The organism is Arthrobacter sp. Y3224198 (genome assembly GCF_059090025.1).
Genome location: NZ_JBNHFG010000016.1, coordinates 1 through 57201, shown reverse-complemented (window position 1 = coordinate 57201; position 57201 = coordinate 1). Strand labels below are relative to the sequence as shown.

Annotated in this window: 54 protein-coding genes and 1 pseudogene (1 of these 55 only partly in view); 44 read left to right on the top strand and 11 right to left on the bottom strand. The window is 67.5% G+C overall.

Annotation, left to right across the window (positions count from 1 at the left end):
* The 5 genes from AC5RUF_RS10565 to AC5RUF_RS10545 form a co-directional block, all read left to right on the top strand.
* Nucleotides 1-643, top strand: the final stretch of a protein-coding gene (locus AC5RUF_RS10565) for a ribonuclease J (protein ID WP_493998185.1). The gene continues 1043 nt to the left of window position 1, outside the view; only the last 643 of its 1686 coding nucleotides appear in the window; its start codon lies off the left edge, out of view; it ends in the stop codon at nt 641-643.
* Between the two features lie 96 nt (nt 644-739).
* On the top strand, nt 740-3637 hold the full coding sequence (locus AC5RUF_RS10560; protein WP_494130530.1) for an FtsK/SpoIIIE family DNA translocase: 2898 nt from the start codon (nt 740-742) through the stop codon (nt 3635-3637).
* A gap of 20 nt (nt 3638-3657) precedes the next feature.
* Nucleotides 3658-4248, top strand: coding sequence for a CDP-diacylglycerol--glycerol-3-phosphate 3-phosphatidyltransferase (gene pgsA, locus AC5RUF_RS10555; RefSeq protein ID WP_493998988.1), 591 nt, complete (start codon nt 3658-3660; stop codon nt 4246-4248).
* The gene (locus AC5RUF_RS10550) at nt 4245-4817 is read left to right on the top strand and encodes a CinA family protein (protein ID WP_494130529.1); all 573 of its coding nucleotides are present in this window, start codon (nt 4245-4247) and stop codon (nt 4815-4817) included. The genes pgsA and AC5RUF_RS10550 overlap by 4 nt, the downstream gene beginning before the upstream one ends.
* A 139-nt stretch (nt 4818-4956) precedes the next feature.
* Nucleotides 4957-5382 (top strand): helix-turn-helix domain-containing protein, encoded by a 426-nt coding sequence (locus tag AC5RUF_RS10545; protein WP_269436632.1) that lies wholly within the window; start codon nt 4957-4959, stop codon nt 5380-5382.
* Nucleotides 5383-5549: 167 nt separating this feature from the next.
* On the opposite strand, the gene AC5RUF_RS10540 is transcribed toward AC5RUF_RS10545, so the two are convergent.
* Entirely contained in the window at nt 5550-6143 is a 594-nt protein-coding gene (locus tag AC5RUF_RS10540; protein WP_493998051.1) for a MarR family winged helix-turn-helix transcriptional regulator, read from the bottom strand.
* Nucleotides 6144-6265: 122 nt separating this feature from the next.
* Here AC5RUF_RS10540 and AC5RUF_RS10535 point away from each other — a divergent pair, with 122 nt between their 5' ends.
* From AC5RUF_RS10535 to dapF, 8 genes are all read left to right on the top strand, one after another.
* Nucleotides 6266-6490, top strand: coding sequence for a DUF3046 domain-containing protein (locus AC5RUF_RS10535; protein ID WP_493998052.1), 225 nt, complete (start codon nt 6266-6268; stop codon nt 6488-6490).
* Nucleotides 6491-6739: 249 nt separating this feature from the next.
* Nucleotides 6740-7789 (top strand): recombinase RecA, encoded by a 1050-nt coding sequence (gene recA / locus AC5RUF_RS10530; RefSeq protein WP_493998053.1) that lies wholly within the window; start codon nt 6740-6742, stop codon nt 7787-7789.
* Nucleotides 7790-7898: 109 nt separating this feature from the next.
* The gene (locus AC5RUF_RS10525; protein ID WP_494130528.1) at nt 7899-8786 is read left to right on the top strand and encodes a regulatory protein RecX; all 888 of its coding nucleotides are present in this window, start codon (nt 7899-7901) and stop codon (nt 8784-8786) included.
* A gap of 107 nt (nt 8787-8893) precedes the next feature.
* Nucleotides 8894-10159 carry a coiled-coil domain-containing protein gene (locus AC5RUF_RS10520; RefSeq protein WP_494130527.1) on the top strand — a complete coding sequence of 422 codons (1266 nt, stop codon included), beginning with the start codon at nt 8894-8896 and terminating at the stop codon, nt 10157-10159.
* A gap of 87 nt (nt 10160-10246) precedes the next feature.
* Complete coding sequence (locus tag AC5RUF_RS10515) at nt 10247-11026, top strand: aggregation-promoting factor C-terminal-like domain-containing protein (RefSeq protein WP_494130526.1); 780 nt, start codon at nt 10247-10249, stop codon at nt 11024-11026.
* Between the two features lie 82 nt (nt 11027-11108).
* A complete protein-coding gene (gene miaB, locus AC5RUF_RS10510; protein ID WP_494130525.1) occupies nt 11109-12629 on the top strand; it encodes a tRNA (N6-isopentenyl adenosine(37)-C2)-methylthiotransferase MiaB in 1521 nt (506 codons plus the stop codon).
* Nucleotides 12630-12639: 10 nt separating this feature from the next.
* Nucleotides 12640-13581: a tRNA (adenosine(37)-N6)-dimethylallyltransferase MiaA gene (gene miaA, locus AC5RUF_RS10505; protein WP_494130524.1), complete on the top strand. Its 942-nt coding sequence runs from the start codon at nt 12640-12642 to the stop codon at nt 13579-13581.
* 35 nt (nt 13582-13616) lie between these two features.
* Nucleotides 13617-14543, top strand: a complete 927-nt coding sequence (gene dapF, locus AC5RUF_RS10500; RefSeq protein WP_494130540.1) for a diaminopimelate epimerase — start codon at nt 13617-13619, stop codon at nt 14541-14543.
* A 25-nt stretch (nt 14544-14568) separates the two neighbouring features.
* On the opposite strand, the gene AC5RUF_RS10495 is transcribed toward dapF, so the two are convergent.
* Nucleotides 14569-15183, bottom strand: coding sequence for a class I SAM-dependent methyltransferase (locus tag AC5RUF_RS10495; protein WP_493997732.1), 615 nt, complete (start codon nt 15181-15183; stop codon nt 14569-14571).
* 165 nt (nt 15184-15348) lie between these two features.
* Here AC5RUF_RS10495 and hflX point away from each other — a divergent pair, with 165 nt between their 5' ends.
* Nucleotides 15349-16935 (top strand): GTPase HflX, encoded by a 1587-nt coding sequence (hflX, locus tag AC5RUF_RS10490; protein WP_493997731.1) that lies wholly within the window; start codon nt 15349-15351, stop codon nt 16933-16935.
* Nucleotides 16928-18967 carry an ATP-dependent DNA helicase gene (locus AC5RUF_RS10485; RefSeq protein WP_494130523.1) on the top strand — a complete coding sequence of 680 codons (2040 nt, stop codon included), beginning with the start codon at nt 16928-16930 and terminating at the stop codon, nt 18965-18967. The genes hflX and AC5RUF_RS10485 overlap by 8 nt, the downstream gene beginning before the upstream one ends.
* A gap of 132 nt (nt 18968-19099) precedes the next feature.
* On the opposite strand, the gene lexA is transcribed toward AC5RUF_RS10485, so the two are convergent.
* Nucleotides 19100-19849 (bottom strand): transcriptional repressor LexA, encoded by a 750-nt coding sequence (lexA, locus tag AC5RUF_RS10480; protein ID WP_493998221.1) that lies wholly within the window; start codon nt 19847-19849, stop codon nt 19100-19102.
* Nucleotides 19850-20279: 430 nt separating this feature from the next.
* Between lexA and AC5RUF_RS10475 the strand changes: the two genes are divergently transcribed.
* The 8 genes from AC5RUF_RS10475 to AC5RUF_RS10440 all read left to right on the top strand — a co-directional run bounded on the left by AC5RUF_RS10475 (nt 20280) and on the right by AC5RUF_RS10440 (nt 26520).
* Nucleotides 20280-20663 (top strand): LysM peptidoglycan-binding domain-containing protein, encoded by a 384-nt coding sequence (locus AC5RUF_RS10475; protein WP_493998219.1) that lies wholly within the window; start codon nt 20280-20282, stop codon nt 20661-20663.
* 126 nt (nt 20664-20789) lie between these two features.
* Nucleotides 20790-21890 carry a histidinol-phosphate transaminase gene (locus tag AC5RUF_RS10470; RefSeq protein ID WP_494130522.1) on the top strand — a complete coding sequence of 367 codons (1101 nt, stop codon included), beginning with the start codon at nt 20790-20792 and terminating at the stop codon, nt 21888-21890.
* 241 nt (nt 21891-22131) lie between these two features.
* On the top strand, nt 22132-22749 hold the full coding sequence (hisB, locus tag AC5RUF_RS10465; RefSeq protein ID WP_493998423.1) for an imidazoleglycerol-phosphate dehydratase HisB: 618 nt from the start codon (nt 22132-22134) through the stop codon (nt 22747-22749).
* Nucleotides 22746-23384, top strand: a complete 639-nt coding sequence (hisH, locus tag AC5RUF_RS10460; RefSeq protein ID WP_493998422.1) for an imidazole glycerol phosphate synthase subunit HisH — start codon at nt 22746-22748, stop codon at nt 23382-23384. The genes hisB and hisH overlap by 4 nt, the downstream gene beginning before the upstream one ends.
* A gap of 5 nt (nt 23385-23389) precedes the next feature.
* Nucleotides 23390-23548: a hypothetical protein gene (locus AC5RUF_RS10455; RefSeq protein WP_493998421.1), complete on the top strand. Its 159-nt coding sequence runs from the start codon at nt 23390-23392 to the stop codon at nt 23546-23548.
* 23 nt (nt 23549-23571) lie between these two features.
* Nucleotides 23572-24321: a bifunctional 1-(5-phosphoribosyl)-5-((5-phosphoribosylamino)methylideneamino)imidazole-4-carboxamide isomerase/phosphoribosylanthranilate isomerase PriA gene (gene priA, locus AC5RUF_RS10450; RefSeq protein WP_493998420.1), complete on the top strand. Its 750-nt coding sequence runs from the start codon at nt 23572-23574 to the stop codon at nt 24319-24321.
* Nucleotides 24322-24323: 2 nt separating this feature from the next.
* Complete coding sequence (locus tag AC5RUF_RS10445; RefSeq protein WP_494130521.1) at nt 24324-25172, top strand: SseB family protein; 849 nt, start codon at nt 24324-24326, stop codon at nt 25170-25172.
* Nucleotides 25173-25206: 34 nt separating this feature from the next.
* Nucleotides 25207-26520, top strand: a complete 1314-nt coding sequence (locus tag AC5RUF_RS10440; RefSeq protein ID WP_494130520.1) for an MFS transporter — start codon at nt 25207-25209, stop codon at nt 26518-26520.
* Between the two features lie 138 nt (nt 26521-26658).
* Here the strand turns inward: AC5RUF_RS10440 and AC5RUF_RS10435 are convergent, their stop codons facing one another.
* Entirely contained in the window at nt 26659-27087 is a 429-nt protein-coding gene (locus AC5RUF_RS10435) for a DUF1844 domain-containing protein (protein WP_493998708.1), read from the bottom strand.
* Between the two features lie 406 nt (nt 27088-27493).
* On the opposite strand from AC5RUF_RS10435, the gene infC reads away from it, so the two are divergent.
* The 4 genes from infC (at nt 27494) to AC5RUF_RS10415 (ending at nt 30499) form a co-directional block, all read left to right on the top strand.
* Nucleotides 27494-28498 carry a translation initiation factor IF-3 gene (gene infC / locus AC5RUF_RS10430; protein ID WP_494130519.1) on the top strand — a complete coding sequence of 335 codons (1005 nt, stop codon included), beginning with the start codon at nt 27494-27496 and terminating at the stop codon, nt 28496-28498.
* Nucleotides 28499-28607: 109 nt separating this feature from the next.
* Nucleotides 28608-28802, top strand: a complete 195-nt coding sequence (rpmI, locus tag AC5RUF_RS10425; RefSeq protein ID WP_146363238.1) for a 50S ribosomal protein L35 — start codon at nt 28608-28610, stop codon at nt 28800-28802.
* A gap of 121 nt (nt 28803-28923) precedes the next feature.
* Complete coding sequence (gene rplT / locus AC5RUF_RS10420; RefSeq protein ID WP_493998642.1) at nt 28924-29568, top strand: 50S ribosomal protein L20, sunset domain variant; 645 nt, start codon at nt 28924-28926, stop codon at nt 29566-29568.
* Nucleotides 29569-29590: 22 nt separating this feature from the next.
* Nucleotides 29591-30499, top strand: coding sequence for a TrmH family RNA methyltransferase (locus AC5RUF_RS10415; protein WP_494130518.1), 909 nt, complete (start codon nt 29591-29593; stop codon nt 30497-30499).
* Nucleotides 30500-30505: 6 nt separating this feature from the next.
* Here the strand turns inward: AC5RUF_RS10415 and AC5RUF_RS10410 are convergent, their stop codons facing one another.
* Nucleotides 30506-31747: an MFS transporter gene (locus AC5RUF_RS10410; protein ID WP_494130517.1), complete on the bottom strand. Its 1242-nt coding sequence runs from the start codon at nt 31745-31747 to the stop codon at nt 30506-30508.
* 178 nt (nt 31748-31925) lie between these two features.
* Between AC5RUF_RS10410 and AC5RUF_RS10405 the strand changes: the two genes are divergently transcribed.
* Nucleotides 31926-32369 (top strand): (deoxy)nucleoside triphosphate pyrophosphohydrolase, encoded by a 444-nt coding sequence (locus AC5RUF_RS10405; RefSeq protein WP_494130539.1) that lies wholly within the window; start codon nt 31926-31928, stop codon nt 32367-32369.
* Between the two features lie 250 nt (nt 32370-32619).
* Here the strand turns inward: AC5RUF_RS10405 and AC5RUF_RS10400 are convergent.
* From AC5RUF_RS10400 to AC5RUF_RS10390, 3 genes and pseudogenes are all read right to left on the bottom strand, one after another.
* Nucleotides 32620-32704, bottom strand: a pseudogene (locus AC5RUF_RS10400) (ArsR family transcriptional regulator); the annotation flags it as partial.
* A gap of 48 nt (nt 32705-32752) precedes the next feature.
* On the bottom strand, nt 32753-33841 hold the full coding sequence (locus AC5RUF_RS10395; protein WP_494130516.1) for an Rv2578c family radical SAM protein: 1089 nt from the start codon (nt 33839-33841) through the stop codon (nt 32753-32755).
* Between the two features lie 466 nt (nt 33842-34307).
* Nucleotides 34308-34748, bottom strand: coding sequence for an eCIS core domain-containing protein (locus AC5RUF_RS10390; RefSeq protein ID WP_494130515.1), 441 nt, complete (start codon nt 34746-34748; stop codon nt 34308-34310).
* A gap of 117 nt (nt 34749-34865) precedes the next feature.
* Here AC5RUF_RS10390 and pheS point away from each other — a divergent pair, with 117 nt between their 5' ends.
* The gene (gene pheS / locus AC5RUF_RS10385) at nt 34866-35963 is read left to right on the top strand and encodes a phenylalanine--tRNA ligase subunit alpha (RefSeq protein ID WP_494130514.1); all 1098 of its coding nucleotides are present in this window, start codon (nt 34866-34868) and stop codon (nt 35961-35963) included.
* Nucleotides 35964-38501: a phenylalanine--tRNA ligase subunit beta gene (gene pheT / locus AC5RUF_RS10380; RefSeq protein ID WP_494130513.1), complete on the top strand. Its 2538-nt coding sequence runs from the start codon at nt 35964-35966 to the stop codon at nt 38499-38501.
* A gap of 88 nt (nt 38502-38589) precedes the next feature.
* Here pheT and AC5RUF_RS10375 read toward each other — a convergent pair whose 3' ends face one another.
* On the bottom strand, nt 38590-38928 hold the full coding sequence (locus AC5RUF_RS10375) for a TfoX/Sxy family protein (RefSeq protein WP_494130512.1): 339 nt from the start codon (nt 38926-38928) through the stop codon (nt 38590-38592).
* A 58-nt stretch (nt 38929-38986) separates the two neighbouring features.
* On the bottom strand, nt 38987-39949 hold the full coding sequence (locus tag AC5RUF_RS10370; protein WP_493998674.1) for a quinone oxidoreductase family protein: 963 nt from the start codon (nt 39947-39949) through the stop codon (nt 38987-38989).
* A gap of 109 nt (nt 39950-40058) precedes the next feature.
* On the opposite strand from AC5RUF_RS10370, the gene argC reads away from it, so the two are divergent.
* The 11 genes from argC (at nt 40059) to AC5RUF_RS10315 (ending at nt 51144) form a co-directional block, all read left to right on the top strand.
* Complete coding sequence (argC, locus tag AC5RUF_RS10365) at nt 40059-41090, top strand: N-acetyl-gamma-glutamyl-phosphate reductase (RefSeq protein ID WP_494130511.1); 1032 nt, start codon at nt 40059-40061, stop codon at nt 41088-41090.
* Entirely contained in the window at nt 41090-42289 is a 1200-nt protein-coding gene (gene argJ, locus AC5RUF_RS10360) for a bifunctional glutamate N-acetyltransferase/amino-acid acetyltransferase ArgJ (protein ID WP_494130510.1), read from the top strand. Before argC ends, argJ begins: the two co-directional genes overlap by 1 nt.
* A gap of 12 nt (nt 42290-42301) precedes the next feature.
* Entirely contained in the window at nt 42302-43237 is a 936-nt protein-coding gene (gene argB / locus AC5RUF_RS10355; RefSeq protein WP_493998455.1) for an acetylglutamate kinase, read from the top strand.
* Nucleotides 43230-44510, top strand: a complete 1281-nt coding sequence (locus AC5RUF_RS10350; RefSeq protein WP_494130509.1) for an acetylornithine transaminase — start codon at nt 43230-43232, stop codon at nt 44508-44510. The genes argB and AC5RUF_RS10350 overlap by 8 nt, the downstream gene beginning before the upstream one ends.
* The gene (argF, locus tag AC5RUF_RS10345; protein ID WP_494130508.1) at nt 44507-45472 is read left to right on the top strand and encodes an ornithine carbamoyltransferase; all 966 of its coding nucleotides are present in this window, start codon (nt 44507-44509) and stop codon (nt 45470-45472) included. The genes AC5RUF_RS10350 and argF overlap by 4 nt, the downstream gene beginning before the upstream one ends.
* A complete protein-coding gene (locus AC5RUF_RS10340) occupies nt 45469-46005 on the top strand; it encodes an arginine repressor (RefSeq protein ID WP_494130507.1) in 537 nt (178 codons plus the stop codon). The genes argF and AC5RUF_RS10340 overlap by 4 nt, the downstream gene beginning before the upstream one ends.
* Nucleotides 46006-46079: 74 nt before the next feature.
* Nucleotides 46080-47288, top strand: a complete 1209-nt coding sequence (locus tag AC5RUF_RS10335) for an argininosuccinate synthase (RefSeq protein ID WP_493997634.1) — start codon at nt 46080-46082, stop codon at nt 47286-47288.
* Nucleotides 47289-47292: 4 nt separating this feature from the next.
* Nucleotides 47293-48750, top strand: coding sequence for an argininosuccinate lyase (gene argH / locus AC5RUF_RS10330; protein WP_493997635.1), 1458 nt, complete (start codon nt 47293-47295; stop codon nt 48748-48750).
* A 116-nt stretch (nt 48751-48866) separates the two neighbouring features.
* A complete protein-coding gene (locus AC5RUF_RS10325; RefSeq protein WP_493997636.1) occupies nt 48867-49385 on the top strand; it encodes a pyridoxine/pyridoxamine 5'-phosphate oxidase in 519 nt (172 codons plus the stop codon).
* 145 nt (nt 49386-49530) lie between these two features.
* Entirely contained in the window at nt 49531-50391 is an 861-nt protein-coding gene (locus tag AC5RUF_RS10320) for an SRPBCC domain-containing protein (RefSeq protein ID WP_494130506.1), read from the top strand.
* Nucleotides 50392-50493: 102 nt separating this feature from the next.
* Nucleotides 50494-51144 (top strand): DNA-3-methyladenine glycosylase, encoded by a 651-nt coding sequence (locus tag AC5RUF_RS10315; RefSeq protein WP_494130505.1) that lies wholly within the window; start codon nt 50494-50496, stop codon nt 51142-51144.
* A 72-nt stretch (nt 51145-51216) separates the two neighbouring features.
* On the opposite strand, the gene AC5RUF_RS10310 is transcribed toward AC5RUF_RS10315, so the two are convergent.
* Nucleotides 51217-52209: an aldo/keto reductase gene (locus AC5RUF_RS10310; protein ID WP_493998306.1), complete on the bottom strand. Its 993-nt coding sequence runs from the start codon at nt 52207-52209 to the stop codon at nt 51217-51219.
* 178 nt (nt 52210-52387) lie between these two features.
* Here AC5RUF_RS10310 and AC5RUF_RS10305 point away from each other — a divergent pair, with 178 nt between their 5' ends.
* From AC5RUF_RS10305 to tyrS, 3 genes are all read left to right on the top strand, one after another.
* Nucleotides 52388-52942, top strand: coding sequence for an adenine phosphoribosyltransferase (locus tag AC5RUF_RS10305; RefSeq protein ID WP_493998305.1), 555 nt, complete (start codon nt 52388-52390; stop codon nt 52940-52942).
* A 132-nt stretch (nt 52943-53074) separates the two neighbouring features.
* A complete protein-coding gene (locus AC5RUF_RS10300; protein WP_494130504.1) occupies nt 53075-55342 on the top strand; it encodes a HelD family protein in 2268 nt (755 codons plus the stop codon).
* Between the two features lie 13 nt (nt 55343-55355).
* Nucleotides 55356-56678, top strand: a complete 1323-nt coding sequence (tyrS, locus tag AC5RUF_RS10295) for a tyrosine--tRNA ligase (RefSeq protein WP_493998243.1) — start codon at nt 55356-55358, stop codon at nt 56676-56678.
* The last annotated feature ends 523 nt before the right edge of the window (nt 56679-57201 follow it).

The window sequence follows — 57201 nt, the reverse complement described above, 5'->3', positions numbered from 1 at the left end:
GGTCTTCCGCGTCATCAACGGACTCATGCGGCTCGGTGCCGACGTGGTGCACAAGGGCAACGCCAAGATCCACGTCTCCGGACACGCCGCCGCCGGCGAGCTGCTCTACTGCTACAACATCCTGCGTCCGAAGAATGCCATGCCCGTACACGGCGAAACCCGGCACCTGATCGCCAACGGCCGGCTCGCCGCTGCCACCGGCGTCCCGGAACAGAACATCATCCTGGCCGATGACGGCACTGTGGTGGACCTGCGCGACGGCAAGGCGCGGGTGGTCGGTGAGGTCGAATGCGGATTTGTCTACGTGGACGGGTCCAGCGTGGGCGCGATCACCGACACCGACCTCAAGGACCGCCGCATCCTGAGCGAGGAAGGCTTCATCTCCATCATCTCCGTGGTCAACCGCAGCACCGGAACCATTGTCTCCGGCCCGGAAATCCATGCCCGCGGTTTTGCCGAGGGGGACGCCGTCTTCGATGAGATCGTTCCGAAGATCAGCGCGGCGCTGGAGGAAGCGGTGCGGTCCAATACCGACCACACCACCTACCAGCTGCAGCAAGTGGTCCGGCGGGTAGTCGGCACCTGGGTCAACCGCCGCCTGCGCCGCCGGCCCATGATCGTCCCGGTGGTTGTCGAAGCCTGACCGGCCACTCACCGCACGGCCGGGAAACGGGGCACAACCCGTTCCCGGCCGCGTAAATCAGGGGGAAAGACGGCCCCATCGGGTAGCGTGGGGCGTATGGCGACTCGTACTTCCCCTGCCGCACGCAGCGGTTCTTCCGGCCGTACCACGGCCCGGAGTGCCGGCGGCAGCTCAAGCAAGGCATCAGGCAAAGGCAGCCCCCGCGGCGGATCTTCAGGCCGGGGGAGCTCCGCGTCGCGCCAGGCACAGCCTGATCAGCTGCCCCTGCCGCTGCGGGCCGTGCAGACCGCCTGGATGGGCGTGGCCCGGATAGCCGGTGCCGGCGTCCGGAAGCTGGGCGCCGATGTGTCCCCGGACCGCGACATCCGCCGGGACGGAACAGGTTTCTTCCTGCTCCTGCTCGGACTGGCCGTGGCCACCGTGGAGTGGTGGGCCCTTCGCGGCCCGGTGGCGGACGTCATCCACGCCGGTGCCGCCGGCACCTTCGGCTGGATGGCCCTGGTGCTGCCGTTTATGCTCCTCACCGGTTCCGTACGGCTGTTCCGTTATCCCGAGCGCCACCGCGCCAACAGCCGGATCAGCATCGGCCTGACGGTGATGCTGCTGGCCGGCTCCGGCATCACGCATATCGTGGGCGGGTCGCCGTCGCTCTCCGATGGGTTTGACCGGCTGTGGGCCTCCGGCGGCATTGTCGGCTTTCTGGTCGCCGGTCCGCTCTCCGCGGCGCTGACCAAGTGGCCTGTGCTGGCCCTGCTGTCCTTCCTGGCCTTCGTAAGCGTCCTGATCATCACCGCCACGCCGTTCCGGCACATTCCCCTGCGCCTTCGTGCCCTCTATGAGCACCTGATGGGCCAGGACCTGGCCGCCGACGATCCCGAGGCCCACGACCAGAGCTACCTTTACGGGAACCCGAAGCCGGAGAAGGTGAAGAAGCCGCGTAAATCCCGCCGCGAAAAGGAAGCCGAGGCGGCGGCAGCCGCCGCGCAGGAGGGGTTTGCCGGCGACGAAGCCTTCGAACGTGCCCTGCTGCGCGACGAGGAGGAAGAAGCCGCAGCAGCTGCTGCCGCGGCGCCGGCCGTCCCGCCGGGCGTGCGCCGTCCCACGCAGGCCGAACTGGCCACGCAGAAGATCCGCCGCAACCAGGGACTGCCCGTCGACGGCGATGCCGGCCCAGACTCCGCCGAGCCGCCCACCGAGGCGATCAGCATGGTTCCCGGTGCCACCGAGGTCCTCAACCTTGCAGCTCCCGGCGCGGTCCCAAGTGTCCCGTCACGTCCGGTGGCGCACACACCGCCGGCCGCGCCCATCCCGCAGCGCACCGAGCAGCTGCAGCTTTCCGGCGACATCACCTACACGCTGCCGCCGTCGGACTTCCTGCCGCCGGGCCCGCCCGCCAAGGAGCGCTCCGAGGCGAACGACGCCGTCGTCGCCGCCCTGACGCATACCCTGGAGCAATTCAACGTGGACGCCAAGGTGACCGGCTTCTCCCGCGGCCCCACGGTCACCCGGTACGAGATCGAGCTCGGCGAAGGCACCAAGGTGGAACGCGTCACCGCGCTGTCCAAGAACATCGCCTACGCCGTGGCCAGCTCCGACGTGCGCATCCTCTCGCCGATCCCCGGCAAGTCCGCCATCGGCATTGAAATCCCGAACGCGGACAAGGAAGTGGTGGCGCTGGGCGATGTCCTGCGCTCCAACTCCGCCCGCAAGACCGAACACCCCATGGTGATGGGCGTCGGCAAGGACGTCGAAGGCGGCTTCGTGGTGGCCAACCTGGCCAAGATGCCGCACCTGCTGGTCGCCGGTGCCACCGGTGCCGGTAAGTCGTCCTTCGTGAACTCCATGATCACCTCCATCCTGATGCGCTCCACCCCCGATGAAGTGCGCATGGTCATGGTGGACCCCAAGCGGGTGGAACTGACCGCCTATGAAGGCGTCCCGCACCTGATCACGCCCATCATCACCAACCCCAAGAAGGCTGCCGAGGCCCTGCAGTGGGTGGTCCGTGAAATGGACACCCGCTATGACGACCTGGCCAACTTCGGGTTCAAGCACATCGACGACTTCAACAAGGCCGTCCGCAACGGGAAAGTGGTGCCGCCGGCCGGTTCCAAGCGGGTCATCCGCGCCTACCCGTATCTCCTGGTGATCGTGGACGAACTCGCCGACCTGATGATGGTTGCCCCGCGGGACGTGGAAGACTCGATTGTCCGCATCACCCAGCTGGCCCGCGCCGCCGGCATCCACCTGGTGCTGGCCACCCAGCGCCCCTCCGTGGACGTGGTCACCGGCCTGATCAAGGCCAACGTCCCGTCCCGCATGGCCTTTGCTACCTCCTCCGTCACCGACTCCCGCGTGGTCCTTGACCAGCCCGGCGCGGAAAAGCTGCTGGGCCAGGGTGACGCACTGTTCCTGCCGATGGGTTCCAACAAGCCCATCCGCGTCCAGGGCGCCTGGGTGACCGAATCCGAAATCCACCGCGTGGTGGAGCATGTGAAGAACCAGCTGCAGGCGGTCTACCGCGAAGACGTCACCGTCACCGCGCCCAAGAAGCAGATTGACGACGACATCGGAGACGACCTCGACGTCCTGCTGCAGGCCACCGAACTGGTGGTCACCACCCAGTTCGGCTCCACGTCCATGCTCCAGCGCAAGCTGCGCGTGGGCTTTGCCAAGGCCGGACGCCTGATGGACCTGCTCGAGTCCCGCGGCGTCGTCGGCCCCTCCGAGGGCTCCAAGGCGCGCGATGTGCTGGTCAAGCCCGACGACCTGGCTGCCACCCTGGCCGCCATCAGCGGCGGGGAACCGCCGGCACCGGCGTCGGGCGCCGGCACTGCGGCCCTGGCCGACAACGCGAACGTGAACCACGGGTTCGACGGCGGTCCGGAGGACCTGGTCGCCGCGGACCTGGACAGCCGGCCGCAGGCGGCGGAGTACCACGACGGAGCGGACGATGCCGAGTCCGAAGACGCGTGGAACCTCACCGGCCGGTGAATGTTCGCTAGGCTGATGCGGTGAGCAATTCTCCTAGCGAGAGGGTCCCCACCCTCAATATCGCCAATGTACTGACGGTGGTGCGGATCCTGATGGTTCCGCTCTTTATCTGGTTCCTCGCTGCCGACGACGGCCGCGGCGGCCTCTATCGCTGGCTGGCGGTGGCCACCTTCGCCGTGGCCATCTACACCGACAAGCTCGACGGCGACCTGGCCCGGAGCCGCGGCCTGATCACCGATTTCGGCAAGATCGCCGACCCGATCGCGGACAAGCTGCTGATCGGTTCGGCACTGGTGATGCTCTCGCTCCTGGGCGAGCTGTGGTGGTGGGTCACCATCGTGATCCTGGTCCGCGAAATCGGCATCACGCTGATGCGCTTTGTGGTGATCCGCTACGGCGTGATGGCCGCTTCGCGCGGCGGCAAGCTCAAGACCGTGGTGCAGACATTCGCCATCTTTGTCTTCCTGCTTCCGCTCAGCACCTGGTTGGGCGCCTGGGCCTGGTGGATCGGAGCCGTCTTCATGGCTGCCGCACTGGTGATCACAGTGGTGACCGGTATCGACTACGTTATGCAGGCCGTGCGCCTGCGCCGCAGCGCCAAGAGCGCATGAACACGGTGCCCGACGCCGGACCCCGCGACCCTGCGGATCCTGCAGCTCAGGACCCGGCAGTGAAGGACCCGGCAGCCGGGGTGCTGGCAGCGGAGGCCCTGGCCGCCGCCGGCCGGTCCGGAAAAACCATAGCCACCGCCGAGTCCCTGACCGCCGGAATGCTGTGCGCAGAACTCGGATCGGTGCCGGGAGCTTCAGCGGTTTTGCAGGGCGGGGTGGTGGCGTACCAAAATGGGATCAAGCATTCCGTCCTGGGCGTTCCGGCCGGGCTCCTGGCCGAAGCCGGGTCCGTGGACGGAAGAGTGGCAGAGCAAATGGCGGCGGGCGCGCGGCGCGTGCTGGGCGCCGACGTCGGCGTCTCCACCACCGGAGCTGCCGGACCGCAGCCCCACGACGGGAAACCCGTGGGCACCGTCTTCGTTGGTATTGCCACGGCCGAAGGAACCTCATACCGCGAATACCTGTTTTCCGGCGACCGCACTGCAATCCGCTCGGCCGCCTGCACGGAGGCACTGAAACTGCTGGCCGCCGCATTGGGGCCGGGGGAGCCCGGTCCGCAGGTGCGGTAACCGCGTTCGTGTCCCGGGGAACAAAACGGGCAGGGTGTCAGTTGTTAGTATCAGGAACCGCCAAGGTTCTTCCAGTACGATCTTTGAACAGTCTGCGGTACCGCCGCAGCCCGTACTCATAGGGAGCAGGACGATACACATGGTTAAACAACCCGTATCCGTGAACGGCGTGATCCGCTGGCGGGATGTAGGGTTGGCGGAAGACGCACACCGGGAGCCTAAGGAGCGCAAGATGGTAGTTCTTCGTCACGAGATTGGTGATGTTCTCCGCGACGTACGCCAGCGCCAGGGCCGCACCCTGCGCGAGGTGTCACACAGTGCCCGCGTCTCCCTCGGCTACCTCAGCGAGGTTGAACGCGGACAGAAGGAAGCATCCTCCGAACTCCTGTCTTCAATCTGCAGTGCCCTCGATGTGCCCCTGTCCCTGATGCTCCGTGAGGTCAGTGACCGGGTGGCCAACGCTGAAGGCGTAGCCATCCCAGATACCGTTCCGTCTGAGTTTTCCCGGGAGTTCGCACGTGAATTCCCTGAAGACCTGGCCCGGGATCTGGCCCGTACATCCTAGTAATCCCGGCAACGCCCCGCAGCCGGAAAGCGGCGGTGGACGGGTTGCCACACACGTAAGAGACTTGAACGCCAAGACCCCCGCAGGCGCGGTGCCTGCGGGGGTTTGTTCTGCCCGGGGCCGTATCCGGTCCGGGGTCTTGCGGTGAACGCCGGGGGTGCCACGGCTTATCCGCGCACCTCGCCAGGTGCCTGGCCGTCCGGCTCGCCGGGTGCCTGGCCGTTAGTCTCATCGTTGATCTCGTCGTCCACCTCGCCGGCAGGCCGGACGGAAGCATTGAGCTTGTGCAGCAACCGGACCAGCGTGCGCAGGTCGCCGGCCTCCCACCCCGACCAGGTCCGCCGGAAATGCTCCTTCCGTGCGGCGGCGGTGCCCTCCAGCCGTGCTGCGCCGTATTCCGTGAGACTGATGGGCTGGGCCCGGCCGTCCACAGGATCGGCATGCTTTTCCACCAGGCCGAGGTTTTGCAGCATCGCTACCTGCCGGCTCAGTGACGGCTTGCCCACGCCCACGGCGGCGGACAGGTCCGTCAGACGCATCGGCCCCTGCTGGTGGAGCAGGACCATCAGGCCGTAGGCAGAGGGCTCCATCTCCGGGTGCACCTCACGGGCCATCCGGAGCGAGCCGGACCTGGCGCGGCGCCAGAGGACGCTCAGCTCCTGCTCGAGCTCCTCAATGGCGGCATCGTGGCCGTTATCGGTGCCCCGGTTCTCCGGAACAACGGGCGGATCTGCCGGGTGATCGCTGGCACCGCGTGTCATTGGCTTATTCTAGGACGGGCCGGGCCTCGGAGCGCCGGGATGCGCAATGCTTTTCATATCCGCAGGGGTACCGGCCCGGGCCGTGTTGCTGCCGGGGGCCGCCTGCGTGCGAGAATTAACCGATGCGTATCAGTGACTTTTGGCGGCTCATGGATGACGAGTTCGGTTCGGCCTATTCAAGGGTCCTTGCCGCGGACCTGGTCCTCGGGCAGTTGGGCGGTGTAACTGCTGCGCAGGCACTCGAGAAGGGGATCGAGCCCAAGGCCGTGTGGCTGGCGGTCTGTGACGTCCAGGACGTGCCGGCGGGCCGCCGCCTCGGGCGCGACATCAAACCCAAAGCGAATTAGCGGGGGCATCCGGCAGGCCCGGCGGGGGATTCCCGCCGGAACACGCCGGAGAGCGTATTCGAATCTTTGTTCGGATAAAGATATGCTCCTACACAGGGGCGCTTCGTTGCCGAAGCCGCCCGCGATATCCACAAAACAATGAGCAACAAGGTCCGGTCAGCCGTTTTGTCAGTGCCGCCGGATAGGGTCGTAACCAAGAATCAGACGACCGGCCTACGGGCCACTCACAACCACAACACGAGGTGAAGAATGGCTGCTCCAGCCGACCGCGCCAAAGCACTCGAAGCTGCGCTGGCCCAGATTGACAAGCAGTACGGCAAGGGTTCCATCATGCGGCTGGGCGATGAAGTGCGTGCCCCCGCCGAAACCATTTCCACCAGCTCCGTCGCCCTGGATGTTGCCCTGGGAATCGGCGGTCTCCCGCGCGGCCGCGTGGTGGAAATCTACGGTCCGGAATCCTCCGGCAAGACCACCCTGGCCCTCCACGTGGTGGCCAACGCCCAGAAGAGCGGCGGCATCGCCGCGTTCATCGATGCCGAGCACGCGCTTGATCCCATCTACGCAGCCAAGCTGGGCGTCGACACGGACTCCCTGCTGGTCTCCCAACCGGATACCGGTGAGCAGGCACTGGAAATCATGGACATGCTGATCGGCTCCGGCTCCGTTGACGTTGTGGTCATCGACTCCGTGGCCGCACTGGTTCCGCGCGCCGAAATCGAGGGCGACATGGGCGACAGCCACGTCGGCCTGCAGGCACGCCTGATGAGCCAGGCCCTGCGCAAGATCGCCGGCCGCCTGAGCCACACCAATACCACTGCCATCTTCATCAACCAGCTGCGCGAAAAGATCGGTGTCTTCTTCGGCAGCCCGGAGACCACCACCGGCGGTAAGGCGCTCAAGTTCTACGCCTCCGTACGCATTGACGTACGCCGCATTGAGACGCTCAAGGAAGGCACCAACCCGGTAGGCAACCGCACCCGGGCCAAGATCGTCAAGAACAAGATGGCCCCGCCGTTCAAGCAGGCAGAGTTCGACATCATGTACGGCGTCGGCATCTCGCGCGAAGGCGGCCTGATCGACATGGGTGTGGAGCACGGCCTCGTCAAGAAGTCCGGTGCATGGTTCACCTACGATGGCGACCAGCTTGGCCAGGGCAAGGAGAACGCCCGTAACTTCCTCAAGGACAACCCCGACCTGGCCGACGAGCTGGACCGGCGGATCCGGGAGAAGCTGGGCATCGGCGTTCCGGCCGCGGAGCCGGACGCTCCCAAACTCAAGGCCGTCGGGAAAGACTCCTAGCCTTCAGCACCGTATGTTCAAGGGCAGCGCCTCCGCCGGAGGTGCTGCCCTTGGGCGTTGACCGTGGCCCCGTCCCTCACCAGCAGCACCTCGTCCAACCGGAATGCCTATGGAATCCTCGCAGCAAGAAACACTCGCACAGCTGAAGCGCCGGCTCGCCGACATCCAGGCAGGTGCTGCCGTACCGCCGGCGTCGGAGGCGGGAACGGGTGCCGCTCCCGCCCCGGACTCCGCCTCCCGCCGGAGCAGTAAACCCGCGACGCCGACACGCACGCCGGGCCGCGGCGCCAACCAGTCTGCGTTCAAGGAAGGCGGCTACGGGGAAGAGGCATCCCCGGACGAACCCTGGGCAGACCCGGATGCCAAGCGCCCCAAAACCAAGAGACGTACCCGGAAGCCGTCCCGCGGCGCCTCGGATGCCAGCGGCACCGTCCCGGAAGAGGGCCTGCCCGGCGACAGGGAAGAGGAGATCCCCGGAGAGCCGGCGCTGACTCCGGAGGAGGCCTATGCGGAAGCCAAGGCCATCGTGCTGCGCCAGCTCACCGCAGCCCCCAAAAGCCGCCGGCAGCTGGAAACAAAACTGGCGGAACGCGACATTCCCGAAGACGCTGCGGCCGCCGTCCTTGACCGTTTCGAAGAAGTGCAGCTGGTGGATGACGCCGAGTTTGCCCGGATGTGGGTCCGCAGCAGGTCCCAGAGCAAGTCCCTGGCGCGCGGTGCCTTGCGCCGGGAACTCTCGGAGAAAGGGATAGCGCCGGATCTGGCCGCCGAGGCGCTGGAGCAACTGAGCGCCGAAGATGAGCTGGAGGCCGCCCGGGCGCTTGCACGCAGGAAGTTGCAGGCCTCCGCGGATCTCTCCGACCGGGCCGTCCGGGATAAACAGACCCGGCGGCTGGTGGGAATGCTCGCACGGAAGGGGTACTCGCCGTCGTTGGGCTTCCGGGTGGCGGGGGAAGTCATCAGCGAAGTCCGGGACGCCAGGGGAGACGCCGTCTGACCAGTCCCCGATCAGGGCCGGTGTCAATCCGCCACGCCGTGTCGTATGCTATGCCAACTATGTTAAAGATGAGGTTGGCGGGGCCCTTGATGTCGGTGCGACGGCGGTTGGGCCGTGTTAATGCGGTCCCGCTCTATGCTGCCGTCCTGGCCGGCGTTCTGGCTTCGGCGGCACTGACTGCTGCCCCGGCGGCGGCCGCCGATCCCTACCCGTCCTGGGAGGAGATCCAGCAGGCCAAGTCATCCGAGGCGGCCAAGGCTGCTGAAGCAGACCGGGTGGAAGGACTGCTGTCGGAACTCCGTGCGGAGGCGGGAGTGCTCGGGGATGAAGCGGTGGAGGCCACCAGCCGGTACAACACCGCCAAGGATGCCCTGGCCGAGAACGAGACGCAGCTGGCAACACTTGCAGGGCAGCGCGAGGCGGCCCAAGGCCACGCCGACGAGATGAGGCGCCAAGTTGCGGCCCTGGCGGCGCAGACCTACAAATCAGGCGGCGCAACGTCGGACAGCATGGCCCTGATGCTCCTGGATACGGACGCATCGGCGGATGCGCTGCACGGTGCCGGCCTGATGGACAGGGTCTCCTCCCGCGCCGGCATCCTCTACGCGGATGCCACGGCGTCGGAGAAGGTTGCCGCCAGCCTTGGTGGACAGGAGCGGCAGGCGCGAGATGCCCGGGCCAAACTGCTCGCCGAGGCGGAGAAATACCTGAAGCAGGCCGACACCTCGGCGGCGGCAGCCGCTGGTGCGGTTCAGGAGGAGGAAGCCAGGAGATCCGTCCTGCTTGCACAGCTGGCCGATCTGCGCGGCAGCACCGCGCAGGCCGAAGGGGCCCGGCTGCAAGGCCTGGCAGCGGAGCAGGCGTTTAGGGACCAGCAGGCAGCGGCGGAACGCTCGGCAAAGTCGCCCAACCAGGCCGCCGGGCCGGGAACCGGTCCGGCGCCCGGAAACCCCGGAACCGGGACTCCCGCAGTGACCTTGCCCACGCCGGTTACTCCTGTTGCCCCTGTTCCAGCGCCTGCCCCCGTGCCGGTCCAGCCGCCGCCGGCCCCGGTGCAGCCCGTCGATGATCCGGCCGGAGCCCAGAACTATGCCGCCGGCCTGATGCCCGGCTACGGGTGGAACAACAGCGAGTTCCGGTGCCTGGTGAATCTCTGGAACCGGGAGTCCAACTGGCGTACATCCGCGGATAATCCGTACAGCGACGCCTATGGCATCCCCCAGGCCCTGCCAGGGAGCAAGATGTCCAGCCACGGCAGTGACTGGGCAACGAACTACCGCACCCAGATCAATTGGGGACTGGATTACATCCGGGCGGTGTACAGGACGCCGTGCGGGGCCTGGGCCCACTCCGAGCAGTTCAACTGGTACTGACCTGCAACCACGCCGTCCAGGTAGTGTCAATGGCTCCGTTATCGTTTTGAGACTTTTCCCAGAAAACTCCGGTAGCGTCCTGCGCTTGTGACTTCACTTGACTCTTCGCGCCGCGAACAGACCCGTATCCGCCGCGCCCTTCGCCGCCGCCGCAGGCTGCGTATGGGTGCCGTAACCGCTGCGGGGTCCCTGGCCGTGCTCGGGGTGTCCGGCGCCGCCATCGGTACGGCGGCCGGCGCCGACCTGCGCGCCGCCGCAGGCATGCAGCTGGTGGACCTGGCGAGCCCGCTCCTTGCCCCGGAGGCAGCCGCGCCGGGCTCGTCCGAACCGGCGACGCGGACGGCGGAGGAAGCAGCGGCATCACCGGCAGGGTCCGCGCAGGAGGCAAAGGCTGCCGAATCTGCGGCTGCTGCTGACGCGGCTGCAGCCGAGGCGGCCGCACAGCAGGCTGCGGAAGCTGCGGCAGTCCAGGCAGCCGCCGAGCAGGCTGCGGAGGCGGCTGCAGCTGAGGCGGCTGCACAGCAGGCAGCCGAAGCCGCCCGCGCCGCGGCGCCCGTGGATGACCCGGCGGCAGCCAAGGCCTATGCTGCCTCCGCCCTGTCCGCACGTAGCTGGGAAGCCGGCCAGCTTTCCTGCCTGGACAAACTGTGGACCAAGGAGTCCGAGTGGCTGACAAGCGCCACCAACTCCAGCAGCGGCGCCTACGGAATTGCCCAATCGCTGCCCGCGGAGAAGATGGCCTCGGCTGGAGCGGACTGGAAGGCCAATTACCGGACCCAGATCAACTGGGGGCTGGAGTACATTTCCTCCCGCTACGGCACCCCCTGCAATGCCTTGAACTTCCACTACGCGAACAACTGGTACTGAGTCCGCGGCCGCCGCCCGGATTCCCCGGATTCGGGCAGTGCGGAATTCGGGACGGTGCCGGAGATGGACGTACCCTAGGAGGGTGAGCCTGACTGTTTCCTCTCCTGCCCCCAGTGCCTCTGATGCGACGCCGCGCACCTATCAGGTGCGGACTTTCGGCTGCCAGATGAACGTGCATGATTCCGAGCGCATTTCCGGCCTGCTCCAGGACGCCGGATATGTTGAGGCCGACGGCGAGCAGGCGGACATCGTGGTGTTCAATACCTGCGCTGTGCGGGAGAACGCGGACAACAAGCTGTACGGCAACCTGGGCCTGCTGGCTCCCATCAAGGAACGCCGGCCCGGAATGCAGATTGCCGTGGGCGGCTGCCTGGCCCAGAAGGACCGCGAGACCATCCTGCGCAAGGCGCCCTGGGTGGACGCGGTGTTCGGCACCCATAACATCGGCTCGCTGCCTGCACTGCTGGAAAGGGCGCGGCACAACGCCAAGGCCGAGCTGGAAATCCTGGAGACGCTGGACGTTTTCCCGTCCACCCTGCCCACCAAGCGGGACTCGGTGTACTCAGGCTGGGTTTCCATCTCCGTCGGCTGCAACAACACCTGCACCTTCTGCATCGTCCCCTCGCTGCGCGGCAAGGAACGTGACCGCCGCCCCGGCGAAATCCTCGCGGAAATCTCCGCCCTGGTGGACGACGGCGCCATTGAGGTGACCTTGCTGGGGCAGAACGTGAACTCCTACGGCGTGGAGTTCGGCGACCGCGGCGCCTTCGCGAAGCTCCTGCGCGCCTGCGGTGACATTGAAGGCCTTGAGCGGGTGCGCTTCACCAGCCCGCACCCCGCCGCCTTCACCGACGACGTCATCGACGCCATGGCTGAAACGCCCAACGTGATGCCGCAGCTGCACATGCCGCTGCAGTCCGGCTCGGACAAGGTGCTGAAGGATATGCGCCGCTCCTACCGGTCCAAGAAGTTCCTCGGCATCCTGGACCGGGTGCGTGAGCGGATGCCGCACGCAGCCATTTCCACCGACATCATTGTTGGGTTCCCCGGCGAGACGGAAGAGGATTTCCAAGCCACCCTCGACGTCGTCGAGCAGGCCCGCTTCGCCAGCGCCTTCACCTTCCAGTACTCCAAGCGGCCGGGCACGCCCGCCGCCGAGCTGCCCGACCAGCTGCCCAAGGCCGTGGTCCAGGAGCGCTACGAACGCCTGACCGCCCTGCAGGATCGGATCGCCGCCGAAGAGAACGCCAAGCAGGTGGGCACCACGGTGGAGGTTATGGTCACCGCCGGTTCCGGCCGCAAGGCCGAAGAAACGGGCCGGCTGTCCGGCCGGTCCCGGGACCAGCGGCTCGTGCACTTCTCCGTGCCCGACGGCGCGCCGGTACCGCGGCCGGGGGACCTGGTCACCGTGCCGGTCACCGCGGCCGCAGCGTTCCACCTGATTTCCGATCCCGCCACGGCAGCCGACTACTCGCTGCGCCGTTCGCGTGCCGGCGACGCGTGGGACCGTTCCCAGGCGGACTCCTGCGGAGTGCCCGCCGGCCCCTCCGGCGCCGGCAAGGGTGTGTCGCTCGGTATGCCCGCCCTGCCGCCGCGTTCCTGAGGCCCGTCCCGTGACCCCTGCGCAGCCGTCCGACCGGCCGGTGATCGCCGTCGTCGGGCCCACCGGTTCCGGCAAATCGGACCTGGGCGTCGCCCTGGCACTGGAACTGGGTGGGGAGGTGATCAACGCCGACTCCATGCAGTTCTACCGCGGTATGGACATCGGCACGGCGAAAATCCCGCCTGCCGAACGCCGCGGCGTCCCGCACCACCTCCTGGACATCATGGACGTCACCGAAGAAGCCAGCGTCTCGGCCTTCCAGCAGCAGGCCCGCTCCCTGATCGGGAAGATCCGCTCGCGCGGCAGGTTCCCCATCCTGGTGGGCGGCTCCGGACTCTATGTACGGGCGGCGCTGGACGTGCTCGAGTTTCCGGGCACGGACCCTGCCGTCCGGGCCGCGCTGGAAGCCGAACTGGCGGCCTCCGGCCTGCCCGCCCTTGCCGCCCGCCTCCGCGAGGCCGACCCGGTCTCCGCCGAGCGGATCGGTGACGCCCGGCGGATCGTGCGTGCCCTTGAGGTCATTGAGCTGACCGGGCGTCCGTTCAGTTCCTTTATGCCTGTGCGCGAGTACTTCCAGCCGGCCGTGCAGATCGGCCTGCGTGTGGACCGCCCGGTACTGCACGAGCGCCTGGCCCGCCGCGTTGACGCCATGGTGGAACAGGGGCTGCTGGAGGAAGTCCGGCGGCTGGAGCCGGCCGGTCTCCGGACCGGACGGACCGCGTCACGTGCTTTGGGCTACGCGCAGTTCCTGTCCGTCCTGGACGGGCAGTCGTCGGTGGAAGCGGCAGCCGAGTCCACCGTGGTGGCCACACGCCAGTTTGCCCGCCGCCAGGAGACCTGGTTCCGGGCCGACCCGCGGATCCATTGGCTCGACTTCGATGATCCCGCCCTGACCGCCCGCGCGGCGGCCGCCGTCCGGTCCGCAACGCAGCCAAGTATCCTTGAGGGGTGACCAACACTTCTGCTGCTCCGGCGTCTGCCGCTTCCCTGTCCGCCTCCGGGCTGCCGTCCACCCTCTCCGGGCTGCCCTTCGCCAAGGGCCACGGCACCGGCAATGACTTCGTACTGCTGGCGGATACGGACGGATCCCGGAACCTGTCCGCCGGCGACGTCGCCGCGGTCTGCGACCGGCACCGCGGCCTGGGCGCCGACGGTTTTATCCGCGCCGTCCGCTCTGAATATCTCCCCGAAGGCCGCGAGCTGCTCCAAGCCGCGCCCGAAGCGGAATGGTTTATGGACTACCGGAACGGCGACGGCAGCGTCTCGGAAATGTGTGGCAATGGCGTACGCGTGTTTGTGCACTTCCTGCTTGAAGAACACCTGGTGGAACTGGGAGAGGGCGAAAGCCTCGTTATCGGCACCCGTGCCGGCTTGAAGACGGTCACGCGGACCGCCGGAGGCTACGCGGTGGACATGGGGCCGTGGGAGTTCATCTACCCGGACCATGCAGCCGCCAAGTCCATGGACACGGTGGTGAACGCTGCCGGGCTCGAAGTGCCGCGGCCGGGACTGTCGGTCAGCATGGGCAACCCGCACACCGTGGTTGCCCTGGCCGAACTGGATGAACTGGGCGCCACCAACCTGACGACGGCGCCGACCGTCCAGCCGGAGCCGGCGAACGGCACCAACGTGGAATTCGTGGTCCCGGCCGAGCCGCTGGTGGAGGACGGCGTGGGACTGGTAACCATGCGCGTCCATGAACGGGGCGTGGGGGAGACCCTGTCCTGCGGCACGGGAGCGTGCGCGGCCGCCGTCGCCACCCGGTTCTGGGCTGGGGCCGGAGCCCCCGACGCGTGGGCGGTCACGGTGCCCGGCGGCGTCGTCGGCGTCCGGTTCCTCACCGGGCCCGAAGGGCGCGAGCACGTGGAACTGAGCGGACCGGCCGTCCTGGTGGCCCGCGGAATCCTGCTCTAGTCCGGGGCCGCAGAGTGCGGCGGCGCTAGGCTCCGGCCCGTTCCACCTTCAGGATACGGAAGGACTTGGCCGTGCTGTGGCGGGTGACCGAGAAGCCGGAAGGCAGGGTTTCGGCCATCCAGCGCTGCAGGGAATCGGATCCGAGGTTCTTCTGCACCACCAGCCAGGCGGTACCGCCCGGGGCCAGGCGCGGCAGCCAGAGCAGCAGCAGTGCGTGCAGCTCTTCCTTGCCGATCCGGATGGGCGGATTGGACCAGATGGTGTCGAAACGCAGCCCGGGGTCCAGGTCCTCCGGCCGGGCCGCAGTGACGTTGCCGCATTCCAGCGCTGCCGCGTTGTCCCGGGTCAGCGCAATGCAGCGCTCGTTGACGTCCACTGCATATATCCGGGCCGCTGGAGACTTCAGTGCCAGCGTCAGCGCCACCGGACCCCAGCCGCAGCCGATGTCCAGGAGGTTGCCGGTCCGGGGCGGTTCGGGCACTTCATCCAGCAGCACCAGGGTGCCCTTGTCGATACCGTCTGGACTGAAGATGCCGCCGGCCGTTTGCAGTGTCCGTTCGGTCCCGTTCAGCGTGACGCGCAGGGGTCGGCGGACCTCGGGTCCGGACGGTGTGGAGGAGAAGTAGTGGTCTGAACCCATAACAGTCCAGATTAGTCGGTGCAAGGGGTGTCGCGGAATTTATGGGCTGTGATCGAGGTTGTCAATGGTGGCGGCCGGACGGATATGCATTGCGGAGACCCCGGGTCCCGCCGGAGAATGTCAGTTCAACGGCCTACTATGTTAAGACGTCCTCATAAGGAGATTATGACCATCAACAACTCGCGCCCTGTCCGCGGCGGCAATACCGGGTCCGGGAACACCGGCACCACCCCGGAGCTGAGCCCCTCGGACATCCAGGGCGTCATCGACAGGATCCTCGCCAAGGAAAGCGCCGTCGAAACCAAGTCCGCGTCAACCGAATCATTGCGCGGACGTGCGCTGGCCCTGTCGGACACAGATGACGGGCACTCCGTCCACGACGGCGAGCAGCAGGACCTGGAAGAACGCCGCGCACTGCGCCGCGTCGCCGGTCTCTCCACCGAACTCGAGGACGTCACCGAGGTTGAATACCGCCAGCTCCGGCTGGAACGGGTGGTGCTGGCCGGGCTGTGGAGCGAAGGCACCGCAGCAGATGCGGAGAACTCCCTCAAGGAGCTTGCCGCCCTGGCCGAGACCGCAGGATCCGAAGTCCTGGACGGCATTATCCAGCGCCGGCTCAAGCCGGACCCGGGCACCTTCCTTGGTTCCGGCAAGGCCCAGGAACTCAAGGACATTGTGATGGCCACCGGCGCGGACACCGTGATCGTGGACAGCGAACTGGCACCGTCACAGCGCCGCGGCCTGGAAGACATTGTCAAGGTCAAGGTCATTGACCGTACCGCGCTGATCCTGGACATCTTTGCCCAGCACGCCAAGTCCCGCGAAGGCAAGGCCCAGGTGGAGCTTGCCCAGCTTGAGTACCTGCTCCCGCGCCTGCGCGGCTGGGGCGAATCCATGTCCCGCCAGGCCGGCGGCCAGGTGGGCAGCGCCAGCGCCGGCATGGGATCGCGCGGTCCCGGTGAAACCAAAATCGAGCTGGACCGCCGAAAGATCCGTACGCGGATGGCCAAACTGCGCCGCGAAATTGCGGGGATGAAGCCTGCCCGCGAAACCAAGCGTGCCAACCGCCAGCGCAACGCCGTGCCGTCGGTTGCCATTGCCGGGTACACCAACGCGGGCAAGTCGTCCCTGCTCAACCGTCTGACCGACGCCGGCGTGCTGGTGGAAAACGCCCTGTTTGCCACCCTGGACCCCACCATCCGCAAGGCGCAGACGGAGGACGGCATCGGCTACACGCTGGCGGACACCGTCGGTTTTGTCCGGTCCCTGCCCACGCAGCTGGTGGAGGCCTTCCGCTCCACGTTGGAGGAAGTGGCCGATGCAGACCTGATCCTCCACGTCGTTGATGCCTCGCACCCTGACCCTGAAGGCCAGATTGCCGCGGTCCGCACGGTCCTGGCCGAAGTGGATGCCCGCAAGGTCCCCGAAATCATCGTGCTCAACAAGGCCGACGCCGCCGACCCGTTTGTCCTGGAGCGGCTGCGCCAGCGTGAAAGCCGTCACGTGGTGGTTTCGGCGCGTACCGGGGAAGGCATCCCCGAGCTGTTGCAGGCCATCTCCGAAGGCATTCCCCGTCCCGGAGTGGACCTGGAGCTGCTGGTGCCGTACGAGCGCGGCGACGTCGTGTCCCGGCTGCATCAGCAGGATGCGGAAATCATTGCGCTGGACCATGTGGAGACCGGAACTCGGTTGCACGTCAAGGTCCGCGAAGGCCTGGCCGCGGAGCTGGAGCCGTTCGTGACCCATGGGTAGGAAGTCCGCTGAGGGGCCGGAGCAGGTCCTCGAGCTTCTTGATGCTGCCGTCTCTGGCATGGGCGGGCAGAACCGTCCGGGGCAGCACGAGATGGCCCGGCAGGTGGCGGAGGCGATCGAGTCCGGTGACCACCTGCTGGTCCAGGCCGGCACCGGCACGGGAAAGTCCCTGGCGTATCTGATTCCGCTGATCAGCCACGCCCTGGAAAGCGAGAAGCCCGCGCTGGTGTCCACCGCCACCCTGGCCCTGCAGTCCCAGATCGTGGGCCGGGACCTCCCGCGCCTGCTGAAGACCCTGGAGCCCCAGCTTCCCCGCGAGGTGGATGTTGCCCTGCTCAAGGGCCGCAGCAACTATGTGTGCGTCCACAAGACCGGCGGCGGGTTCCCCGAGGAAGACGAGGCCGGAACACTCTTTATGCTCGGCGACGAGCAAGCCGTGCCGCACCCGGCCCCGTCCGGCGGACCCACCTCGGCACTGGGTCGCGACGTCGTCCGGCTGCAGGAGTGGGCCCAGGAAACCGAAACCGGAGACCGGGACGAACTGCTGCCCGGCGTCAGCGACCGGGCCTGGCGCCAGGTCTCCGTGACCTCTATGGAGTGCCTCGGCGCCCAGAAATGCCCCGTGGCCGAAGCCTGCTTCAGTGAACGGGCCAGGGCCAAGGCCGCCGAAGCCGACCTGGTGATCACCAACCATGCGATGCTTGCCATCGCCGCCTTTGAAGGCCTGGCCGTGCTGCCGGACTATGACGTGGTGGTCATTGACGAGGCCCACGAATTGCAGGACCGGGTCACGGGTGCCGTGACCGGCCAGTTGTCCGGGACCATCATCTCGGCGGCGGTTTCCGCTGCCCGCAAGCACACCTCCGCCACCATGGAACCGCTGGCCGCTGCCGGCCGTGCGTTTGACCAGGTGTTTGCCCCCGTTCCGTCCGGGCTGCTGTCCGGGCTTTCGGAGGACCAGGAAATGGTCCTGGGCCACGTGCGCGAATCCGCCCGCACCGCGCTTTCCGATTCCAAGCCCGAGGGCGACAACGTGGACGGCGGACGGCAGATGGCCCGCTCCCGGCTGATGGCCGTGCAGGAGCTGTGCGAACGCATCCTGGACGCCGTGAACTCCGGGGAAGTCCTCTGGACGTCCCGTCCCAGCACCTTCTCGCCCGGGGCCGGCTACACCGCCCCCGAAGAGGACTCCCCGCCCACCATCAACGTGGCGCCCCTGTCCGTTGCCGGGCGGCTGCGGGAAGGGCTCTTTGACGGGCACACCGTGGTCCTGACCTCGGCCACGCTGGCGATCGGCGCGGAATTCGGGCCCGTGGCAGGCGCCCTCGGACTGTTGGGAACGGGTGCGCCCAAGTGGACCGGCACCGACGTCGGCAGTCCCTTTGACTACCCCCGGCAGGGCGTCCTCTATGTTGCCAAGGATCTGCCCAAGCCCGGCCGGGGCACCTCCCCGGAACAGCTGGACGAAATTGAAGCGCTGATCAAGGCGTCCGGCGGCGGCGCACTGGGACTGTTCTCCTCCCGGCGCGCTGCCGAGGAAGCCGCCGATGCCCTTCGGGGACGGGTCGATTTTCCGATCCTGTGCCAGGGTGAGTCCACCATGTCGGCGCTGGTTAAGCAGTTCGCCGACGACGACGCCACCTGCCTGTTCGGCACCATGTCGCTGTGGCAGGGCGTGGACGTGCCCGGAGCCTCCTGCCGGCTGGTCATCATGGACCGTATTCCGTTCCCGCGGCCGGATGATCCGCTGATGACGGCCCGCACCCGGGCGGTAGCCAAGGCAGGCGGCAACGGCTTCATGAGCGTGTCCGCCACCCATGCCGCGGTGCGGCTCGCCCAGGGCGCAGGCCGGCTGATCCGCGCCTCCGGCGACAAGGGGGTGGTGGCGGTCCTGGACTCCCGCCTCGCCACCGCACGGTACGGCAGCTTCCTGCGGGCCGCGCTGCCGCCGTTCTGGTCCACCACCGACCGTTCCGTGGTGCTGCAGGCACTCCAGCGGCTCTCGGCCCAACATGCCGGATCCCGGGGCTGACATCCGGGCCGGGCAACCGCTGCATGTAACCAGCCATAAAAACAGCGCCGCCGGCTTCGAAGCCGGCGGCGCTGTTGTTGATTAAGCACTGTTGTTGGTTAATGGGCTCTGGCCACGGGGGACCAGCCCGGGTCAGAGGGAACGCATCACCGAAACCACTTTGCCCATGATGGTGGCCTCATCGCCCAGGATGGGCTCGTAGCGGGTGTTCTGCGGCAGCAGCCATGTGTGCCCGTTGCGTTGGCGGAAGGTCTTCACCGTGGCCTCGTCTTCGAGCAGGGCGGCAACAATGTCGCCGTTCTCCGCGGTGGGCTGGCGGCGTACCACTACCCAGTCACCGTCGCAGATGGCTGCGTCCACCATGGAATCGCCGGCCACCCGAAGCATGAACAGGTCGCCGTGGCCCACCAGCTGGCGGGGCAGCGGAACCACTTCCTCCACCTGCTGGTCGGCAAGGATGGGACCGCCGGCCGCAATGCGGCCCACCAGGGGAACCATCGCCGTGTCAATGGCCGTGGTGAGGTCGCTGACGTGCGAGGCGCCGCTCTTTGACCCGGACTCGGCCGGGGTGGTTCCCGCCGTGCTGTCCGGACGTGCCTCGTCCGCAGGGCCGTTGCCCCGGCGGGCAGGGGCGTCCCGAAGCATCAGCGGCACGAGGATTTCCATGGCGCGCGGCCGCTTGGGATCGCGGCGGATATAGCCCAGCTTCTCCAGCTGGGTCAGCTGATGCGTGACGCTCGAGAGGCTGGCCAGGCCAACAACGTCGCCGATTTCCCGCATGGACGGCGGGTAGCCGTTGGCGTTGACGGAACGCTGGATGGTTTCGAGGATTTTGGTCTGGCGGGCAGTCAGACCCTTGCTGCGGCCGGCCGGAGCGGGCACGGCAGGGGAGGGGGTGCTGCCATTGGAAACAGTCCTGCGGGCCACGTCGGCTTCCCTTCACGGTCGGCCCGCCGGTGCGGGCCAAATGGTTCGGCGGTCTAACTGGACCCGGACGGTGCTGTAACCGGTGCCGGACCGTTTTGTCAGAGGCGGATGGTTAGTTGGTTCCAGCCGCTTTCCGACAGGTTCAACGCTAGGGGAGCGCAGCACGTTTATCAAACATATATTCGAGCGAGTCTCGACAATGTTCGTAGATAAGTGCTAGAAATGTTCGAGTACCACTTAGAACATACGTTCGAGTCCGGCCCTGCGACACCTCGCCGGGCCCACCAGATGTTCGAATGCAGTTTCGAGGCACAGTGTTCTTCCCGGGTTAGTCGGGAAGGACCGGACAAAGCCACGCTGCGGTTCGGACCGGAAAGGTATTGAGATGTCAGTACACGTAATTCCCTTTGCACCGACCCGCAGCACCCGCACTTCCGGCAGCACTCCCCGTACCGGCCAGGCGCCGCTGCGCCTGACCCGCCGTGGACGGCTTGTCCTGGTGGGGGCGCCCCTGATGTTTTCGACCGCTGCGCTTCTGGCATTTGTCGGTTTCTTCACCGCGCCGGCCATGGCATCGGCGGATTCCGCCGAACAGACCCGTACCCTCCAGGTGTCCGTGTCCAGCGGAGACTCGCTGTGGTCCCTCGCCACGGAATACGCCCCGGAGCGCGATCCCCGCGATGTCGTGGCCGACATCGTTGAACTGAACAACCTGGACAACGCCACGGTGCCCGCCGGCCGCCAGCTCTACATTCCGGTCGCCTCCTGACCGCCGGACGGTCCGCCGCCCAGGACCCGTCGTCACGAATGCACCGGCATCTGGCGGCCACAGCTCCGGCTTCATGCCGCGTCGTTCAATTCACTGCCGGACCGGGCCGCACCCTAAGCTGGACAAGTGAGTGAACAGCTGGAAAACCTGAACCGACTTCCCCTGCGCGAAGATCTCCGCGGCCTGAGCCCGTACGGAGCACCGCAGCTGGATGTGCCGATCCTGCTGAACGTCAACGAAAACACCCATGGACTTCCCGGGCATGTACGGGAGGCGATTGTCGAGGAAATCCAGGCGGCCGTTTCCGGCCTTAACCGGTACCCGGACCGCGAATTCACGAAATTGCGGGAGAACCTGGCGACGTACCTGGGTCACGGGCTTACCGCGGAGAATATCTGGGCCGGCAACGGCTCCAACGAGGTGCTGCAGCAGATCCTGCAGGCCTTCGGCGGTCCCGGCCGCACCGCCATGAGCTTCCCGCCCACGTATTCGATGTACCCGCTGCTGGCCAGCGGAACCGGAACAGCCTACGTCACCGGCACTCGGGAAACGGACTTTTCCCTGAACCCGGCCTCAGTGGCCGAACAGATCCGGGCGCAGGCTCCGACCGTGATCATTCTCTGCACGCCGAACAACCCCACGGGTACCGCGCTGGGGTTGGACGTGATCGAGGCGGCGTACGAGGCCGGCGAAGCATCCAACGCGATTGTCGTGGTGGACGAGGCCTACGCAGAGTTCTCCCATACCGAGACTCCCAGCGCACTGCAGCTGCTTCCCGGCCGCGAGCGGCTGATCGTCTCGCGCACCATGTCCAAGGCCTTCGCCCTGGCCGGCGCGCGGATCGGTTACCTGGCTGCCGCGCCGCAGATTGCCGATGCCCTGCGGCTGGTCCGTCTGCCGTACCACCTGTCCGCCATCACCCAGGCCACCGCCAACGCGGCCCTCACCCATGCCGAAGCGCTGCTGGCCAATGTGGAGGACATCAAAGGCCAGCGGGACCGGATTGTGCGTGAACTTCGGGAACTGGGACTTACGCCGGCGCCGTCGGACGCCAACTTTGTCCTGTTCGGCGGCATGGCGGACCCCCGTGCCATCTGGGAAGGCCTGCTCGAGGCCGGCGTCCTGGTCCGGGACATCGGCATCGAGGGGCATCTGCGGGTAACCGCAGGCACAGAGGCGGAAACCACGGCTTTCCTGACCCGGCTGCGGGAACTGCTCGCCGCCTGAGTGCCGCCCGCTTCCCGGGTGCGGCCGGCGTGCCCGCACCCGCTCCGCCCGTAACGCCGCGTGCCGGAACACCCGTACCCGTGGCGCCCGCCCCGGAAAGCCCGCTCCCGGACGCCTGCCGGATACCGCACTGCCGTCCGGTGCCGGGCCCACGTTCAGGGACAGACAGGCTTCGGGACTAAACTATGACCTGCCGCAGCTTTGCCCATTGCTCCGGCCCCGACCTTCGTGAAGGAACCCCATGACTGTGGAGACCGCTACCGGACGCACCGCCCGCCTTGAGCGGACCACCAGCGAATCGTCCGTCCTCGTCGAGCTGGACCTGGACGGCACCGGCCGCGCCGATATCAGCACGTCCGTGCCGTTCTATGACCACATGCTGACCGCCCTGGCCAAGCATTCCCTGATCGACCTCACCGTCCGTGCCACCGGCGACACCCACATCGATGTCCACCACACCGTCGAGGACGTAGCCATCAGCATCGGCGAGGCCCTCAAGACGGCACTGGGCACCAAGGCAGGAATCCGCCGCTTCGGCGAAGCCACGGTTCCCCTCGACGAGGCGCTGGCCAACGCCGTGGTGGACATTTCCGGACGGCCGTACCTGGTCCACTCCGGCGAGCCCGCAGGGCAGGAATACCACCTGATCGGCGGGCACTTCACCGGCTCGCTCACCCGGCACGTTTTTGAAGCCATCACCCTGCACGCGCAGATCTGCCTGCACATGCGCGTCCTGGGCGGACGGGATCCGCACCACATTGTGGAGGCGCAGTTCAAGGCCTTCGCCCGCGCCCTGCGGGCCGCCGTCGAATCCGATCCGCGCGTCGAGGGCATCCCCTCCACGAAGGGAGCACTGTGAGTCCCCGCAACGTCACCGTCCTGGACTACGGCTCGGGCAACATCCGCTCCGCCGTGCGCGCCCTGGAGCACGCCGGGGCCAACGTGACCCTCAGCGCCAAGCCCGACGACGTGCTGAACGCCGACGGGCTGGTGGTTCCCGGCGTCGGCGCCTTCGCTGCCGTAATGCAGGGCCTGAAAGAGGTTGACGCCATCCGGATGATCGGCCGCCGCGTGGCCGGCGGACGCCCGGTGCTGGGCATCTGCGTGGGCCTGCAGGTCCTCTTCGACGAAGGCGTGGAACACGGCGTCCGGACCAAGGGGATGGGCGAATGGCCCGGCGTCGTCGAGCGGCTGGCCGCCGACGTGGTCCCGCACATGGGCTGGAACACCGTGAAGCCGCCGGAAGGCTCGGCACTGTTCGAGGGCCTGGAAGACGAACGGTTCTACTTCGTGCACAGCTACGGCGTGCAGAAATGGGACTTCGACGTCACCCAGCCGGCCATGCGCCCGCCCCAGGTCACGTGGGCCGACCATGGCGGTCCGTTTATTGCCGCCGTGGAGAACGGCGCACTGTCGGCCACCCAGTTCCACCCGGAAAAATCCGGCGACGCGGGAGCCGCGCTGCTGGCCAACTGGCTGAAGACGCTGGGCTAGCGGCCATGTGGAGCGTAGTCCTTATGGGCCTGGCCGGACTGCTGATTGGCGGAGCGGTGTCCTTCCGCAGCCAGGGCATGTCCAAAATCATCGTTATCAGTTTCTGGGTACTGGCGGGAATGTCCCTGCTGGGCGCCTACCTGCTGACCCTCGACCTATCCTGACCCCACCACCGAAAGCACAAGAGATGCCCTTCAGCGAAACTCCCGTCCTTGAACTCCTGCCCGCCGTGGATGTGGCCGACGGCCAGGCCGTGCGGCTCGTCCAGGGCGAGGCCGGCAGCGAAACCAGCTACGGCGACCCGCTGGACGCTGCCCTGGCGTGGCAGAACGACGGCGCCGAGTGGGTGCATCTGGTGGACCTGGACGCTGCGTTCGGCCGGGGCTCGAACCTGGACCTGCTCAGCCGCGTGGTCAAGTCCCTGGACTGCAAGGTGGAGCTCTCCGGCGGCATCCGCGACGACGAATCCCTGGACAAGGCCCTGGAACTCGGCGCCGCCCGGGTGAACCTGGGCACCGCGGCACTGGAAAACCCGGAGTGGACCGCCAGCGCCATCGCCCGGTACGGCCAGGCCATCGCCGTCGGGCTGGATGTCCGCGGCACCACGCTGGCCGCCCGCGGCTGGACCAAGGAAGGCGGGGACCTCTGGGAGGTGCTCGCCCGCCTCGAAGAGGCCGGCTGCCCCCGCTACGTCGTCACCGACGTCACCAAGGACGGCACGCTGCGCGGACCGAACGTGGAACTGCTGCGCGAGGTCCTCAAGCGCACGGACCGTCCGGTGGTCGCCTCCGGCGGTATTTCCAGCCTCGACGACCTGGCCGCCCTGCGCGAGCTGGTGCCGCTGGGCTTGGAAGGCACCATTGTCGGCAAGGCGCTCTACGCAGGCGCGTTCACACTTCCGCAGGCGTTCGACGTCGCCGGGCACCCGGAACGCTGAGAATGGCATCACGCGAGCTCCCCGGCCATATCGCCGCTGCCCTGGCAGGGGCAGGCGGACCCGCCGACTCCGCCGGCCGGCCCTGGTCCGGACGTGACCTGGGCGGCGACGGCAACCCGCTGCACAACTTCGACAACGACGACGGCCGTGCCGACGCCGGGTACGTCGCCGCGGTGGCGAAGCTGGTAGGCGGAACGGGCAGCGAGGCGGAGGTGGTCGCGTCGCTGGCTACGGCGCGCGTGTTTGTACCGATTGTGGCTGTGCTCGGAGAGGAAGCCGAAGGCGACCACGGGCTGGCGGCGGACAAGCAGGCGGACATGGCGCTGGTGTCGCTGACCGCCCCGGACGGCCGGAAAGCGCTGCCGGTGTTCACCTCGGTGGCGGCGCTGGAGCACTGGCATCCCGAAGCGCGGCCGGTGGCGGTCTACACACCGCGGGCAGCGCTGTCTGCCGTCTCGGAGGACGCCCAGCTGCTGGTCATTGATCCGGGGGCCGATTTCACCTTTGTGGTCCGGCGTCCGGCCATGTGGGCGCTGGCCCAGCAGCGGGAATGGGTGCCCTCCTACGCGGACCCCGATCTGGTGGCTTTTGCCCGCGCCGCAGCGGAACCGGATCCGCGGATTCTGGGCATCACGCTGCAGCAGGGCCAGGGCACCGCGTCACGTACCGCCGCGGGAGCGCCCGTTGGCGGGGGAGGGGCAGGCCCTGAGCTTAGAATGGTCGTTCAGCTCGCGCCCGGACTCGGTCCGCAGGACGTCCAGGCACTGGTGTCCGCCCTGCAGCAGCGCCTGACTGCCAATCAAGAGTTTGTTGAGCGCGTGGATTCACTGGACCTGCTGACCGCACGCTGACCTGTCAGGCGCAAGCCGCCGAAAGAGAACTGCCGTGAATTTTGGCCTGTACCGCGAGATGCTGCGCAATGCCCCCATCCGCAGGCTCCTGCTGGTGGGCATGGTTGCCCGTTTCCCCCATTCGGCCGCCGGGGTGCTGCTGACCCTGCACGTGGTGAACACGATGGACAAGGGGTATGCGGCCGCCGGTGCGGTGGCCGCCGTCGTGACCATCGGCATCGCCGTCGGCGCCCCGTGGCGCGGACGCCGGGTGGACACCGTGGGGCTGCGCCGGGCACTGATTCCCTCCGTCATCGCCGAAGCCGTGATCTGGAGCCTCGCCCCGCATGCCAGCTTCCAGTGGCTGCTGGTGCTGGCGCTGGTCGGCGGCGTCTTCACGCTGCCGGTCTTCAGCGTGGTGCGGCAGTCCCTGGGCGTGCTTGCCACCGGCGAGCAGCGGCGGACCGCCTTCGCGCTGGACTCCATTGCCACCGAACTGATCTTTATGATGGGCCCGGCGCTGGGGGCCGTCATTGCCACCCAGATCTCCTCGGTGGTCGGCCTGACGGCCGTGGGCCTTTCGGCTGCCGTGGCCGGACTGCTGCTGATCTGGTTCAACCCGCCCACCCGCACGGCAGAACCGCAGGACGCCGTCACCGCAGTGGATGAGCAGGACGCCGCGGCTGCCGCAGCCATCAGCGTGGCCCCGGCCAACGTGCAGGACGCCCCGATGGAACTCACCGGTGCAGGCCTGCCTGGCGGCCCACAGAACGTCTTCACCCGGCTCGGCAGGGGACTGGCCGGGAACTTCGGCTGGCTTACGGCCAGCGTGGCCGTGGTGTTCGCCGTGGCCGTCGGCGCCGGGCTGCTGCTCTCCAGCACCGACGTCGGCATTGTGGCCCTGGTCGAAGCCGGCGGAAATCCGTCCGAGGTGGGCATCGTGTTTGTGGCCTGGTGTGCGGCCTCCGCTGTGGGCGGTGTGGTGTACGGAGCCATGAACCGGCGGATTTCGCCCATGCTCCTGCTGCTGGCCATGGCGGTCCTGACCATGCCCATGGCATTTGCCACCGGCACGCTCAGCCTTGCTCTGCTCTCCATCCCGGCCGGGCTGCTCTGTGCCCCGGTGCTGTCTTCCGCCTCGGAACGGGTGGCGGACCTGGTATCCGAGGAACGCCGCGGCGAAGCAATGGGGTGGTACGGCTCGGCCATGACCGCCGGGACCGCGCTCGGTGCGCCGGTGGCCGGGCTGGCCATCGACGTGATCGGCCCGTGGTCCGGCTTCGTGATGGCAGGCGGCGCCGCGGCGGCGCTGGTCCTGGTGACGCTCTCGGTACGCCGGCTGGTGCGCCGCCGCCCTGTCGGGGCCTGAAACCCGGGGCATCCGGACGGGTGTCCCGGCGGGCCGCGGGCGGAAGGGCCCGGTTCCGGGCAGAAAAATGCCCGGAGAGCCGGCCACCGTCAACGGCGGCGGACTCTCCGGGCGGATACAGCGGTTGGAGAACGGAACCTAGCTGACGGGGCCGGTGAACTTCTCGCCCGGGCCCTTGCCCGGCGCGTCCTGGATCACGGATGCCTCGCGGAAAGCCAGCTGCAGGGAACGCAGCCCGTCGCGCAACGGTCCGGCGTGCTGGCTGCCGATCTCGGGTGCCGCGGCCGTGACAAAGCCGGCCAGCGCGGTGATCAGCTTGCGTGCTTCGTCCAGGTCCTTCAGCTCTTCGGCGTCATCGCCCTCGGCCAGGCCGCACTTGACGGCGGCGGCGCTCATCAGGTGGACGGCCGCCGTCGTGATGACCTCGATGGCCGGAACTTCGGCGATGTCGCGCATCTGCTCAGCGACTTCCTGCTGTGCTGCGGCGGCGGAATCGGACTCTTCGGGTGTTCCCGGGAAGGAGTGGCGGGTTGCTTCGCCCGCCGGATTGCTCTGTGGGGTACTCATACTGGTAAGCTTGTCACAGACCGACTGGTTGTCGTTACTTTCAGTGCCCTTGACGGGCAGGATGAAAATCACACTTTCCTCCTGAAAGCGGCGTAACCGGTATGCAAGCGGAGACCCCTCCCACCCGCGTCAGCCTGACTGCCTTCTGGGCAGCAGAGTTGCCGGGTTCAGGTCGGCCCCGGTGGGGCTGCAGTTAGGACCGGACGGATCAAACCGTCGGGTAAGGAACTGCGGCATTCCCGGGAGCCAGCTGCCTTCCCAGGCGGTTGCAGCCGACCCAGTTAGGGCCTTCGATTGCGCTTGCAATTGGAGGCCTTCTTCATTTGCAGGCGGTAGCCGTTTTGGATAACACAGGAGCTGCAACATTAGCGAGCCAAGAATCAATGATCGGATCCGCGTCCCCGAGGTGCGGCTGGTAGGTCCGGCGGGTGAACAGGTAGGCGTGGTCCGTATTGAGGATGCCCTGCGCCTGGCTGCCGAGTCAGACCTGGATCTTGTTGAGGTAGCACCGCAGGCCAAGCCCCCGGTGTGCAAACTAATGGACTTCGGCAAGTACAAGTACGAAGCCGCCGTCAAGGCACGTGAAGCCCGGAAGAACCAGACGAACACCGTTCTGAAGGAAATCCGCTTCCGCCTGAAGATCGACACACATGACTACGAAACCAAGCGGGGACACGCCATGCGCTTCCTCGGCGCCGGTGACAAGGTCAAGGCCATGATCCAGTTCCGCGGCCGCGAGCAGCAGCGTCCTGAAATGGGCATGAAGCTCCTGAACAAGTTCGCGGAGGATGTCGCCGAGGTCGGTGTGGTTGAGTCCACCCCGCGCATCGACGGCCGCAACATGGTCATGGTCATCGGTCCGCTGAAGAACAAGGCCGAAGCCAAGGCTGAAGCCCGGCGTGCGTCGCAGCGCGCTGACGCCAGGGCAGCGAATGAGGCCGCCAAGAACGGCGAGGCACCTGCACGGGTGGACACCTCGTCGGACAAGGCGCCCATGACGCAGAGCCTGGCGGACCTGCTGCCGGACGGACTGCGTCTGGGTTCCTCCGCTGCCGAAGCCGACAAGGCCCGCGCAGAGCAGGAAAAGGCCGAGAAGGAACAGGCCGCCAAGCGCGCCAAGGCTGCAGCTGCTGAAAAGGCCGCAACCGAAGCACGCCGCGTCGCCGCAGCCAGCAAGGCAGCCGCAGCGCCGGCCGCTGAGGCTGCACCGGCTGAAGCAGCCAAGCCTGCCGAAGCGGCCAAGCCTGCTGCAGCCCCCAAGCCTGCAGCGGTGCCCAAGCCCTCCGCGGCAAAGCCCGCAGCGCCCAAGCCGGCTGCCCGGCCCAAGCCTGCTGCGGCACCCAAGCCTGCCGGCAAGCCGTCTTCCTCACGGGGGACGTCCGGCCAGAACAAGCCCGGAACCGCAGAGTAGTTCCACTGCCCTGCGCCTCATCCGGCGTCCAGTAATAAAGCCCTGGCACCCCCTGGGTGTCCGAAGCCCCGCGGGCCTGCCCGCGGAAACCTAAAGGAGATCGGTAGACATGCCGAAGATGAAGACCCACAGTGGCGCCAAGAAGCGCTTCAAGCTGACCGGTACCGGCAAGCTCAAGCGCCAGCAGGCCAACCGCCGCCACTACCTGGAGCACAAGCCCTCCACGCTGACCCGCCGCCTGGCCAACGACAAGCTCGTTGCACCGGCAGACGCCAAGGTCATCAAGAAGATGCTGGGCATCTAACTAATCCCCGACAGCCGTCCCGTTCGGGCCGGTTTCACCCCATCAAAGCTTTCCCCGCTCCTGGGCCGTCCAGGCGCAGTGACTTACCAAGTCGGGGAGATTTACCAAAAGGAGTACGCACGTGGCACGTGTGAAGCGGGCGCTTAACGCCCACAAGAAGCGTCGGGTTATTCTCGAGCGCGCCAAGGGTTACCGCGGACAGCGTTCGCGCCTGGTCCGTAAGGCCAAAGAGCAGCTGCTGCACTCGTTTGTGTACAGCTACGGTGACCGCCGCAAGCGCAAGGGCGATTTCCGCCGCCTGTGGATCCAGCGCATCAACGCTGCTTCCCGCGCCAACGGCCTGACCTACAACCGCCTGATCCAGGGCCTGAAGCTGGCCGAGATCCAGGTTGACCGCCGCATGCTGGCCGAACTGGCCGTCAACGACGCCGCCGCGTTCGCCGCACTGGTCCAGATCGCCAAGGACGCCCTGCCGTCCGACACCTCGGCTCCGGCCGTCCAGGCTGCTCCGGCTGCCAAGGCTGCTCCTGCTGCCAAGCCGGCCGCTGCCGTTGCCGACGCCAAGGGTGGCTTCAAGGCTTCCGAGGGTGACGCCCCCGAGGGCTTCGTCATCAAGGGCAACCTGGGTTCGGGCAAGTACCACGTCCCCGGTTCCACCTGGTACGAGCAGACCGTTGCTGAGTACTGGTTCGATTCGGTTGAAGCAGCCAAGGCTGCCGGCCTGGAGCCTGCAGGCGGAGAATCCCGCCAGAAGTTCCAGGGCTAAGGGAATCGGTCTCTAAAAGACGATGAACCACGAAGGGCGCCCGCAGGCACCGCTAATGTCCAACCCCCGAGCAGATCGGGTCCGTGATGTAGCGAAACTTGCCGGGCGCTCTTCGCGCTTAAAAACCGGCCGCTTCCTGGCCGAAGGACCGCAGGCCGTCCGTGAAGCGCTGACTGCGCACCGGGCGGCCGCGGCGGGCGGCGGTTCCGCCGTCGTTCACGAAGTATTCGCCACCGAGGCGTGTCTGGACAGGCTGCCTGAACTGGCCGATCTGGCCCGCGGCGTGACGCTGCGGCTGGCAACCGACGAGGTTCTGGCCGCCATGGCCGATACCGTTTCCCCGCAGGGCATTGTCGCCGTCTGCAACGCGTCGTCGGCAACATTGGCGGACGTCCTGGCATCGGGCGCCCAACTCGTGGCCGTCCTGTGTGAGGTCCGCGATCCCGGCAACGCCGGCACCGTCCTGCGTGCCGCGGACTCCGCCGGCGCCGACGCCGTGGTGCTCACGGCCTCCAGCGTGGACATTTACAACCCCAAGGCCGTGCGGTCCACCGCCGGCTCCCTCTTTCATCTGCCGGTAGTCACCGGCGCGGACTTCGCTGAAGTCATCGGTGCGTTGCGGGCCGCCGGCGTCACGGTCCTGGCCGCCGACGGATACGGGAGCGTCAACCTGGACCGCATCCAGGACCTCAGCGCCGTCCGCCGGCTGGCGCCTGACACTGCGGACGGCAGCCATGACGACGGCCTGCCCCGGCTCGAGGCTCCCACCGCCTGGCTGTTCGGCAACGAGGCCCAGGGGCTTTCCGACGCCGAACTGGCCGCCGCGGACCACCGGGTGGCCGTCCCGCTCTACGGCAGCGCGGAAAGCCTCAATGTCGGTACGGCCGCAACCGTGTGCCTTTACGCCTCCGCACGCGCCCAGCACAGCTGAGGCGCCTCACCTGCCCTGGGGCTGCACCGCATCTTCAGCGGCACGTGCGCCGGGAACGCCCGCCGGACGACGGCGGTCCAGGGCTCCGCTGAGCAGGGCGATTCCCAGCCCCAGCAGGGCCAGCACGGCACCCACGATGGCCGGTGACCGGAAGCCCCAGCCCCACGCAATCACCAGCCCGCCTGCCATGGCGCCCAGGGCATTGGCCATGTTCAATGCCGCGTGGTTCAGCGACGACGCCAGCGACGCCGCACCGGGGGAGACATCGAGCAGCCGCGTCTGAAGCGCCGGCGTCAGGGCTGAACCGATCGCACCGACCAGGAAAACCAGGATGATCGCTCCGGCCTTGTACTGCACACCCCAGGCATACACGGCCAGAATCAGTACGGTGCCGGCAAGGACGGCGTAGATGCTGCCCATCACCGAGCGGTCTGCGATCCGTCCTCCCACAATGTTCCCCACTACCTGTCCCACGCCATAGAGGCCAACGATCAGCGGCAGTACTCCCATGGAGAAGCCGGCTACCTCGGTCATCGTGGGGGAGATGTAGGTGTAGACCGCGAAGAACCCGCCGAAGCCGACGGTGCCCACCAGCAGGGCGAGCCACATCTGCATACGGCGCAGGGCGCTGAGTTCGCGCCGGATGCTGGCATCAGGGTGCGTGGCCTGGAAGGGAACGAACCAGGCCACCAGGGCGACGGTCAGGAGGGCTATGGCGCCGACCAGGACGAACATCCAGCGCCAGCCGGCCAGCTGTCCCAGCCAGGTAGCGAACGGCACCCCGACCACGTTGGCAATGCTCAGGCCAAGCATGACCATGGAGATGGCCCAGCCGCGCCGGGTCGGCGCAACCAGGGATGCAGCGATCACGGCGGCCACGCCAAAGAAGGCACCGTGGGGCAGGCCCGAGAGGAAGCGGGTGACCAGCAGCCATTCGTAATCCGGTGCAATGAAGGAGGAAAGATTGGCGATTGCAAAGAACGCCATAAGCCCCAGGGCCAGCCACTTGCGCGGCATCTTGGCACCCGCAGCAGCAAGGAGCGGCGCGCCCACAACGACGCCGAGGGCGTAGGCGGAGATGACGTGGCCGCCTTCAGGGACGGAGACACCCAAATCTGCGACCATCTCCTGGAGCAGGCCCATGATGGCAAACTCGGTGGTACCGATGGCGAAGCCACCCGCAGCCAGGGCTGTGATCGCCAGGGAGGCATGGTGGTTCTTGGGCGTCATTACGCGCAGGGAAGGCATTAGTGCGGTGTGGCTTTCGGATCAGCGGGTGCGCGGAGCCGTGGAAAGGCGCGGGCGCGTCGGGTGGACCCGTGGTCAGAGCGGAAGAACGGATGCAGCCGTTGGCCGGGGCCAAACGGCCACGGTGCCGTTCCTTCCCAGTCTAGGACAGGTGGCACCGTAGACTCGATCTGTGTCGATTTCAGAACTGAAGCAGGTAGTCGGAGCCGCGATTGTTGACGACCTGGGCCAGCCGCGGTGCCTGCTGGCTGCCCGCCGGACCGCCCCGGAAGCCTATGCCGGCATGTGGGAGTTCCCTGGCGGAAAGGTGGAGCCGGGGGAATCCTGCGAAGCTGCACTGCACCGTGAACTCAGCGAAGAACTGGGTATTGAAGTGGTCCTGGGTGCGGAGGTCGCCGGACCCTTGGATCAGGGCTGGCCGTTGAATGCCAAAGCCGCGATGCGTGTGTGGCTCGTGTCGGTGAAGGCGGGGGAGCCGCAGCCTCTCCAGGATCATGACGAACTCCGCTGGGTCCCGCTCGAGTCCGGGGCCCTGGCCGAGCTGCCCTGGATCCCCGCGGACTTTCCCATAGTCGCCGCTGTCCTGCGGGCTGCGGAGCAACCCGCTGCCGGGCCGGCCTAATAAGCGGATCCGCCTACCGGATCCTTGCGGCCGGGGCTGTCCGGGTTGGTCGGGCCGAGGCCAGGACTGCGTCCATTCCGGCAGCGCCTCGGCAGCGCCCTCAACCGCGCCGATGGAGATCAGTTCCTCCATGGAGGACCGGCTGGCAAACGCCGTCACCACCTCCACATCCGTTCCTCCGTCCCTGCCCAGGCCTCTGCCAGCGCATCGAGTGCGCGGTGTGCCTGGGTGACGGCATCCGGGGTGGTGCACACGAGCTGTTCCCTCCCGCGGCGTTCCTTGGTGACCAGGCCTGCCGCTTCAAGCACCGCAACGTGTATCTGGACGGCTGCGAATTCATGGGTAGGCCTCGGCCAGCCGCCGGTCAAGAGCCGGGAAGAAAACTAAAAAAGAGTTCCCGCCGCTACCGGCAGTTCCGCAGCCGACTGCGGGGCGGCCCGGGGTGCACCGCGGGTGGCGAGGAACTGGTTGCGCCCGGCGAAGCCGTAGCGCTTCTTGAAGAGGGTGATCCGGCCCGCGAGCCACTGCCGGTAGTCCTTGGAGGCGTAGGTGCCGCCGTTGTACAGCTTGTCGTAGCGGGCCGACAGCTGGGGATAGTCGCGTGCCAGCCAGTCCCGGTACCACTCGCGTGCACCCGGACGCAGGTGAAGGGCGCCGGCCGTGACGGAGGTGGCGCCGGCGTCGGCCAGTGCGGAGAAAAGTGCGTCCAGTGACTCGTCGCCGTCGGTCAGCCAGGGCAGGATGGGCATCGCCATGACGTTGCAGTCCATGCCGGCATCGCGGATCCGCCGGATCAGGTCCAGCCGTGCCCTGGGCGAGGGTGTGCCCGGCTCAACGCGGTGGGCCAGTTCCGGATCCAGCAGGGCCAGGGAAATCCCCATGCTGATGCTGGTCTGTTGGGCAGCCTCGGTCAACAGCGGGATGTCGCGGGCCAGCAACGTTCCCTTGGTGAGGATGGAGAACGGGGTGCCGCTGTCGGCCAGGGCGCGGATGATGCCCGGCATCAGTTTGTACCGGCCTTCGGCGCGCTGGTACGGATCGGTGTTGGTGCCCATGGCCACATGGTGGTGTTGCCAGGACGGCCGGGCCAGCTCCCTGCGCAGCACCTCGGCGGCGTTGACCTTGACCACCAGCTGGCTGTCGAAGTCCGCGCCGCTGTCCAGGTCCAGGTAGGTGTGGGTTTTGCGGGCAAAGCAATAGACGCATGCGTGGCTGCAGCCGCGGTAGGGATTGACCGTCCATTCGAACGGCATGTTGGACCCGCCGCCCACTTTGTTCAGCACGGACTTGGCGGCCACCTCGTGGAAGGTGATCCCGGCAAAATCCGGGGTGCGCACGGTACGGACGAGCCCCTGCAGGGGTATCAGCGCATCCGCCGGCGCGGCAAGGGGCTGCCCGCCGCCGTCTCCGGGGCCGGGGGAGTCCTCTGCCTGCGCAGTGGGAGTGTTCAGTTCCTGGCCTTGCCACCTCATTCCCCTATTAGAACATGTGTTCGAATATGGGGCTACCCCTGCCGGGCCAACCACTTCCTCCGGCGAGCCAGGAGCGGCCTCCGTCTGCCCCTCTCCCTGCCCGTCCTTCCCACGCTCTGTGACTCCTGTTGCCAGTGAGGCCACAACGGCCACATCCGTACCTAAGCGTGGGAAGTTCGGAGGCCGGCCGGCCTCTCCCTGCCCGTCCTTCCCACGCTCTGTGACTCCTGTTGCCAGTAAGGCCACAACGGCCACATCCGTACCTAAGCGTGGGAAGTTCGGAGGCCGGCCGGCCCCTCCCTGCCCGTCCTTCCCACGCTCTGTGACTCCTGTTGCCAGTAAGGCCACAACAGCCACATCCGTACCTAAGCGTGGGAAGTTCGGAGGCCGGCCGGCCCCTCCCTCCGACGAGCCAGCAGCGGCCTCCGCCTGCCCCACCCTGCCTGTCCTTCCCGCACGGCTTCCGTTACTGCCCGCGGGCCGCGCGCCGGTAGCCGCCGTCGGCCAAGCCCGCCAGCCGTTCAAACGGGTTGGCCGACGCCGGATTGCCGGCCAGCAGGCGGGAGACCGCCGCTGCGGCAAAGTACAGGGGCAGGAACAGGGGGCCCAGGACGGCGTACTGGGTGCTGTGCCGCATCTCATGGCGCAGCAGGGGGCTGCCGTCTGCCGTGATGCGCCGGGCCGAGGAGGAACGGTAGAGGATGACGTTGCCCAGGGTGAAGGCCGCCGCCCGCGGGAGGGGCAGCGGATACCCGCCGGCCAGGACGGTGCCCTGGGGTCCGGTGCGTATCCGGCACCCGGTGAGCCGGGCCAGGACCAGCCCGGCAGGTGTGGAGAGGTTGACCAGGTTCGCCCAGCGGCGCAGGGCCGGGGCACGGAACCGGAACATACGGGGAACGGACCGCACGGCACCTCCTATTCGGCACCCCCGGCGGGAAGTATGACACCCCTGCAGGGGGCGTCTACTAGACTTGCAATGATAAGCCAGAACCCAACTAGGGCCGGAAACAGGTAAGAACCGTACATGTCTAACTCCACACCGGGGACTGGTTCCCCAGATACCTCTCCTGAGGGCACCCTGCCCGAGCCGCCGAATCCGCTGGACGAAGCCGCCATCGGCACCGCCGTCGAGCAGGCGCTCGCCGCCATTGCCGCTGCCGCCGATCTGGACGGCCTGAAGGAAGTCCGGATTGCCGTCACCGGGGAGAAGTCCCCGCTGAGCCTGGCCAACCGGACTATCGGCAAGCTGCCCAAGGACCAGAAAGCCGCCGCCGGCAAGCTGGTGGGCCCGGCCCGCGGCAGGATCAACCAGGCGCTCGCCGCCCGCGGCGTTGAGCTTGAGGCCGAGCGCGATGCCCGCATCCTCATCGAAGAAGCCGTGGACGTCACTGCCGCACCGCGCCGCCGCCGGATCGGCGGACGCCACCCCATCTCCACCCTGCAGGACCGCGTCGCCGACGTGTTTGTGGGCATGGGCTGGGAAATCGCCGAAGGCCCCGAGGTGGAATCCGAGTGGTTCAACTTCGACGCGCTGAACTTCAAGCCGGACCACCCGGCGCGGGAAATGCAGGACACCTTCTTCGTGGAGCCGCCCGAGGCGCACCTGGTGATGCGTACGCACACCTCCCCGGTCCAGGTCCGCTCCATGCTGGAACGGGACCTGCCGATCTACGTGCTCTGCCCCGGCAAGGTGTTCCGGACCGACGAGCTGGACGCCACCCATACCCCGGTGTTCCACCAGTTCGAAGGCCTGGCCATCGACAAGGGCCTGACCATGGCTGACCTGGTCGGCACCCTGGAGCACTTCACCCGCGTGCTGTTCGGTGACGAGGCGAAGGTCCGGCTGCGCCCGAACTACTTCCCGTTCACGGAACCCAGCGCAGAACTGGACATCTGGCACCCCGGTGCCAAGGGCGGTCCGCGCTGGATCGAATGGGGCGGCTGCGGCATGGTCAACCCCAACGTGCTCCGCGCGGCCGGGATCGACCCCGAGGTCTATTCAGGTTTTGCCTTCGGCATGGGCATTGACCGTGCCCTCATGTTCCGCAACGAGGTTTCGGACATGCACGAAATGATTGAAGGCGACGTACGTTTCAGCGAACACTTCGGGATGGAGATCTAAGTGAGAATCCCACTTTCCTGGCTGCGCGAGTATGCCCAGGTGCCGGCGGAGGCAACCGCCGAAGACGTGATGGAAGACCTGGTCCGGGTCGGCCTGGAGGAAGAGGACGTGCACCGTCCCTCCGACGAGCTGCAGGGGCCGATTGTGGTGGGCCAGGTCCTCAGCATGGAGCCGGAGCCGCAGAGCAACGGCAAGACCATCAACTGGTGCTCGGTCCGCGTGGTGCCTGAAGGCGCCGAGCAGACCCTCACCGGCAAGGGCATCGAGCCCTCCGGTGTCCAGGGCATTGTCTGCGGTGCGCACAACTTCAAGGTGGGGGACAAGGTAGTTGTCACCCTGCCCGGCGCCGTGCTGCCCGGTGATTTCCGGATCAGTCCGCGCAAGACCTACGGCCATGTGTCCGCGGGCATGATCGCCTCGGTGCGGGAACTCGGCATCGGCGATGACCATGACGGCATCCTGGTGCTCTCCACGCTCGGGCTTGACCCCGAGGTAGGCACCGACGCGATGGAGCTGCTGGGCCTGTATGACCAGGCGGCGGAAATCAACGTGACGCCGGACCGCGGCTACGTGTTCTCCATCCGCGGCGCGGCCCGCGAGTACGCGCACGCCACCGGCACCAAGTTCACCGACCCGGCCGCCGGCGTCGTTGTTCCCGAGGCCGACGGCAAGGGCTTCCCGGTCCGGATCGAGGACGGCGCTCCCATCTACGGCAAGCCCGGCTGCGACCGCTTTGTGGCCCGGACCGTGCGCGGCGTGGATCCCTCCCGGCCCACCCCGCCGTGGATGTCCTCCCGCCTGCGCCTGGCCGGCATGCGCTCCATCTCGCTGGTGGTGGATATTTCCAACTACGTGATGCTCGAGCTCGGCCAGCCGCTGCACTTCTACGACCTTGACAAGCTCACCGGCGAAATCGTGGTCCGCCGCGCCGCCGAGGGCGAGACACTGAAGACCCTGGATGAGAAGGAACGCCGGCTGTCCCCGGAGGACCTGCTCATCACCGACGGCTCCGGCGCCATCGGCATTGCCGGCGTTATGGGCGGAGCGGCCACGGAGGTGTCCGACGGCACGCAGAACGTCCTGATCGAGGCCGCGCACTTCGAAGAGGTCAGCATTGCCCGCTCCCGCCGCCGGCACAAGCTGCCCTCCGAAGCGTCCAAGCGCTTCGAGCGCGGCGTGGACTGGAACGTGGCCGACGTCGCCGCGCAGCGGGCGGTCGACCTGCTGGTGGAACTGGCCGGCGGCAGCGCCGACGAGTCGGTCACCGACGTCGGCACGGCACCCGCCCCGGTGCGCATCGAACTGCCGGAGCAGTTCCCGTCCCGGCTGATCGGCCTGGACTTCACGGACTCCCAGATCACCGGGAGCCTGGAAGACCTGGGCGCGTCCGTTGAGAAGACCGACGGCGGTTACCTGGTCACGCCGCCGAGCTGGCGTCCGGACCTGGAAACGCGGGAGGACCTCACCGAGGAAATCATCCGCCTGGTGGGCTACGACAAGATTCCGTCCACCCTGCCCGTGGCCCCTCCCGGCCGCGGACTGACCCGGATCCAGCAGCAGCGCCGCCGGCTGATGCAGTCGCTGGCCGCCGCCGGCCTCACCGAGGTGCTGTCCTACCCGTTTGTCACCGAAGCGGACAACAACACCTTCGGTGCATCCGAGGGTGCCCGGGATGCCCTGAAGCTGGCCAACCCGCTCAGCGCCGAATACGGCTACCTGCGCACCTCCGTGCTGCCGGGCCTGTTCGAGGTGGCCAAGCGCAACATGTCGCGCGGCTTCCGGGACCTGGCCCTGTTCGAATCCGGCACGGTCTTCCTGCCGGGCGAGCACCTGGGCACCAAGAGCATCCCGCCGCTGGGCGCCAAGCCGTCCGACGACGTCCTTGACGAGCTGTACGCGGGTATTCCCGACCAGCCGCTGCACGTGGGTGTCCTGCTCGCCGGCCACGAATCCGCCCCCGGAGCGGGCAACACGCCCCGCACCTGGGACTGGGCCGACGCCGTGGACTTCGCACGCCTGATGGGTGATGTCCTTGGCGTTGAACTGGTGGTGGAGCAGGGGATGCACCAGGCCTTCCATCCCGGACGCACTGCACGCATCGCGCTGCGCAGCGGCGAGACCGTGGGCTACGCCGGCGAACTGCACCCGAAGCTCCTGGCCGAGCGGGACATGCCTGCCCGGACCGCTGCCGTGGAATTGGACGTCGACGCGCTTTTCGATGCCGCTCCCGACGTCATTGTTGCCCGCCCCATCTCCAGCTTCCCCATCTCCACGCAGGACGTGGCCCTGGTGGTTGCGGAGGACGTCCCGGCCGAGCAGGTCCGGGAAACCCTGCGCGAAGGGGCCGGTGAACTGCTCGAAGACGTGGCGCTGTTCGACGTCTACGCCGGGCAGGGCATCGAGCCCGGGCACAAGTCGCTCGCGTTCGCGCTGCGCTTCCGTGCACCGGACCGGACGCTGACCGCCGATGAGGCATCTCAGGCACGCGCTGCCGCCGTCGCACTGGCGGCGGAGCGTTTCGGGGCTGTCCAGCGCTGATACCGCCGGGCCCGGGCCTAAACCCGGGACAGCAAAAGGGCCCTGCCGGTTTTCCGGCAGGGCCCTTTTATTGCTCTGAAAGCGGAGTTCAATCCGCGGCGCCACCGGCGGCAAGGGCAATCCCGACCCACCAGCTGAGCTCCTCGTCGTCCACAATCCGGGACCAGGGAACCGTCAGCCAGTTCCGCCCCATCGGACGGTTGCTGCCCATCACGGCCTCTTCGCCTCCCCGTGCCAGCAGGTCGTCGTAGCTGGCCGGATCAATGTGCACCAGCAGATCGCCCCGGGACCCGGCCGCCACCGCCAGGCGGTCATCCACCATAAAAGACAGCCCGCCGAACATGTGCACCTCGCGGACATTGGGTTGGGGAGCCAAAACGGTGCGCAGCCGCCCTGCCAGGATGTCCCTGCTATCCATGGCGGGCATGATGGGCTCCCTTCACAGTGCCTGAAGCCCCGATGCTAGGCCCCCCGTGCCGGGTCCGCTAGGGGATCAGCAGGACCTTGCCGGTGGTGCGCCGGCCCTCGAGGTCGGCCTGGGCCCGGGATGCCTCGGCCAGCGGATAGGTCTGCCCGATCCGGACATCAAGCGTGCCCGCCAGCACCGCGTCGAACAGCTCCCGTGCCCGCCACTGCCGCTCTTCGGGTGTAAGCAGGTAATGCGCGAGGGTGGGCCGGGTGAGGAAAAGCGATCCGGAGGAATTCAGCCGCTGGATATCGAACGGCGGCACCTGCCCGGAGGCGCCCCCGAACAGCACCAGCATGCCCCGGGTCCGCAGGCTCGCCAGGGAACCGTCAAAGGTGGCCGCCCCCACGCCGTCGTAAACCACATCCACACCGGTGCCGCCGGTGAGGGCGCGGACCTGGCCGGCGAAGCCGTCGTAGCGCAGCACATGGTCGGCACCGGCTTCCCGGGCCAGGGCTTCCTTCTCCTCGGTGGACACCGTGGTGATCACCGTGGCGCCCTTTGCCTTGAGCAGTTGGATCAGGAGCAGCCCCACCCCGCCGGCGCCGGCATGCACCAGTGCGGTCTGCCCGTCCCGGACCGGGAACGTGGAGTTGCACAGGTAATGCGCCGTCATGCCCTGCAGCATCAGGGCCGCGGCGGCCTCGTCCGTAACACCTGCGGGTACCGGCAGTGCGACGTCGGCGTCCATCAGCGTGTACGCGGCGTAGGTGCCGCCGCCCTCGGCCGTGGCCACCCGGTCTCCTTCGCGGAACCCGGATTCCAGGCCGGCCGCGACGACGGTTCCGGCCGCCTCGCTGCCGGGTATGAAGGGATATGACACGGGGTAAACGCCGCTGCGCTTGTACGTGTCGATGAAGTTCACGCCTGCTGCGGCCACCTTCACCAGTACCTGGCGGGGGCCCGGCTCGGGCAGGTCGACGTCTTCATAACGCAGGATTTCAGGTCCGCCCGCTTCCGGGACGACAATGGCTTTATGCACGGCATGGCCTTTTCTGCTGGCTGGAACGTTCCGCTTAATAATGTGCTCCCCATCATACTGTTTGCATAAATATTGAAGCCCTTGCATAAATGTGCTGTAGGGTGGGGGCATGACGATTTCCGTAGCAGTGTCCGGTGCCAGCGGCTATGCCGGCGGGGAAGTGCTGCGCCTGCTGGCCGGCCATCCGGACGTAACTATCGGCGCCATCACGGCCCACAGCAATGCCGGCGCGCGGCTGGGGGAGCTCCAGCCGCACCTGCACGGCCTGGCCGACCGTGTCCTCACCGACACCACCGTGGAAAACCTCGCCGGGCACGACGTCGTCTTCCTGGCCCTGCCGCACGGCGCCAGCGCCGCGCTGGCCGCCCAGCTGGAGGCGGACACGCTGGTGATTGACGCCGGCGCGGACCACCGGCTGGAAGACCCGATGGCGTGGGAGAAGTTTTACGGTTCCCCGCACGCGGGCAGCTGGCCTTACGGGCTGCCCGAGCTGCCCGGCCACCGGGACCGGCTCAAGGGAGCCCGCCGGATCGCCGTTCCGGGCTGCTATCCCACCAGCTCCCTGCTGGCCCTGGCCCCCGGTTTCACCGCCGGCCTGCTGGAGCCGCAGGACGTGGTGATCGTCTCCGCCTCGGGCACCTCGGGCGCGGGCAAGGCGGCCAAACCGCATCTGCTCGGCTCCGAAGTCCTCGGCGGCATGAGCCCCTACGGTGTGGGCGGCGGCCACCGGCACACACCCGAAATCGAACAGGGCCTTTCAGCGGCGGCCGGGGAAACCGTGGCCGTGTCCTTCACGCCCACCCTGGCACCGATGGCCCGTGGAATCCTGACCACCGCCACCGCCAAGGTCCGGCCCGGCGTCGATCCGGCGGCCCTGCGTGCGGCATGGGAATCAGCCTACGCAGGCGAGCAGTTTGTTCGCCTGCTGCCCGAAGGCCAGTGGCCGGCCACCAAAATGGTGGTGGGCTCCAACTATGCCGCGATCCAGCTGGCTTATGACGCCCACGCCAACCGGGTGATCGTCAGCTGCGTGATCGACAACCTTACGAAGGGAACTGCCGGCGGCGCCGTGCAGTCCATGAACATTGCCCTCGGCCTGGATGAGGCCGCGGGACTGACGCAGCAGGGAGTGGCTCCGTAATGAGCGCCGCAGCAATCTCAACCAGCACCAGCTCCGCCACCGGCGTCACCGCGCCGGCAGGCTTCCGGGCCGCCGGGGTGACCGCCGGACTCAAGGACTCCGGCGGCCGGGACGTTGCCCTGGTGGTCAACGACGGGCCGGTGAAGTCCGCCGCTGCCGTTTTCACCCGCAACCGGGTGGCGGCCGCTCCCGTCCTGTGGTCCCGGCAGGCCGTCTCGGACGGGCGGGCGGACGCCGTCATCCTGAACTCCGGCGGCGCGAACGCCTGCACCGGTGCCCAGGGTTTCCAGAACACGCATGCCACCGCCGAGAAGACCGCCGAGCTGCTGGGCCTCAGCGCCGCTGACGTACTGGTCTGCTCCACCGGGCTGATCGGCATGCAACTGCCGATGGACAAGCTGCTGCCCGGGGTCGAAGCGGCGGTGCAAGCCCTTGCCGCCGACGGCGGTGCCGAGGCGGCCCAGGCGATCATGACCACCGACACCGTTGCCAAGCAGGCAGTGTTCACCGCTGCCGGCGGCACGGGCTACAGCATCGGCGGCATGGCCAAGGGTGCCGGAATGCTCGCTCCCGGACTGGCCACCATGCTGGTGGTCCTGACCACGGATGCCAACCTGCCCGCAGCCGATCTGGACACCGCACTGCGCGCCGCCACCGCGGTGACCTTTGACCGCACCGACTCCGACGGCTGCATGTCCACCAACGACACCGTGGTCCTGATGGCCTCGGGCGCCGCCGGAACGACGCCGGACCTGGCCGGATTCACCGCCGGACTCACCGAGGTCTGCCATTCCCTGGCGCAGCAGCTGATCACCGACGCCGAGGGCGCCAGCCACGACATTGCCATCACCACGGTCAATGCCGCGACGGTGGCCGACGCCGAGACCGCTTCCCGCGCCGTCGCCCGCTCCAACCTGTTCAAGACCGCCATTTTCGGCAACGACCCGAACTGGGGCCGTGTCCTGTCCGCCGTGGGCACCACCGATGCGGCGTTCGAACCGGACCGGATCGATGTCAGCATCAACGGCGTGCAGGTCTGCCGCAACGGCGGCATCGGCGAACCGCGCGAGGGCGTGGACCTGTCGGCGCGTGCCGTGAGCGTGGAGATCAACCTGCACGCCGGCACCGAAAGCGCCACCATCTGGACGAACGACCTGACCACGGACTACGTCCACGAAAATTCGGCCTACAGCAGCTAGCGGGGAACCAGGATGAGCACTCAGGCAGCAGCCGGTGAACGGCTGCGGGCACAGGACAAAGCGGCAACGCTGATCGAAGCGCTGCCTTGGATCCAGCGGTTCGCGGGCACCACCATGGTGATCAAGTACGGCGGCAACGCCATGGTCAACGAGGAACTGCGCCGCGCCTTCGCCGAAGACATCGTTTTCCTGCACCACGCCGGTGTGCACCCGGTGGTCGTCCACGGCGGCGGTCCCCAGATCAGCGCCCTGCTGGACCGGCTCGGCATCGAGTCCGAGTTCCGCGGCGGACTGCGCGTCACCACCCCGGAGGCCATGGACGCGGTCCGTATGGTCCTGACCGGCCAGGTGGGCCGCGAACTCGTGGGCCTGGTCAACTCGCACGGCCCCTACGCCGTGGGACTTTCCGGCGAGGACGCCGGCTTGCTCCAGGCTGTCCGGACCGGCGCCGTGGTGGACGGCGAGGAAGTGGACCTGGGCCTGGTAGGCGAGGTGGTGGGCGTGCATCCCGGCGCCATCCTGGACCTGGTGTCCGCCGGACGCATTCCGGTAATCAGCACAGTGGCACCCGAGGTGGGCCCCGACGGCGAACCCACCGGACAGGTGCTGAACGTCAACGCCGATACGGCGGCCTCAGCCCTCGCCGTGGCCCTGCAGGCCTCACGCATGGTGGTGCTCACCGACGTCGAGGGGCTGTACGCCGAGTGGCCCGATAAGTCCTCGCTCATCTCCTCGCTCACCACTGCGGAGCTGCGAACCATGCTCCCGTCCCTGGAATCGGGCATGATTCCGAAGATGCAGGCCTGCCTGTCCGCCGTGGAAGGCGGAGTGGACCGGGCCGCCGTCGTGGACGGGCGGATGGCGCACTCGATGCTGCTGGAAATCTTCACCGAGGCCGGCATCGGCACCCAGGTGGTTCCCACGGATCCGGAGGAAGCCCATGAATAAGCACACAAACGCGCCGGCCCGGGACCTAGCTTCGGACGCAGCCGCCTGGCTGCAGCGCTATGACGCCTCGCTGATGGGTGTCTTCGGCGCTCCGCAGCGGGTCCTGGTCCGCGGCAACGGCTGCTATGTGGAAGACGCCGACGGCAACACCTATCTGGACCTGCTGGCCGGCATCGCCGTGAATTCCCTGGGCCATGCCCATCCGGACCTGGTGGCGGCTGTCTCCCACCAGCTGGCCACCCTGGGGCACGTCTCGAATTTCTTCACCAGCCCGTCCCAGGTGATGCTGGCCGAACGGCTGCTGGAACTCGCCGGCGCCCCGGCCGGATCCAAGGCGTTCTTCGCCAACTCCGGCACCGAGGCCAACGAGGCGGCGTTCAAGCTGGCCCGGCGCAATGCCGACCCGGCCGCCGGGCGGACCCGGATCCTGGCACTGGAAGGTGCCTTCCACGGCCGCACCATGGGTGCCCTCGCCCTGACCGCGAAGCCGGCCTACCGCCAGCCGTTCGAACCGCTGCCCGGCGGCGTCGAGCACGTTCCCTTCGGCGACACCGGCGCCCTGCTGGACGCGGTGGACGAGTCGGTGGCGGCAGTGTTCCTGGAACCGATCCAGGGCGAGGCCGGTGTGCGGATGCTGCCGGCCGGATACCTGCAGGCAGCCCGCGAAGCCACCCGGGCCGCCGGGGCCCTGCTGATCATCGATGAGGTGCAGACCGGCATCGGACGCACCGGAAGGTGGTTCGCGTCCGAGGGCGTCCTGCCGGACGCGATGACCCTGGCCAAGGGACTCGGCGGGGGTTTCCCCATCGGGGCGCTGCTGACGTTCGGCGAACAGGCCTCCGGGCTGCTGACCCCGGGAATGCACGGAACCACGTTCGGCGGAAACCCGGTGGCGGCCGCTGCGGCCCTGGCCACCCTGTCCGTGCTGGAATCCAACGGGATGCTGGCCAACGTCCAATCCACCGGGGAGTACCTCCGGCGCGGGCTGGCAGCGGTCGACGGCGTGGCCGAGGTCCGGGGCGAAGGCTTCCTTATCGGGATCGACCTGGAAAAGCCCACCGCTCCGGCCGCCGTGGCGGCGGCGTTGGACGCCGGCTTCATCATCAACAGCACCGGTCCGGCCACGCTGCGGCTCGCCCCGCCGCTGATCCTCACCGTCGAGCAGGCCGGAACCTTCCTGGCCGCACTGCCCGGCATCCTCCGGCGCGCGGCAGGGACGGCGCCCGCAACTCCGGCAGTACCGGCAACCACAACCACTGAAGGAAAACCATGACCCGTCATTTCCTGGTCGATACCGACCTCACCCAGGCGGAGCAGGCCGAGGTCCTGGATCTGGCTGCCGCCCTGAAGAAGGACCGCTACAAGTACCAGCCGTTTGCCGGTGAATCCACCGGCCGGAAGACGGTTGCGGTCATCTTCGACAAGACCTCCACCCGCACGCGGGTCTCCTTTGCCGCCGGCATCTCGGACCTGGGCGGCGTGCCGTTGATCATCGGCGCCGGGGAGTCCCAGCTCGGGCACAAGGAAAGCGTGGCGGACACCACCAAGGTGCTTGAGCGCATGGTCTCCACCATCGTCTGGCGCACCTACGCCCAGTCCGGCCTGGAGGAAATGGCGGCCAACTCCTCGGTGCCCGTTATCAACGCGCTCTCCGACGACTACCACCCCTGCCAGCTGCTGGCGGACCTGATGACCATCCGCGAGCACAAGGGCACCCTTGCCGGCCTGACGCTGACCTACTTGGGGGACTGCGCCAACAACATGGCCAACTCCTACCTGCTGGCCTGCGTCACGGCGGGCATGCACGTCCGGGTGGCCGGTCCGCTGGGGTATCTTCCGGATCCGCGGATCGTCGACGCCGCCGCGGCCCGCGCGGAGGAGACCGGCGGCTCGGTGATGATCACCACCGACGCGTCCGAGGCACTGGCCGGCGCCGACGTCGTGGCCACCGACACCTGGGTATCCATGGGCCAGGAAGCCGAAAAGGCCGCCCGGCAGGAACTGTTCCGCAGCTACGCAGTGGACAGTGACGCGATGGCGCAGGCCGCGGACGACGCCGTCGTGCTGCACTGCCTGCCCGCCTACCGCGGCTTCGAAATCTCCGCCGACGTGATCGACGGACCGCAGTCCCTGGTCTGGGACGAGGCGGAGAACCGCCTGCACGCGCAGAAGGCACTGATGGTCTGGCTGATGGCGCGTTCGGGCCTGACCGGAACCCCGGAGGCACAGGCATGACCATGCCGGCAACCAAGACCGCGCGCCAGGCGCGCATCCGCACCCTGCTCACCGGGCTGTCCGTCCGGTCCCAGGCCGAGCTCGCCGCGCTGCTGGCCGACGACGGCGTGCAGGTCACCCAGGCGACGCTTTCGCGGGACCTGGTGGAACTGGGTGCCGTGCGCATGCGCGGCAAGGACGGTGCCCTGGTGTACGCGGTCCCGTCCGAGGGCGGGGAGCGGGCACCCAAGTCCGGGGTCACCCAGGAGGTGCTCGACGCGCGGCTGGCCCGGCTCTGCGGCGAACTGCTGGTCACGGCCGAAGCATCAGCGAACATCGTGGTGCTGAGGACGCCGCCGGGGGCGGCGAACTTCCTGGCCCTGGCCATCGACCATTCCGTGCTGCCGTCCGTCTTGGGCACCATCGCCGGTGACGATACCGTGATGATGGTGACCCGCGAGCCCGACGGCGGAGCGGACCTGGCTGCGCGGTTCCTGCGGATTGCCGACGAAGCCAGCAACAACGGTTCGGCCCCCGAAAGCCGGATCCTGTAGACCGGCCCCTTCAACCCCACTTCAACCAACCAGCGGCCCGCGGGCTGCGACCAATGCAAGAGGAGCAAAATTTCGTGAGCGAACGTATTGTTCTGGCCTACTCCGGTGGCCTGGATACGTCAGTGGCCATCGGCTGGATCGCCGAAGCAACCGGTGCCGAAGTCATCGCCGTCGCCGTGGACGTAGGACAGGGCGGCGAGTCCCTGGAGACCATCCGCCAGCGTGCGCTGGACTGCGGCGCCGTGGAAGCCTATGTGGCGGACGCCCGCGAGGAATTCGCCACCGAATACTGCATGCCGGCGCTGAAGGCCAACGCCCTGTACATGGACGCGTACCCGCTGGTCTCGGCACTGTCCCGTCCGGTGATCGTCAAGCATCTGGTTGCCGCTGCCCGGCAGTTCGGTGCGACCACCGTGTCCCACGGCTGCACCGGCAAGGGCAACGACCAGGTCCGCTTCGAGGTCGGCATCCAGACCCTGGGCCCGGACCTGAAGTGCATCGCACCGGTCCGCGACCTGGCCCTGACCCGCGACAAGGCCATTGCCTTTGCCGAGGAGAAGAACCTGCCGATCGTGACCACCAAGAAGAACCCGTTCTCCATTGACGCCAACGTCTGGGGACGCGCGGTGGAAACCGGCTTCCTCGAAGACATCTGGAACGGACCCACCCCGGACGTATACGAGTACACTTCGGATCCGGCCTCGGCTCCGGCCCCGGATGAAGTCATCATCACCTTCAAGGAAGGTGTCCCCGTGGCCATCGACGGCAAGGCCGTCACCCCGCTGCAGGCCATTGAGGAAATGAACCGCCGTGCCGGCGCCCAGGGCATCGGCCGGATCGATATTGTCGAGGACCGCCTGGTCGGCATCAAGAGCCGTGAAATCTATGAAGCCCCCGGCGCCATGGCGCTGATGGCCGCACACCGTGAACTGGAAAACGTCACCGTGGAACGCGAGCAGGCCCGCTTCAAGAAGACGGTCGGCCAGCGCTGGACCGAACTCGTCTACGACGGCCAGTGGTTCTCCCCGCTCAAGCAGTCCCTGGACGCCTTCATCGGCGACACGCAGAAGTACGTCTCGGGCGAGATCCGCATGAACCTGCAGGCGGGACGCCCGGTAGTGACCGGACGCCGCTCCGACTCGTCCCTGTATGACTTCAACCTGGCCACGTACGACACCGGCGACAGCTTCGACCAGTCGATGGCCCGCGGGTTCATCGAACTGTTCGGTATGTCCTCCAAGGTGGCCTCCGGCCGCGACCAGCGCCTAGCAGAAGGTAAGTAAGCAGATGAGCAACGGCAAGTCGCCGGAAGAAGCAACGGGGTCCGGTTCCTCCGGTTCAACCGTCCAGGGTGCATTGTGGGGCGGCCGGTTCGCCGGCGGCCCGGCCGATGCCCTTGCCGCGCTGAGCAAATCCACCCACTTCGACTGGCGGCTTGCCGGCTATGACATTGCCGGTTCCCGCGCCCACGCGCGTGTGCTGCACAAAGCAGGCCTGCTCGACGACGCCGAGCTGGAGGGCATGCTCGCGGCCCTGGACCGGCTCGACGCCGATGTAAAGTCCGGCGCGTACGTTCCGGCCGAATCCGATGAGGATGTCCACGGTTCCCTGGAGCGCGGGCTGATTGAACGGGCGGGAGCCCAGCTGGGCGGCAAGCTGCGCGCCGGGCGCTCCCGCAATGACCAGATCGCCACCCTGGGCCGGATGTACCTGCGGGACCACGCCCGGATCATCGGCACCGGCGTGCTGTCCGTCATTGATGCCCTGGTGGGGCAGGCGCAGGCACACCTCGGTGTGGCAATGCCCGGACGGACCCACCTGCAGCACGCTCAGCCGATCCTGCTCAGCCACCACCTGCTGGCCCACGCCTGGTCGCTGCTGCGCGACGTGCAGCGGCTGGCGGACTGGGATAAGCGGGCAGCCGTGTCCCCGTACGGATCCGGCGCCCTGGCCGGTTCCTCGCTGGGGCTGGACCCCAATGCCGTCGCGGCCGACCTCGGTTTCGACTCGGCCGTGTGGAACTCGCTGGACGGCACGGCGGCACGCGATGTGTACGCCGAGTTCGCCTGGGTTGCGGCAATGATCGGCGTTGACCTGTCCCGGGTCAGCGAAGACATCATCCTCTGGGCCACCAAGGAATTCTCCTTCGTCACCCTGGATGATGCCTACTCCACGGGTTCGTCCATCATGCCGCAGAAGAAGAACCCGGACGTGGCCGAGCTGGCCCGCGGCAAGGCCGGACGCCTGATCGGTGACCTCACCGGACTGCTGGCCACGCTGAAGGGACTGCCGCTGGCCTACAACCGGGACCTGCAGGAAGACAAGGAGCCGGTCTTTGACGCGGCCGACACCCTGGAAGTCCTGCTTCCGGCCGTCTCCGGCATGATTGCGACGCTGACCTTCAACACGGAGCGGATGCAGTCCCTGGCTCCGCAGGGCTTCGCGCTGGCCACCGACATTGCCGAATGGCTGGTCCGGCAGGGTGTTCCCTTCCGGGAGGCCCACGAGCTCTCCGGCGCCGCTGTACAGCTGGCGGAAGGCCGCGGCGTCGAGCTCTGGGACCTGACGGACGAGGACTACGCCGGGATTTCCCCGCACCTGACCCCGGCCGTGCGCTCGGTGCTCAGCACCGAAGGCTCGCTGGACAGCCGAAACTCGCAGGGCGGCACCGCCCGGTCCGCCGTGGAAAAGCAGCTGGCCGAACTCGGCCGGCAGATTGACGCCGTGCGGGGCTACGCGGGCTGACCGGGCCCCGGCCACGCGCCGGTCGACCAAGACCGCAGCAGGCGGGGGATCCTTCCCCGCCTGCTGCGGTCTTTTCCGGGGGCACGGTCGGCGTCAGAGGGGTTAGTCTCGGCACCATGACGAGTACTTTCCGAACGCAGCTGCGGGCACTGCCCGATTTCCCGGACAACCTGCCGACCTTCGATCCGGCGGCTGCCCCGCGCGATCCCGTGGAGCTTTTCCGGTTGTGGCTCTCCGAGGCGCTGGACGCCGGGGTGCGGCAGCCCCACGCGTTTTCCCTGGCCACCGCCGACAGACCGGGCCGTCCGTCCTCGCGGATGCTGATACTCAAGGACATCGACGGTGACGGCTGGCAGTTCGCCACTGCGCGCACCTCACGCAAGGGTGCGGAACTGGCGGACAACCCGAATGCCGCCATGAACTTCTACTGGCCCGAACTCGGGCGCCAGATCCGGGTGGCCGGCGGCGTTGTCCTGCTGTCCCGGGAGGCCTCGGACGCGGACTGGGAAGCCCGTCCGGCAGCGGACGGGAACGTGAACCCCGCCTGGCAGCTGTATGCGCTGCAACCAAGGGAAATCGAATTCTGGCAGGCCCGGGCGGACCGGCACCATATCCGCCACCGCCTGCAGTTCTGAACGGACCCGGTCAGCCGCCGCCTCGAATTCCGGGCGGCCGCAAATACTCGCCTTTGGACGAAAACCACCTGTCCGCCCCTCCCGGCCAGGCACCGGCCGCGGCTACCCTTGAGGTCGGACAGTCCGGCACCAGGGAGGACATGCCATGAGCGAATCCAGCCGTTCCGGTACGCCGGTTCCCACGGGCCGTATTGAACAGCATCCGGACGGGTACGCCCTGGCTTTCGAGCGCGGCCTGGACTATCCGGCCAGTCACGTTTGGGAGGTGCTGACCAATCGGGACAAGGTGGCCCAGTGGCTGGGCATCGTGACCCCGGACTGGCAGCTGGGCAAGGAATACCGGCTGGACATGGGGGAGTCCGCAGTCACCGGCACCGTGCTGCAGATGAGCCCGGGCACCAGCCTGCAGCTGACCTGGGAGGATCCGCTCGGCGGTGAATCGGTGCTGGACTGGCATGTGCTGGACACTCCGGACGGGACCGTGCTCCAGTTCCGGACGCACGAGAACGGGGCCGATTTCCTCACCGAAGGCGCGGCCGGGTGGCAGGGCATCCTGGATGCACTGGACGCGGTCGCCGCCGGACGTGAGCCGGCCCGGGAGACGCCGGAACACTGGCTGGGCCTGCGGGACGCCTACGCCGAGGAATTCGACGTTTCGCCCACCATGGGCCGGCTGGACATCGGGTCCCGGCCGGCCGCCGTGGTCTTCGAGCGCTGGTACAGCGCCCCGGCGGACGACGTCGGCCGGGCCCTTGACGAGGCAGCCGCGGAGCTCCTGCTGGGGCAGGAAGCCAGCGTGGAGATTGCCGATGACGCCGGCCGCACCCGCGCCGTCATCCGCCAGCCCGTGAACGGCGGCCCCGACCAGGCCGCGGCACTGCTGGCCGCCTGGCACCAGGCCCTGGACAGCACCGGAGCGGAGCTCGCCGGAACGCCGCTCAACCCCAGTTCCCGCCGGATGGCCGCACTCCGGGACTTCTACCGGGGACCGGCGGGCGACAGCTGACCCCGGTTCTTCACAGGTAAACGGCGGAAAACGCCGGCACCAGGACCCGGCGTCCGCCCCCGCCGGCAACGGCACCCCTGCCGGTCTTGCTACCGTCGGAGTATGGCTTTTGTAAGTGACCGAGACCGTCTGTCCGTTCCCGCTACTGAGGCGGCCCGCGACCTGCTGGGAGCGGTGCTGACCCACGACGCCGACGGCGAACGGGTCAGCGTCCGGATCACCGAGGTGGAGGCCTACATGGGGGAGGCGGACCCGGGGTCCCATGCCTTCCGCGGGCAGACGGCACGTAACGCCACCATGTTCGGCCCGGCCGGGCACCTGTACGTCTATTTCACTTACGGCATGCACTACTGCGCGAATGTGGTCTGCGGAACCGAGGGCTACGCCACCGGACTGCTGCTGCGCGGAGGCGAAGTGGTGGAGGGTGTGGAGATTGCCGCCGTCCGCCGTGGCAACCCCCGCTCGACGCTGGACCTGGCACGCGGGCCGGCCCGGCTGGCCCAGGCGCTGGGCATAGCCCGCGGACTTGACGGTGCGGATGTCTTTTCCGGCCCGCTGCATCTGGCGCTGCCGGCAGAACCGGTCCCTGCAGAGCAGGTGTCCAGCGGACCGCGGGTCGGCGTCAGCGGGCCGGGCGGAACCGAGGAGTATCCCTGGCGCTACTGGCTCACCGGAGACCCGACCGTGTCCAAGTACCGCCCTGCCCAGCCGCGGCGCCGCCCGGCTGTTGGTGCGACGGCCCTGCAGCCTTAAGGCTGCGGCCCTCAACGGAGAACGGCGCCCCGGGTGATGACCTCCCGGGGCGCCGTTCGGTTTCGCGGCCTGCTAGGAGCGGGGCAGGGGAGCGTGGGCGGAAATGAGCTTCTGCTCGAGCAGCTCGTCCCAGAAAGCACCCGGGATGTCAGCCTTCATTGCGGCGATGTCCTCGGAAACGCGTTCCGGCCGGCTGGAACCCGGTATGACCGCAGCCACGGCGGGGTGGGCGGTGGAGAACTGCAGGGCAGCAGCTTTCAGGCTCACGTCGTGCCGGCGGGCGATCTCGGTCATCGCGGCGATCTTCTGCTTGATGCGCGGAGGGATTTCGGCGTAGTCGAAATAGTCTCCGCCCAGCAGGGCGCCGGAGTTGAAGGGGCCTCCGACGACGATGCCAACGCCCTTCTCCTGCGCGGTGGGCATCATGCGCTGCAGGGCACGGTCGTGCTGCAGCAGCGTGTACTGGGTAGCGGAAAGGCTCATGGTCGGTGCGGCCTCGTCCATGTCCATCGCCAGCTCGATGGGTTCGGTGGTGTTCACGCCGAGCCCCCAGCCGTTGATAACGCCTTCTTCCTGCAGCTTGGCGAGGACCCGGAAGGCACCGGTCCGTGCTTCGTTGAACTTGGCCACCCATTCATCACCGAGGAAGTCCCGGGACGTGTCGTGGATGAAGACGAAGTCCAGGCGGTCGGTCTTTAGCCGTGCCAGGCTTTCATCAATGGACCGCAGCGTCGCATCCGCGGTGTAGTCCGTGGCGATCTTGTTCGAACGCCCGTGGGTGAAGAGGCCGGAGCCCTTCTCTTCCTCTTCGTCCAGAATGAGCCGGCCCACTTTGGTGCTCAGCACATACTCGTCCCGGTTGTGCTGGGAGAGGACCTCGCCCAGCCGGGCTTCCGCCAGGCCGGCGCCGTAGAACGGTGCGGTATCGAAATAGCGGATGCCTTCGTTCCATGCGGCGTTGACCGTGGCCAGCGCCTCCTCCTGGGGGATCTCCCGGAACATGTTTCCCAGCGGTGCCGTGCCGAATCCGATCTTGTTCTGAAGCACTTCGTGCAGGTCAGACATACGTTCCTATCCTTCGCTGTTTATCGAAAAAGCCGGGCTTTTGTGACAAAAGCCCGCTGTTACAGCGCAACCGGCGTCCCCCCGCCTTTTATTCCGTCCCGTGGTGCACCGCGAGACAAGTGCCACAACGGGCCGCTGTGTCCGGGGTCGCCGGGGTCCGGGCGGGTAAGGTGGATGCGTGAAAGATGCCCCGGCAGAACCGGTTGATAACGAGTCCATTGAACAGACCATCGAACGCCTGGGGGCGGTAATTCCCGATTACCCCAAGCCCGGCGTCGTTTTCCGGGACCTTACCCCGGTCTTCGCCGACGGCCCGGCGCTCCGGGGTGTCGTGGATGCACTGATCGCTCCGTTTGAGGGCCGGTTCGACTTTGTCGCCGGTGTGGAAGCCCGCGGTTTCCTGCTCGCAGCCGCTGCCGCCTACGCATCCGGCAAGGGCGTCATTACTGTCCGCAAGCCCGGCAAGCTGCCGCGCGAGGTCTTTTCCGAAAGCTACTCCATGGAGTACGGCGAAAGCACCCTGGAACTCCACCGCGACGATATGCCGGCAGGCTCCCGCGTCCTCATCCTTGACGATGTCCTGGCCACCGGCGGTACGCTGGGTGCCGCTGCGCGCCTGATCCGCAAGGCAGGGGCGGAAGTTGCCGGGTTCGGCGTCGTGCTGGAACTGGATGACCTGGGCGGCCGCGACCGCCTGGGCGACACTCCCGTCACCGCGCTGGTCCGCTACTAGGCGCACCGCGCCCCTCTCCGACACGCGGTCCGCAGGCAGAAGCTGAGAGAGAAACCGCATACATTAGTGACCTGCAAAAGTCCAAATGCACTGTAAGATTGACGCTCTGCCTTTGCGAGAGGGAACGCGAACATGCCTGAAACACCTTCAGCTTCCAACGAGCTGGAACACGAGCGTCAGTACGTCGCCGGTCTGTACCACCGGCTGGACGAACTGCGCGAGGAAAAGATGGACCAGCTCGCCGCGATCCGGCGCAGCCACTCCGCGGGTTCCCACCAGAACCGGTCCGAGCGCGACGCGTTCGCCACTATGTACGAGGACCGCCTCGCGCAGCTGAACGCCGTCGATGAACGGCTCGTCTTCGGACGCCTGGACCTCGACGACGGCGAGCAGCGCTACATCGGCAGGATCGGCCTCTCCACGGCGGACCTGCAGCGGCTGATGGTGGACTGGCGCGCTCCGGAGGCCGGCACCTTCTACCAGGCCACGGCGTTTGAGCGCCAGGGCGTCCGACGCCGCCGGCACCTGATCCTCAAGGGCCGCGATGTGCAGGCCATCGAGGATGACGTGCTGGACTACAGCATGCTCGAGGACGGCCAGGCCATGCAGGGCGAGGGCGCACTGCTCGCGGCGCTGAACTCCAAGCGGACCGGGCAGATGTCAGACATCGTCGGCACCATCCAGGCCGAACAGGACCGCATCATCCGTGCTCCGCTTTCCGGGACGCTGGTGGTCCAGGGCGGTCCCGGCACCGGCAAGACCGCCGTCGCGCTGCACCGCGCGGCGTACCTGCTGTACACGCACCGCGAACGGTTGAAGTCCGCCGGCGTGCTGCTGGTCGGGCCCTCCAATGCCTTCATCCGCTACATCGAGCGGGTTCTTCCATCGCTGGGCGAGACCGGCGTGGTGATGTCCAGCCTGGGCCAGCTGATGCCGGGCATCAGTGCCACGCACGAAGATGATCCGGCGGCCGCGGAGGTCAAGGGCCGGCTGTACATGGCCGACGTCGTTGCCCGCGCGGTTGCCAACCGGCAGCGCCTGCCCGCGGGTCCGCGCCGCCTGAATGTCGAAGGCACCATACTGACCCTGACGCCCAAGCAGGTGCAGCGGGCACGGGACAAGGCCCGCGCCACCGGCAAGCCGCACAACGAGGCCCGCGTTACCTTCGTGAAGATCCTGCTGCGCGAACTCACGGAACAGATGACCGAGCAGCTTGAGGAATCCTCCGGCGCGGGTAACAGCACCGACCGCGCCTACCTGGCCGAAGACGTGCGCAGCGCCCGCGACGTGCGTGTTGCGCTGAACCTGTGCTGGATGCCGATGACGCCGGAAAAGCTCATCTCCGACCTGTTCAGCAAGCCCGGACAGCTCGAGGCAGCTGCCCCTGAGTTGAGTGACCATGAGCTGGACCTGCTGCGGCGCAGCGCGGATGCACCCTGGACGGAAGCCGATGTTCCGCTGCTGGACGAGGCCGCCGAACTCCTGGGCGAACTCGATGCATCCGCAGGCCGGGAAAACGCCATGCGCGAAGAGCAGCGCAAGCGCGACCTCGCCAATGCCGAGAGCGCCATTGCCAACACCGAAGGTTTCCTGGAGGACTCGGGCGCGCACGGCATCCTGTCCGCCGAGGACCTCGCCGACCACAACGCGGTGGGGGAGCAGCGCCTGACCGCGGCGGACCGTGCCGCCGTCGACCGTACGTGGGCCTTCGGGCACATTGTGGTGGACGAGGCACAGGAACTGTCCGCCATGCAGTGGCGCCTGCTGATGCGCCGGTGCCCGCTGAAGTCCTTCACCGTGGTGGGGGACATCGCCCAGACCAGTTCGGCGGGCGGGGCCACCTCCTGGCAGGCGGCCCTGGATCCGTTCGTCGGTGAACGCTGGACGCTGGAGGAACTGACGGTCAACTACCGCACCCCGGCGCAGATTGCCGAGGCCGCAGTGCGCATGGCCAACGCCGCCGGCCTGGTGGTCTCCGCTCCCAAGGCCGTCCGCGAGGGCCGTTGGGCGCCGTTTATTGACGTGGTGCCCGACGGCGGCCTCATCCCGCGCCTGCTTCAGGCACTGCCCGAGGACCTGGAAGCCCTCGAGGGCGGCCTGCTGGCCGTCATCGCGGAGGACCATCTAATTAGCGATGTCCGCCGGGCCCTCACCGAGGTGTACGGACACCGCGTGGGTTCCGGCGCCGGCGGCTTGGAGCAGGACATTGTGGTTACGTCTCCGCGGGAAGCCAAGGGCCTGGAGTTCGACGGCGTGGTGATCCTCGAGCCGTCGGAGCTGCTGACTGCCGCGGCCGGCAAGGTAGGCGATCTCTACGTAGCCATGACCCGACCCACCCAGCGGCTGCGCCTAATCGCGGCCAAGGGCATCCCGGCAGGAATTCCAGAAGAAGAATCCTGATAATTTAGAAAGCGTGTCAGACAACGTGAACCCCCAGGGCCTCGTGGCCCAGCAGAATGATCCGTCCTTTGCCAACATCTGGCAGGAACTCAAGTGGCGTGGCCTGGTCCAGGTCTCCACCGATGAGGCGGAGCTTGAAAAGCTCCTCGCCGGGGGACCGGTTACGTATTACTGCGGCTTCGACCCGACGGCGCCGAGCCTGCACCTGGGCAACCTGGTGCAGCTGCTCACCATGCGCCGCCTGCAGCTGGCCGGACACCGTCCGCTGGCGCTTGTTGGTGGTTCCACCGGGCTGGTGGGGGACCCGAGGCCCACGGCCGAACGCACCATGAACACCAAGGAAACGGTCAGCGAGTGGGTCGGTTACCTGCAGGGACAGGTCCAGCGCTTCCTCAGCTTTGAGGGCGAGAACGCCGCCCGCATGGTGAACAACCTGGACTGGACGGCGCCCATGAGCGCCATCGACTTCCTGCGCGACGTCGGCAAGCACTTCCGGGTGGGGACAATGATCAAGAAGGAGATCGTTTCCTCGCGCCTGAACTCCGACGAAGGCATCAGCTACGCCGAGTTCAGCTACCAGGTGCTGCAGGGCATGGACTACCTCGAACTCTTCCGCACCTACAACTGCGTGCTGGAAACGGGCGGCTCCGATCAGTGGGGCAACCTCACCAGCGGCACGGAGCTGGTGCGCAAAGTGGAGGGCAAGACGGTCCACGCACTGGGTACGCCGCTGGTAACCAACAGCGACGGCACCAAGTTCGGCAAGAGCGAAGGTAACGCCGTCTGGCTGGACGGCCGGATGACCAGCCCGTACGCCATGTACCAGTTCTGGCTGAATACCACGGATGAAGACGTGGTGGACCGGCTGAAGGTCTTTACGTTCATGAGCCGCTCCCGGATCGAGGAGCTGGAGCGCGCCGTTGCCGAGGCTCCGCACAAGCGGGAGGCCCAGCGGGCGCTTGCCTTTGACGTGACGGCGCTGATCCACGGAGTGGACGCCACGGAAAAGGTGATTGCCGCTTCGGCTGCCCTCTTTGGCCAGGGAGACCTGAAAGACCTGGATGAGGCAACACTGACGGCGGCTACCGCTGAGCTGCCCTCCGCTGAGGTTCCCGCGGATTCCCTGGGGATCGTTGACCTCCTGGTGGCGTCCGGCCTCTCCAAGACCAAGTCCGAAGCCCGCCGGACAGTGTCCGAAGGCGGTGCCTACGTCAACAACACGAAGGTGTCGGACGCAGACGCCGTAGTGGAACAGTCCGAACTGCTGCATGGTAAGTACCTGCTGCTTCGCCGGGGCAAGCGCAACCTTGCCAGCGTGACGGTCACCACCGCGTAAACCTCCTGCGGCGCATTCCCGATGCCCGGCCGGCGACAGCACCTGTCCCGGCCGGGCATTTGCGTGTGCGGACTTCGTGGACGCGGACAGTACGCCGGGGCAGTGCGGCAGATCACGTCCGGGCGGTTTGCCAACCGCCGGAAGGGCTGTGTAGAGTAATTGATGTCGCCGCGGCCGGGACGCTGAAACAAGCGCCCGAAGCATGGCGGCCAACCCCAACAAAAATCTTCGGTTGAACCGTTGCGCGCCCTTCGGGTGGCCGGCGGATAAGACCGTGATGGATGCTGGGGCCGGAACGGTGGTTTCAACGCTTTCCAGGTCTTCCGAAAGGTAAAACCGGAATTGCGGAAAACGCCGGAATGGAATAAGATGGAAAACCTTGCAGCGAAGAAGAAAAGGAAAAGATTGTTTTCCCGAGTATTTTCAGATTGCGTCTGTTGTTTGAGAACTCAATAGTGTGCCAAGTTTATTGATACCAATTATTTTGATTGGTTGAATCGACCGTGCCGCCCACCCCGTGGGT

Bases quoted from the DNA above. Each gene is read 5' to 3' on its own strand.
- AC5RUF_RS10560 (WP_494130530.1), top strand. From the start codon at position 740: ATGGCGACTCGTACTTCCCCTGCCGCACGCAGCGGTTCTTCCGGCCGT.
- AC5RUF_RS10550 (WP_494130529.1), top strand. From the start codon at position 4,245: ATGAACACGGTGCCCGACGCCGGACCCCGCGACCCTGCGGATCCTGCA.
- AC5RUF_RS10545 (WP_269436632.1), top strand. From the start codon at position 4,957: ATGGTTAAACAACCCGTATCCGTGAACGGCGTGATCCGCTGGCGGGAT.
- AC5RUF_RS10540 (WP_493998051.1), bottom strand. From the start codon at position 6,143: ATGACACGCGGTGCCAGCGATCACCCGGCAGATCCGCCCGTTGTTCCG.
- AC5RUF_RS10535 (WP_493998052.1), top strand. From the start codon at position 6,266: ATGCGTATCAGTGACTTTTGGCGGCTCATGGATGACGAGTTCGGTTCG.
- recA (WP_493998053.1), top strand. From the start codon at position 6,740: ATGGCTGCTCCAGCCGACCGCGCCAAAGCACTCGAAGCTGCGCTGGCC.
- AC5RUF_RS10525 (WP_494130528.1), top strand. From the start codon at position 7,899: ATGGAATCCTCGCAGCAAGAAACACTCGCACAGCTGAAGCGCCGGCTC.
- AC5RUF_RS10495 (WP_493997732.1), bottom strand. From the start codon at position 15,183: ATGGGTTCAGACCACTACTTCTCCTCCACACCGTCCGGACCCGAGGTC.
- hflX (WP_493997731.1), top strand. From the start codon at position 15,349: ATGACCATCAACAACTCGCGCCCTGTCCGCGGCGGCAATACCGGGTCC.
- AC5RUF_RS10485 (WP_494130523.1), top strand. From the start codon at position 16,928: ATGGGTAGGAAGTCCGCTGAGGGGCCGGAGCAGGTCCTCGAGCTTCTT.
- AC5RUF_RS10475 (WP_493998219.1), top strand. From the start codon at position 20,280: ATGTCAGTACACGTAATTCCCTTTGCACCGACCCGCAGCACCCGCACT.
- hisB (WP_493998423.1), top strand. From the start codon at position 22,132: ATGACTGTGGAGACCGCTACCGGACGCACCGCCCGCCTTGAGCGGACC.
- AC5RUF_RS10455 (WP_493998421.1), top strand. From the start codon at position 23,390: ATGTGGAGCGTAGTCCTTATGGGCCTGGCCGGACTGCTGATTGGCGGA.
- priA (WP_493998420.1), top strand. From the start codon at position 23,572: ATGCCCTTCAGCGAAACTCCCGTCCTTGAACTCCTGCCCGCCGTGGAT.
- AC5RUF_RS10445 (WP_494130521.1), top strand. From the start codon at position 24,324: ATGGCATCACGCGAGCTCCCCGGCCATATCGCCGCTGCCCTGGCAGGG.
- AC5RUF_RS10435 (WP_493998708.1), bottom strand. From the start codon at position 27,087: ATGAGTACCCCACAGAGCAATCCGGCGGGCGAAGCAACCCGCCACTCC.
- rpmI (WP_146363238.1), top strand. From the start codon at position 28,608: ATGCCGAAGATGAAGACCCACAGTGGCGCCAAGAAGCGCTTCAAGCTG.
- AC5RUF_RS10415 (WP_494130518.1), top strand. From the start codon at position 29,591: ATGAACCACGAAGGGCGCCCGCAGGCACCGCTAATGTCCAACCCCCGA.
- AC5RUF_RS10410 (WP_494130517.1), bottom strand. From the start codon at position 31,747: ATGCCTTCCCTGCGCGTAATGACGCCCAAGAACCACCATGCCTCCCTG.
- AC5RUF_RS10395 (WP_494130516.1), bottom strand. From the start codon at position 33,841: ATGAGGTGGCAAGGCCAGGAACTGAACACTCCCACTGCGCAGGCAGAG.
- pheS (WP_494130514.1), top strand. From the start codon at position 34,866: ATGTCTAACTCCACACCGGGGACTGGTTCCCCAGATACCTCTCCTGAG.
- AC5RUF_RS10375 (WP_494130512.1), bottom strand. From the start codon at position 38,928: ATGCCCGCCATGGATAGCAGGGACATCCTGGCAGGGCGGCTGCGCACC.
- argC (WP_494130511.1), top strand. From the start codon at position 40,059: ATGACGATTTCCGTAGCAGTGTCCGGTGCCAGCGGCTATGCCGGCGGG.
- argJ (WP_494130510.1), top strand. From the start codon at position 41,090: ATGAGCGCCGCAGCAATCTCAACCAGCACCAGCTCCGCCACCGGCGTC.
- argB (WP_493998455.1), top strand. From the start codon at position 42,302: ATGAGCACTCAGGCAGCAGCCGGTGAACGGCTGCGGGCACAGGACAAA.
- AC5RUF_RS10350 (WP_494130509.1), top strand. From the start codon at position 43,230: ATGAATAAGCACACAAACGCGCCGGCCCGGGACCTAGCTTCGGACGCA.
- argF (WP_494130508.1), top strand. From the start codon at position 44,507: ATGACCCGTCATTTCCTGGTCGATACCGACCTCACCCAGGCGGAGCAG.
- AC5RUF_RS10340 (WP_494130507.1), top strand. From the start codon at position 45,469: ATGACCATGCCGGCAACCAAGACCGCGCGCCAGGCGCGCATCCGCACC.
- argH (WP_493997635.1), top strand. From the start codon at position 47,293: ATGAGCAACGGCAAGTCGCCGGAAGAAGCAACGGGGTCCGGTTCCTCC.
- AC5RUF_RS10325 (WP_493997636.1), top strand. From the start codon at position 48,867: ATGACGAGTACTTTCCGAACGCAGCTGCGGGCACTGCCCGATTTCCCG.
- AC5RUF_RS10320 (WP_494130506.1), top strand. From the start codon at position 49,531: ATGAGCGAATCCAGCCGTTCCGGTACGCCGGTTCCCACGGGCCGTATT.
- AC5RUF_RS10315 (WP_494130505.1), top strand. From the start codon at position 50,494: ATGGCTTTTGTAAGTGACCGAGACCGTCTGTCCGTTCCCGCTACTGAG.
- AC5RUF_RS10310 (WP_493998306.1), bottom strand. From the start codon at position 52,209: ATGTCTGACCTGCACGAAGTGCTTCAGAACAAGATCGGATTCGGCACG.
- AC5RUF_RS10300 (WP_494130504.1), top strand. From the start codon at position 53,075: ATGCCTGAAACACCTTCAGCTTCCAACGAGCTGGAACACGAGCGTCAG.